This window comes from Nocardioides luteus (assembly GCF_000960475.2).
Taxonomy (GTDB): Bacteria; Actinomycetota; Actinomycetes; order Propionibacteriales; family Nocardioidaceae; genus Nocardioides; species Nocardioides luteus_A.
This window is the reverse complement of the sequence record NZ_JZDQ02000040.1, coordinates 1-53,480: the sequence shown is the minus strand read 5'-3', so window position 1 is coordinate 53,480 and position 53,480 is coordinate 1. Positions and strand designations below refer to the sequence as shown.

Annotated in this window: 61 protein-coding genes (1 of these 61 running past the window's edge); 34 read left to right on the top strand and 27 right to left on the bottom strand. The window is 69.9% G+C overall.

The window, feature by feature from the left end; genetic code table 11:
• On the bottom strand, window positions 1-729 hold the 5' portion of the coding sequence (locus tag UG56_RS23260) for a hypothetical protein (RefSeq protein WP_045547551.1). The gene continues 546 nt to the left of window position 1, outside the view; 729 of the gene's 1,275 nt are visible here — the first part of the coding sequence; the start codon lies at window positions 727-729; its stop codon lies beyond the left edge, outside the window.
• Entirely contained in the window at window positions 726-1,340 is a 615-nt protein-coding gene (locus tag UG56_RS23255) for a M23 family metallopeptidase (protein ID WP_052693255.1), read from the bottom strand. The genes UG56_RS23260 and UG56_RS23255 overlap by 4 nt, the downstream gene beginning before the upstream one ends.
• 913 nt (window positions 1,341-2,253) lie before the next feature.
• Here UG56_RS23255 and UG56_RS23250 point away from each other — a divergent pair.
• Together UG56_RS23250 and UG56_RS23245 are read left to right on the top strand one after the other, a co-directional pair.
• Window positions 2,254-2,976 (top strand): YcnI family copper-binding membrane protein, encoded by a 723-nt coding sequence (locus UG56_RS23250; protein ID WP_045547550.1) that lies wholly within the window; start codon window positions 2,254-2,256, stop codon window positions 2,974-2,976.
• Window positions 2,977-3,041: 65 nt separating this feature from the next.
• A complete protein-coding gene (locus UG56_RS23245; RefSeq protein ID WP_143055158.1) occupies window positions 3,042-4,592 on the top strand; it encodes a copper resistance CopC/CopD family protein in 1,551 nt (516 codons plus the stop codon).
• On the opposite strand, the gene UG56_RS23240 is transcribed toward UG56_RS23245, so the two are convergent.
• The 3 genes from UG56_RS23240 to UG56_RS23230 are packed head-to-tail and all read right to left on the bottom strand — an operon-like array spanning window position 4,582 to window position 7,162.
• A complete protein-coding gene (locus UG56_RS23240) occupies window positions 4,582-5,829 on the bottom strand; it encodes a low temperature requirement protein A (protein WP_045547548.1) in 1,248 nt (415 codons plus the stop codon). The genes UG56_RS23245 and UG56_RS23240 overlap by 11 nt on opposite strands.
• On the bottom strand, window positions 5,829-6,812 hold the full coding sequence (locus UG56_RS23235) for an alpha/beta hydrolase (protein ID WP_218145271.1): 984 nt from the start codon (window positions 6,810-6,812) through the stop codon (window positions 5,829-5,831). Before UG56_RS23235 ends, UG56_RS23240 begins: the two co-directional genes overlap by 1 nt.
• Window positions 6,813-6,817: 5 nt before the next feature.
• Complete coding sequence (locus UG56_RS23230) at window positions 6,818-7,162, bottom strand: putative quinol monooxygenase (RefSeq protein WP_045547547.1); 345 nt, start codon at window positions 7,160-7,162, stop codon at window positions 6,818-6,820.
• Between the two features lie 177 nt (window positions 7,163-7,339).
• Here UG56_RS23230 and UG56_RS23225 point away from each other — a divergent pair, with 177 nt between their 5' ends.
• Window positions 7,340-8,236 (top strand): AraC family transcriptional regulator, encoded by an 897-nt coding sequence (locus UG56_RS23225; RefSeq protein ID WP_045547546.1) that lies wholly within the window; start codon window positions 7,340-7,342, stop codon window positions 8,234-8,236.
• A gap of 26 nt (window positions 8,237-8,262) precedes the next feature.
• Here UG56_RS23225 and UG56_RS23220 read toward each other — a convergent pair whose 3' ends face one another.
• Window positions 8,263-8,628: a winged helix-turn-helix transcriptional regulator gene (locus UG56_RS23220; RefSeq protein ID WP_008355417.1), complete on the bottom strand. Its 366-nt coding sequence runs from the start codon at window positions 8,626-8,628 to the stop codon at window positions 8,263-8,265.
• Between the two features lie 53 nt (window positions 8,629-8,681).
• Between UG56_RS23220 and UG56_RS23215 the strand changes: the two genes are divergently transcribed.
• The gene (locus tag UG56_RS23215) at window positions 8,682-9,365 is read left to right on the top strand and encodes an SDR family oxidoreductase (protein ID WP_045547545.1); all 684 of its coding nucleotides are present in this window, start codon (window positions 8,682-8,684) and stop codon (window positions 9,363-9,365) included.
• A 49-nt stretch (window positions 9,366-9,414) separates the two neighbouring features.
• Here UG56_RS23215 and UG56_RS23210 read toward each other — a convergent pair whose 3' ends face one another.
• The gene (locus tag UG56_RS23210) at window positions 9,415-9,888 is read right to left on the bottom strand and encodes a MarR family winged helix-turn-helix transcriptional regulator (RefSeq protein WP_045547544.1); all 474 of its coding nucleotides are present in this window, start codon (window positions 9,886-9,888) and stop codon (window positions 9,415-9,417) included.
• 95 nt (window positions 9,889-9,983) lie between these two features.
• Between UG56_RS23210 and UG56_RS23205 the strand changes: the two genes are divergently transcribed.
• Entirely contained in the window at window positions 9,984-10,364 is a 381-nt protein-coding gene (locus UG56_RS23205) for a cupin domain-containing protein (RefSeq protein WP_045547543.1), read from the top strand.
• Window positions 10,365-10,582: 218 nt separating this feature from the next.
• On the top strand, window positions 10,583-12,130 hold the full coding sequence (locus tag UG56_RS23200; RefSeq protein WP_045547542.1) for a hypothetical protein: 1,548 nt from the start codon (window positions 10,583-10,585) through the stop codon (window positions 12,128-12,130).
• 36 nt (window positions 12,131-12,166) lie between these two features.
• Here UG56_RS23200 and UG56_RS23195 read toward each other — a convergent pair whose 3' ends face one another.
• The 3 genes from UG56_RS23195 to UG56_RS23185 all read right to left on the bottom strand — a co-directional run bounded on the left by UG56_RS23195 (window position 12,167) and on the right by UG56_RS23185 (window position 16,488).
• A complete protein-coding gene (locus UG56_RS23195) occupies window positions 12,167-12,649 on the bottom strand; it encodes a GNAT family N-acetyltransferase (protein ID WP_084101504.1) in 483 nt (160 codons plus the stop codon).
• A 97-nt stretch (window positions 12,650-12,746) separates the two neighbouring features.
• A complete protein-coding gene (locus tag UG56_RS23190; RefSeq protein ID WP_045547541.1) occupies window positions 12,747-15,770 on the bottom strand; it encodes a family 16 glycoside hydrolase in 3,024 nt (1,007 codons plus the stop codon).
• Between the two features lie 115 nt (window positions 15,771-15,885).
• Window positions 15,886-16,488: a TetR/AcrR family transcriptional regulator gene (locus UG56_RS23185; protein ID WP_045547540.1), complete on the bottom strand. Its 603-nt coding sequence runs from the start codon at window positions 16,486-16,488 to the stop codon at window positions 15,886-15,888.
• Window positions 16,489-16,566: 78 nt separating this feature from the next.
• Here UG56_RS23185 and UG56_RS23180 point away from each other — a divergent pair, with 78 nt between their 5' ends.
• Window positions 16,567-17,055: a J-domain-containing protein gene (locus UG56_RS23180; protein WP_045547556.1), complete on the top strand. Its 489-nt coding sequence runs from the start codon at window positions 16,567-16,569 to the stop codon at window positions 17,053-17,055.
• 12 nt (window positions 17,056-17,067) lie between these two features.
• Here the strand turns inward: UG56_RS23180 and UG56_RS23175 are convergent, their stop codons facing one another.
• On the bottom strand, window positions 17,068-17,505 hold the full coding sequence (locus UG56_RS23175; RefSeq protein ID WP_045547539.1) for a MarR family winged helix-turn-helix transcriptional regulator: 438 nt from the start codon (window positions 17,503-17,505) through the stop codon (window positions 17,068-17,070).
• 86 nt (window positions 17,506-17,591) lie between these two features.
• Here UG56_RS23175 and UG56_RS23170 point away from each other — a divergent pair, with 86 nt between their 5' ends.
• Window positions 17,592-18,482, top strand: coding sequence for an alpha/beta hydrolase (locus UG56_RS23170; protein WP_045547538.1), 891 nt, complete (start codon window positions 17,592-17,594; stop codon window positions 18,480-18,482).
• Here UG56_RS23170 and UG56_RS23165 read toward each other — a convergent pair.
• Both UG56_RS23165 and UG56_RS23160 read right to left on the bottom strand, forming a co-directional pair.
• On the bottom strand, window positions 18,479-18,919 hold the full coding sequence (locus UG56_RS23165; RefSeq protein WP_045547537.1) for an iron chaperone: 441 nt from the start codon (window positions 18,917-18,919) through the stop codon (window positions 18,479-18,481). The genes UG56_RS23170 and UG56_RS23165 overlap by 4 nt on opposite strands.
• 73 nt (window positions 18,920-18,992) lie before the next feature.
• Complete coding sequence (locus tag UG56_RS23160; protein WP_045547536.1) at window positions 18,993-19,670, bottom strand: TetR/AcrR family transcriptional regulator; 678 nt, start codon at window positions 19,668-19,670, stop codon at window positions 18,993-18,995.
• 103 nt (window positions 19,671-19,773) lie between these two features.
• On the opposite strand from UG56_RS23160, the gene UG56_RS23155 reads away from it, so the two are divergent.
• The 4 genes from UG56_RS23155 to UG56_RS23140 are packed head-to-tail and all read left to right on the top strand — an operon-like array spanning window position 19,774 to window position 24,254.
• Window positions 19,774-20,931: an acyl-CoA dehydrogenase family protein gene (locus UG56_RS23155; protein ID WP_045547535.1), complete on the top strand. Its 1,158-nt coding sequence runs from the start codon at window positions 19,774-19,776 to the stop codon at window positions 20,929-20,931.
• A 20-nt stretch (window positions 20,932-20,951) separates the two neighbouring features.
• Entirely contained in the window at window positions 20,952-21,941 is a 990-nt protein-coding gene (locus tag UG56_RS23150) for an AurF N-oxygenase family protein (RefSeq protein WP_256206849.1), read from the top strand.
• A complete protein-coding gene (locus UG56_RS23145; RefSeq protein WP_045547533.1) occupies window positions 21,913-22,749 on the top strand; it encodes an alpha/beta fold hydrolase in 837 nt (278 codons plus the stop codon). Before UG56_RS23150 ends, UG56_RS23145 begins: the two co-directional genes overlap by 29 nt.
• Window positions 22,746-24,254 (top strand): flavin-containing monooxygenase, encoded by a 1,509-nt coding sequence (locus UG56_RS23140; RefSeq protein WP_045547532.1) that lies wholly within the window; start codon window positions 22,746-22,748, stop codon window positions 24,252-24,254. The genes UG56_RS23145 and UG56_RS23140 overlap by 4 nt, the downstream gene beginning before the upstream one ends.
• Here the strand turns inward: UG56_RS23140 and UG56_RS23135 are convergent.
• Together UG56_RS23135 and UG56_RS23130 are read right to left on the bottom strand one after the other, a co-directional pair.
• Entirely contained in the window at window positions 24,251-24,901 is a 651-nt protein-coding gene (locus UG56_RS23135; protein ID WP_045547531.1) for a class I SAM-dependent methyltransferase, read from the bottom strand. The genes UG56_RS23140 and UG56_RS23135 overlap by 4 nt on opposite strands.
• 15 nt (window positions 24,902-24,916) lie before the next feature.
• The gene (locus UG56_RS23130; RefSeq protein WP_218145270.1) at window positions 24,917-25,675 is read right to left on the bottom strand and encodes an IclR family transcriptional regulator; all 759 of its coding nucleotides are present in this window, start codon (window positions 25,673-25,675) and stop codon (window positions 24,917-24,919) included.
• Between the two features lie 125 nt (window positions 25,676-25,800).
• On the opposite strand from UG56_RS23130, the gene UG56_RS23125 reads away from it, so the two are divergent.
• The 10 genes from UG56_RS23125 to UG56_RS23080 are packed head-to-tail and all read left to right on the top strand — an operon-like array spanning window position 25,801 to window position 34,191.
• Entirely contained in the window at window positions 25,801-26,364 is a 564-nt protein-coding gene (locus tag UG56_RS23125) for a tripartite tricarboxylate transporter TctB family protein (protein WP_052693248.1), read from the top strand.
• Between the two features lie 4 nt (window positions 26,365-26,368).
• Window positions 26,369-27,874 carry a tripartite tricarboxylate transporter permease gene (locus UG56_RS23120; protein WP_045547529.1) on the top strand — a complete coding sequence of 502 codons (1,506 nt, stop codon included), beginning with the start codon at window positions 26,369-26,371 and terminating at the stop codon, window positions 27,872-27,874.
• Window positions 27,875-27,910: 36 nt separating this feature from the next.
• Window positions 27,911-28,906 carry a Bug family tripartite tricarboxylate transporter substrate binding protein gene (locus UG56_RS23115; RefSeq protein WP_045547528.1) on the top strand — a complete coding sequence of 332 codons (996 nt, stop codon included), beginning with the start codon at window positions 27,911-27,913 and terminating at the stop codon, window positions 28,904-28,906.
• The gene (locus tag UG56_RS23110; protein WP_045547527.1) at window positions 28,906-29,589 is read left to right on the top strand and encodes a methyltransferase; all 684 of its coding nucleotides are present in this window, start codon (window positions 28,906-28,908) and stop codon (window positions 29,587-29,589) included. Before UG56_RS23115 ends, UG56_RS23110 begins: the two co-directional genes overlap by 1 nt.
• On the top strand, window positions 29,586-29,987 hold the full coding sequence (locus tag UG56_RS23105) for a universal stress protein (RefSeq protein ID WP_045547526.1): 402 nt from the start codon (window positions 29,586-29,588) through the stop codon (window positions 29,985-29,987). The genes UG56_RS23110 and UG56_RS23105 overlap by 4 nt, the downstream gene beginning before the upstream one ends.
• A gap of 34 nt (window positions 29,988-30,021) precedes the next feature.
• Window positions 30,022-30,840 carry an NAD(P)-dependent oxidoreductase gene (locus tag UG56_RS23100; RefSeq protein ID WP_045547525.1) on the top strand — a complete coding sequence of 273 codons (819 nt, stop codon included), beginning with the start codon at window positions 30,022-30,024 and terminating at the stop codon, window positions 30,838-30,840.
• The gene (locus UG56_RS23095; protein ID WP_045547524.1) at window positions 30,837-32,180 is read left to right on the top strand and encodes a TRAP transporter large permease subunit; all 1,344 of its coding nucleotides are present in this window, start codon (window positions 30,837-30,839) and stop codon (window positions 32,178-32,180) included. The genes UG56_RS23100 and UG56_RS23095 overlap by 4 nt, the downstream gene beginning before the upstream one ends.
• 17 nt (window positions 32,181-32,197) lie before the next feature.
• On the top strand, window positions 32,198-32,446 hold the full coding sequence (locus tag UG56_RS23090; RefSeq protein WP_045547523.1) for a hypothetical protein: 249 nt from the start codon (window positions 32,198-32,200) through the stop codon (window positions 32,444-32,446).
• A complete protein-coding gene (locus tag UG56_RS23085; protein WP_045547522.1) occupies window positions 32,443-33,420 on the top strand; it encodes a cyclase family protein in 978 nt (325 codons plus the stop codon). Before UG56_RS23090 ends, UG56_RS23085 begins: the two co-directional genes overlap by 4 nt.
• 60 nt (window positions 33,421-33,480) lie before the next feature.
• On the top strand, window positions 33,481-34,191 hold the full coding sequence (locus UG56_RS23080; protein WP_084101500.1) for a CPBP family intramembrane glutamic endopeptidase: 711 nt from the start codon (window positions 33,481-33,483) through the stop codon (window positions 34,189-34,191).
• 12 nt (window positions 34,192-34,203) lie between these two features.
• Here UG56_RS23080 and UG56_RS23075 read toward each other — a convergent pair whose 3' ends face one another.
• Genes UG56_RS23075 through UG56_RS23060 form a run of 4 tightly spaced genes read right to left on the bottom strand, consistent with a single transcriptional unit; the run spans window position 34,204 to window position 37,571 of the window.
• Window positions 34,204-35,115, bottom strand: a complete 912-nt coding sequence (locus UG56_RS23075; protein ID WP_045547521.1) for an NAD(P)H-binding protein — start codon at window positions 35,113-35,115, stop codon at window positions 34,204-34,206.
• Window positions 35,116-35,136: 21 nt separating this feature from the next.
• Window positions 35,137-35,508 carry a pyridoxamine 5'-phosphate oxidase gene (locus UG56_RS23070; RefSeq protein WP_045547520.1) on the bottom strand — a complete coding sequence of 124 codons (372 nt, stop codon included), beginning with the start codon at window positions 35,506-35,508 and terminating at the stop codon, window positions 35,137-35,139.
• A 33-nt stretch (window positions 35,509-35,541) separates the two neighbouring features.
• Window positions 35,542-36,957, bottom strand: a complete 1,416-nt coding sequence (gene lpdA, locus UG56_RS23065; RefSeq protein ID WP_045547519.1) for a dihydrolipoyl dehydrogenase — start codon at window positions 36,955-36,957, stop codon at window positions 35,542-35,544.
• A complete protein-coding gene (locus UG56_RS23060; RefSeq protein WP_045547518.1) occupies window positions 36,954-37,571 on the bottom strand; it encodes a TetR/AcrR family transcriptional regulator in 618 nt (205 codons plus the stop codon). The genes lpdA and UG56_RS23060 overlap by 4 nt, the downstream gene beginning before the upstream one ends.
• Before the next feature lie 67 nt (window positions 37,572-37,638).
• Between UG56_RS23060 and UG56_RS23055 the strand changes: the two genes are divergently transcribed.
• On the top strand, window positions 37,639-38,316 hold the full coding sequence (locus tag UG56_RS23055) for an SGNH/GDSL hydrolase family protein (RefSeq protein WP_045547517.1): 678 nt from the start codon (window positions 37,639-37,641) through the stop codon (window positions 38,314-38,316).
• Window positions 38,317-38,360: 44 nt separating this feature from the next.
• Window positions 38,361-39,137 (top strand): pentapeptide repeat-containing protein, encoded by a 777-nt coding sequence (locus UG56_RS23050; protein ID WP_071327275.1) that lies wholly within the window; start codon window positions 38,361-38,363, stop codon window positions 39,135-39,137.
• Window positions 39,138-39,144: 7 nt separating this feature from the next.
• On the opposite strand, the gene UG56_RS23045 is transcribed toward UG56_RS23050, so the two are convergent.
• Genes UG56_RS23045 through UG56_RS23035 form a run of 3 tightly spaced genes read right to left on the bottom strand, consistent with a single transcriptional unit; the run spans window position 39,145 to window position 41,382 of the window.
• On the bottom strand, window positions 39,145-40,191 hold the full coding sequence (locus UG56_RS23045; RefSeq protein ID WP_045549242.1) for an NAD(P)-dependent alcohol dehydrogenase: 1,047 nt from the start codon (window positions 40,189-40,191) through the stop codon (window positions 39,145-39,147).
• A gap of 32 nt (window positions 40,192-40,223) precedes the next feature.
• Window positions 40,224-40,682 (bottom strand): MerR family transcriptional regulator, encoded by a 459-nt coding sequence (locus UG56_RS23040; RefSeq protein WP_045549241.1) that lies wholly within the window; start codon window positions 40,680-40,682, stop codon window positions 40,224-40,226.
• 40 nt (window positions 40,683-40,722) lie between these two features.
• A complete protein-coding gene (locus UG56_RS23035) occupies window positions 40,723-41,382 on the bottom strand; it encodes a LysE family translocator (protein ID WP_177191540.1) in 660 nt (219 codons plus the stop codon).
• A 72-nt stretch (window positions 41,383-41,454) separates the two neighbouring features.
• Here UG56_RS23035 and UG56_RS23030 point away from each other — a divergent pair, with 72 nt between their 5' ends.
• The 3 genes from UG56_RS23030 (at window position 41,455) to UG56_RS23020 (ending at window position 43,000) form a co-directional block, all read left to right on the top strand.
• Window positions 41,455-41,904: an Lrp/AsnC family transcriptional regulator gene (locus UG56_RS23030; RefSeq protein ID WP_177191539.1), complete on the top strand. Its 450-nt coding sequence runs from the start codon at window positions 41,455-41,457 to the stop codon at window positions 41,902-41,904.
• A gap of 192 nt (window positions 41,905-42,096) precedes the next feature.
• A complete protein-coding gene (locus UG56_RS23025) occupies window positions 42,097-42,570 on the top strand; it encodes an agglutinin cell wall attachment protein (protein ID WP_256206846.1) in 474 nt (157 codons plus the stop codon).
• A 76-nt stretch (window positions 42,571-42,646) separates the two neighbouring features.
• Window positions 42,647-43,000, top strand: coding sequence for a hypothetical protein (locus UG56_RS23020; RefSeq protein WP_143055157.1), 354 nt, complete (start codon window positions 42,647-42,649; stop codon window positions 42,998-43,000).
• 71 nt (window positions 43,001-43,071) lie between these two features.
• On the opposite strand, the gene UG56_RS23015 is transcribed toward UG56_RS23020, so the two are convergent.
• Genes UG56_RS23015 through UG56_RS23000 form a run of 4 tightly spaced genes read right to left on the bottom strand, consistent with a single transcriptional unit; the run spans window position 43,072 to window position 47,149 of the window.
• Entirely contained in the window at window positions 43,072-43,827 is a 756-nt protein-coding gene (locus UG56_RS23015) for an SDR family NAD(P)-dependent oxidoreductase (protein ID WP_045549239.1), read from the bottom strand.
• Between the two features lie 14 nt (window positions 43,828-43,841).
• Window positions 43,842-44,861, bottom strand: coding sequence for a transketolase family protein (locus tag UG56_RS23010; protein ID WP_045549238.1), 1,020 nt, complete (start codon window positions 44,859-44,861; stop codon window positions 43,842-43,844).
• On the bottom strand, window positions 44,858-45,724 hold the full coding sequence (locus tag UG56_RS23005) for a transketolase (protein ID WP_045549237.1): 867 nt from the start codon (window positions 45,722-45,724) through the stop codon (window positions 44,858-44,860). The genes UG56_RS23010 and UG56_RS23005 overlap by 4 nt, the downstream gene beginning before the upstream one ends.
• A gap of 3 nt (window positions 45,725-45,727) precedes the next feature.
• Window positions 45,728-47,149 carry an MFS transporter gene (locus UG56_RS23000; protein ID WP_045549236.1) on the bottom strand — a complete coding sequence of 474 codons (1,422 nt, stop codon included), beginning with the start codon at window positions 47,147-47,149 and terminating at the stop codon, window positions 45,728-45,730.
• A gap of 201 nt (window positions 47,150-47,350) precedes the next feature.
• Between UG56_RS23000 and UG56_RS22995 the strand changes: the two genes are divergently transcribed.
• From UG56_RS22995 to UG56_RS22980, 4 genes are all read left to right on the top strand, one after another.
• Complete coding sequence (locus tag UG56_RS22995) at window positions 47,351-48,001, top strand: GntR family transcriptional regulator (RefSeq protein WP_008355349.1); 651 nt, start codon at window positions 47,351-47,353, stop codon at window positions 47,999-48,001.
• 103 nt (window positions 48,002-48,104) lie between these two features.
• Complete coding sequence (locus tag UG56_RS22990) at window positions 48,105-48,893, top strand: ABC transporter ATP-binding protein (protein WP_045549234.1); 789 nt, start codon at window positions 48,105-48,107, stop codon at window positions 48,891-48,893.
• Complete coding sequence (locus tag UG56_RS22985; protein WP_045549233.1) at window positions 48,893-49,657, top strand: ABC transporter permease; 765 nt, start codon at window positions 48,893-48,895, stop codon at window positions 49,655-49,657. The genes UG56_RS22990 and UG56_RS22985 overlap by 1 nt, the downstream gene beginning before the upstream one ends.
• A gap of 40 nt (window positions 49,658-49,697) precedes the next feature.
• Window positions 49,698-50,471, top strand: a complete 774-nt coding sequence (locus UG56_RS22980; protein WP_045549232.1) for a MerR family transcriptional regulator — start codon at window positions 49,698-49,700, stop codon at window positions 50,469-50,471.
• Between the two features lie 33 nt (window positions 50,472-50,504).
• On the opposite strand, the gene UG56_RS22975 is transcribed toward UG56_RS22980, so the two are convergent.
• Window positions 50,505-51,398 carry a LysR family transcriptional regulator gene (locus UG56_RS22975; RefSeq protein ID WP_084101496.1) on the bottom strand — a complete coding sequence of 298 codons (894 nt, stop codon included), beginning with the start codon at window positions 51,396-51,398 and terminating at the stop codon, window positions 50,505-50,507.
• A 70-nt stretch (window positions 51,399-51,468) separates the two neighbouring features.
• Here UG56_RS22975 and UG56_RS22970 point away from each other — a divergent pair, with 70 nt between their 5' ends.
• Genes UG56_RS22970 through UG56_RS22960 form a run of 3 tightly spaced genes read left to right on the top strand, consistent with a single transcriptional unit; the run spans window position 51,469 to window position 53,376 of the window.
• The gene (locus UG56_RS22970; protein ID WP_045549230.1) at window positions 51,469-52,551 is read left to right on the top strand and encodes a TDT family transporter; all 1,083 of its coding nucleotides are present in this window, start codon (window positions 51,469-51,471) and stop codon (window positions 52,549-52,551) included.
• A gap of 31 nt (window positions 52,552-52,582) precedes the next feature.
• The gene (locus UG56_RS22965) at window positions 52,583-53,062 is read left to right on the top strand and encodes an ATPase (protein ID WP_045549229.1); all 480 of its coding nucleotides are present in this window, start codon (window positions 52,583-52,585) and stop codon (window positions 53,060-53,062) included.
• Complete coding sequence (locus UG56_RS22960) at window positions 53,059-53,376, top strand: ArsR/SmtB family transcription factor (protein WP_218145269.1); 318 nt, start codon at window positions 53,059-53,061, stop codon at window positions 53,374-53,376. Before UG56_RS22965 ends, UG56_RS22960 begins: the two co-directional genes overlap by 4 nt.
• Window positions 53,377-53,480: the final 104 nt, after the last annotated feature.

Sequence of the window (53,480 nt, the reverse complement as noted above, 5' to 3'; positions counted from 1 at the left end):
CGGCTCGCCGATCACCGGCAGCTGCGGCAGCGGAACCGTCGGCAGCGTGTCGGTCACGGCCAAGGCCTCGAGGGTGTCGGTGAGCACCTCGACCTTCGGCGCCGACAGCGTCCGATCGAGCTGCGTGGCGGTGAGTACGTTGCCACTCAGATCGTTCACGGCACTCTCGGCTCCACCTGCGAGCCCGAGGATCGAGATCTCGCCTGCCGCTGCCTGAGTCGGCGCCGACTGCGTGGTGGTCGGGTTGTCCGTCGGCTGTGTGGTCGAGGACTGCGGCACTGTGTACGTGGTCAACCCCTGCACGGTGGAGTCGAGGAGTCCCGCCGTGCCGGGCGAGCCGACCGCGCCGTCCTGCTCAGTGGCGGCCACGGCGGGCTCGACCGGTGCGGCGGGCTCGCCCTGGCTGGCGGTCCCAGAGGTGACCGCGCCGGCAGTGTCGGTGACGCCGCGCACGGCGTCGTCGGTGAGCGAGCCGACCGCGTCGCCGAGCGGGATGCCTGGCTTCGTCGCGTCCGTGCCCGGGGCCGTGGTGGCAGCGCTCTGGCCCGATGCCGGGCGCGACGTCTGGTGGGCCGGCTGCTCGGTACCGTCCAGCGCCATCGCCGTCCCGGTGAAGGCTGCCCACGTCAACGCCGCGAAGCCCAGCACCGCGACCCCTCGGCCGCCCGTACGCCGCAGCGTACGAGCCCGGGATCGCGCCTGGAGCGCCTTCGCGGCGGAGGTCGTCATGACGCGCTCTCGCCTCCACCGGCCAGCAGACTGCCCAGGCCGATCGGCTCGGCTGTCCCTCGCTGGTCGCCGACTGCGCCCTGAGGTACCGCGTAGGCCCCCGGAACCTTCGGCCGAGCCGACTGCGTCGTCGGCTGGGCGATCGTCGGTGCGGGCTCGGTGTCGACGTAGTGGGCCAGCCACAGGCTCGGATCGACGTTGTCCTGGTACATCCCGCCGCCGTTCGCGTGCACCTCGAAGTGCAGATGACAGCCGGTCGAGTTGCCCTCGGAGCCGACGTACCCGATCTGCTGGCCGGCGCGGACGATCTGGCCGCCCCGGACGGTGAGGCCCCGCATGTGGCCGTACCACGTGGTGACCTTGCCGGTGCCGGTGGTGACCTTGACCAGCCAGCGGCCGGACCAGCCACCGCCGGTCTCGACGATGACCATGCCGGCCGTCGCCGCGAGCACCGGGGTGCCGCACGGGGCGGAGAGATCGGTGCCGGTGTGCCAGCGGGCCCAATGCCGGCTGGCAGCGCCGAAGTTGTGGAGGTCGCGGTACGTGCCGCGTGCCAGCGGCGTGGTGACCAGCGCGTTGAGATCGTTGGCCGCGGTGACCGTCTTCGGCACGCTCGGCAGGCTGCTCGACGCATCGTCCGCGTAGGCGGACTGCGGAGCAAATGAGGCCAGGGCGGTTGCGGAAAGCGCAGCCGCCGCAAAGCTGTGACGAGCACTGTTGTGAGCTCTGGTTCGAGCAGAGGTCGACATCTGACAATCCACCACCCTTCGGCCTCCGGCGTGAATCTCCGGAACGCTAGTAACGGACAGGCGGCTTCGATCTGTCGCGATGGAAAGCGCCTGTGGATCTTGGCTTGGCCACGGATGCCCGAGTGGGGTGACAACCGCTTTGACACACGGATACGGATGTGGGGCGTGATGCCGACGAGATCAGCGCGACAGCAAATGCGCCCGAGACATCGAAGGCATCTCGGGACCGACAGCGCTCGGTAGCGGCCGTGAAGCCGCCGCTCTCGGTCTCACAATCGGCTTGGGTGACGAGCCCTCGCCGGTACTTCCAAACACGATGATTACCCCCCGAGGTAACGATTGTCCAGACCCAAAGGAAAACAAATTGGGACTAACTGCTCGGTAACACTGGGACGATGGGCCTAACGCGGCAATCGCCGGGAAATACCTCATGAACGTGGACAACCAGCCAGATCCGATGACATCATCGAGCAGAGCAGTCCACGTCTGGTGGCGGCCCGGTGCCGTTTCCGAGCACCCGACGAGCTTGATGCCCAGCTTCGCTTGGGGAGTGCCACACGTCGTCGAACGGCAGCCCGGTTCAGGGCGGCAGCCGCGCCCAGCCAGCGGCTCACGTCATCGACGCGACCGGCCCCGGCATCACCGCCGAGCACCACGAGCTCGTACGCGATCACTCCCGCCAGGTCTCCCACACCCTCGCCGACTGAATCGGTGAGCCGTTGACGCCACTGCGGTCACGTCGGGCCGTGGTGGAACTGGACGAAAGGAACCTCCCATGACCCGCCCGGCCAGAAGTAGCTCCGCCAGAACGACTCGCGTCACCCGTATCGGCTTGGTGGTCGCGGCCGTTCCGGCGCTGCTCGTTGCCACAGCCACCACTGCTTCCGCGCACGTCTCCGTGAACCCGGACAGTGCTCCCGCGGGGGGCTACTCCAAGCTCACGTTCAAGGTGCCCAACGAGTCCAACTCGGCCTCGACGACGAAGCTCCAGGTCTTCCTGCCCATCGACCACCCCCTCGAGGCCGTGTCGGTCCAGCCCCACGCCGGGTGGACCTACGAGGTCAAGAAGACGAAGCTCACCACGCCGCTCACCGACCACGACGGCAACAAGGTCACCCAGGCCGTCTCCGAGGTCACCTGGACCGCCGACTCCGCCACAAGCGCGATCAGATCCGGCGAGTTCGACGAGTTCAACATCTCGGTCGGCCCGCTGCCGGACAGCGGCACCTTGACGTTCAAGACCCTGCAGACCTACTCCGACGGATCTGTCGCCCGCTGGATCGACGAAGACGAGTCGGGCGAGAAGCCCGCCCCGACCCTCGAGGTGGCCGGCGAGACGGTCGGAGCCGGACACCACGAAGATTCCGGAGACGAGGGGCACGCGGCTGACACCGAAGAGGCGGAAGCCGCGTCGAAGACGCCGCTCGTGCTCTCGATCGTCGCGATCGTCATCGCGGTCGCCGGAGCCGGACTCGGAGTGATCCGGAGGCGATCCTGATCCTCGATGGCCGCCGACGAGCCCGCGCGATCCTACCGATCGCGGGCTTGTTGGTGTTCGCGCTGATGACGGGCCTGGTCCTCGCAGCCGGCCCGGCACAGGCGCATGCCGCACTCGAGAGCAGCACACCCGCCGACGATGACGTTCTCGAGGTCGCGCCGACCGAGGTCACGCTGACCTTCAACGAGTCCGTCGACCTGGTGCCGGAATCGATCCAGGTCTTCGCGCCCGACGGGACCAGGGTCGAAGACGGCCGGGCCGCCCATCCAGGGGGCACCGCGCGGGTTGTCAGGATCGGCGTGGCCTGCTCGCAGCGCGGCACGTACCTCGTCTCCTGGCGTGTCGTCTCTGCCGACTCCCACCCGCTCGCCGGAGCGTTCACCTTCTCCGTGGGCGCTACGTCGAAGACCGTCGCCAGACCTCCCTCCAAGGAGTCACGGGTGCTGTCCTGGTCGTTGGGCGGTGCACGATGGCTCGGCTACCTCGGATCGGCGCTGCTGCTCGGCATCCTGGTCGTGCTCGCCTGGTGCTGGCCGACCGGAAGCTCCACGACCCTGCGCCGGTTGGTGACCGGGGGTGCGGTCCTGCTCGTCGGGGGCGCGATGCTCGAGCTCCTGCTCAAGGGGCCGTACGACGCGGGGCTCGGATTCTCGGCCCTGGGACGCATCGATCTGCTGCACGAGGTGTGGCAGACCACCTACGGCAAGGCGGTGGTGGCGCGTCTGCTGCTCACCGGCGTGGGCGTCCTGGTGGTCTGGCGCGATCGTTGGGTGATCTCGACCTGGGCGGTGCTCATCGGGACGACGTTCGCGCTGGCCGGCCACGCCGCAGGTGGGTCGCTACGCCTGCTCGCCGTGGTCAGCGAGACCGCACATGCGATCGCGGCGTCGATCTGGCTCGGTGGACTGCTGGTGGTCCTCGTGGCGATCCGCCGCCGCGACGACGAGGCATTGCCGACGGTGCGGCGGTTCTCGCGACTGGCCTTCGCGGCGGTGTGTGCGCTGGTGATCACCGGCACGTTCCAGTCGTGGCGTGGTGTCGGATGGTCGTGGGGCGCGCTGACCGGGACCACCTACGGCCGCGAGCTGCTGGTCAAGACGCTGCTCGTGGCCGGCGTGATCCTGCTGGCCTCGCTCTCGAGATCCTGGGTCAACCGCCGGGTCGCCGGCTCGGCCTCGAAGTGCGCACGGCCGGGCAGCGACCTACGGCGGACCGTGCTCGGCGAGACGCTCGGCATCATCGTCGTGCTCGCCCTCACCAGTGGACTCACCGCCACCGAACCCGCCAGAACGGCCTATCACCCGAAGACCACCGCGGAGCTCGTGATCGAGGGCGACACCGTGCAGGTCGCAGCAGTGCCCCGCGGGGACCGCAAGATCGACCTTCGCCTGTACGTCCTCGACGCGAGCGGCGAACCGACGGACCCGCCCGAGGTCGCGGTGTCCGTGAGCCTCGGCCGGATCGGACCGCTCCCGGTACGACTGGACGCCGTCGCCACCGGCAAGCGGAGGGGCCGCATCGACGTGCCGGTCTCCGGGACCTGGAAGCTCGCGGTCACCGTCCGGACATCCGACATCGACGAGTCGACCAGGACGGTCGACGTCCCTATCCGCTGAGCGCTTGCGGAGCGAGCGCAGCCGCGAGATCGCGGTGTCCGGCGAGCTCGAACCACGCGATGGGGAGCACAGCCGCGACCGCGATCACCGCCAGGCCCAGGGCGATGGAGACGCCCGCCGCGACCAGGACGACCGCAAGGGCGGTCACCGCAGCAGTGCCGATGATCAGGCCGAGGTGACGACGGTTGCTGAGCCGGACCAGGGTCTTCCACTGGGCGTAGAGCATCCAGACGAAGATCACGAGCGGTACCGCCACCGTCAGGACCGTGGGCACGGTCCCGATCTGAGAATCGTGCTCGAGGTGGAGGGCGGCCACGTGCAGCCCGGCACCGACGGCCACGATCGCGCCCACGATGACGTGGTGCCCGTAGGACCAGAAGAAGACCCGCTCCCGGTGGACTCGCAGGACGAGTGCTGAGGGGACGGTGAAGTACATCCACCACATCGCGAGCGCGAGCCCGATCCCCGCGGTCGCGGTCACGGCCGCGTCGATGCTCCAGCCGGCGGGACCGTGCACCGTCGCCGAGACTGCGGCGACGGTGCCGAGGACGACCTCGCCGAGGGCGACGATGACGAGCAGCCCGTAGCGTTCGGCGACGTGGTCGGCGTTCCAGGGAGTCCCACCCTTCCCGCGCTGCGCGATCACCGGCCCGACCGTCTCGATCGCGAGCAGCGCCACCCCGACAGCTGTCGCGGCGGGCAGGGGAGGGGCGATCGCCGCGAGGGACGTCCATCCGGCCTGGGCCGAGGCGATGGTCCAGAAGTACGTCATCAGCGCTGGCCGACGTACCGGATCGTTGCGGGCCGCGCGCAGCCACTGGACCGCCATCGGCACGCGCATGACGACGTAACCGCCGACCACGATGCCGTAGCCGCCGTTCTCACCTCCGGCGAGCGCGGCGAACATCTCGGGCAGTCCGAGCGCGACGATGACGACGCCGACCATCTGCACCATGGTGGTGAGCCGGCAGATCCAGTCGTCCTCGTCGTAGGCCGATGCGAACCAGGTGTTGCTGCCCCAGGCCCATGAGATCAGGACGACCCCGAGGCTGAACCCGACGAGCCCGACGACCGGCCGGCCCGCCGCGACGTGGTGCGCCAGCTCGTCGGCCGCTTGCCCGAAGGCGACGATGAACACCAGGTCGTACAGCAGCTCCAGCGGGGTGGCGGTTCGGTGCTGCTCGTCCGGCGAGCGACCCACCAGGCTGCGGCGGCGGTGTGCGAGCTCGGTGGCCATCAGCTCGTGCGCCTCGGGTCTCGGAGTACGCGGGCGAGCCAGTCGCTGCGGGCGGCGCGCGCTGCTCGTGACACCTGGGTCTGAGGGAAGAGGGCATCGAAACCATGGAAGCCGCCGGCCCAGACGTGGAGCTCGGCCTGCCCGCCCGCGGCCCAGATGCGGGAGGCGTACGCGACGTTCTCGTCGCGGAAGACCTCGGCGCTACCCGCGTCGACATACGTCGTCGGCAGCCCGGCGAGATCCTCGGCGAGCGCCGGCGAGACGTAGCCCGGCACGTCGCCGAGGTCGCCGAGGACGGATCGCCAGCCGAACTCGTTCGCCTCGCGGGACCAGACACCGGGTCCGGTGAACTGGCGGCTGGACTCCGTCGTGTTGCGATGGTCGAGCATCGGGCAGATCAGGACCTGAGCCGCGATCGCCGGGCCTTGTCGATCGCGCGCCAGCAGGGTGGTGCCGGCCGCGAGCCCGCCACCGGCGCTCGTACCGGCCACGATGATCCGAGCGGGATCGATGCCGAGCTCGTCCGCGTGCGAGGCCACCCAGCCGAGGCCGGCATAGCAGTCCTCCACGAGCGTCGCTCCCGATGCCTCCGGCGCGAGGCGGTAGTCGACCGACACCACAGTGGCGCCGAAGCTCTCGAGCCAGTCGAGCGGGATGTCGATCTGGGAGAAGCGGTCCCCCATGACCATCCCGCCGCCGTGCACCCAGTAGATGCACGGAGCCGCCGTGCCGGGTTCGCCGTCTCTCGCCGGGGTGAGGACGGTGAGGGGCAGAGGCGCGCCGTCGAAGCTGGGGACGGTGACGTCGCGTCTGTTCAGATCGTGCCCGGCAAGCGCCACCTCCGCGTCGACGGTTGCGAACGGGCGGATCAGGGGAAGGGTCTCCGCGCTGAGGGGAGGAACCTCGGGCATGTCGGCGAGCAGGGCGCCGAGCTCCGGATCAAGGCTCGGCCGGGTGGTCGTCAGGGCGGCTGCGTAGTCCATCGCGGTCACCGGCCGGTGGCGGACACGGACGTGGCCTGGGCGAGGATCGCCTTGCCGCCGAGCGGGACGAAGTCGGCGTACGTCGAGTCGGCGACGAGCTCTGCGAAGCGGGCGATGTAGCCCTGCGACTCGGGGTCGTCGAAGACGGCGTGGTGCACCTCCTCGCTCACCCAGCCCTCGACGAGGTGGACCACGTCGGGCTGGGTGGCCGACCGGCTGACCAGGAACACGAGGCAGCCTTCGTGCGCGGAGGGCCCGACGGTGGGGCCGGAGAGCAGGAGCTCGACGAGCTCGTCCGCCTTCCCCTCCTTGGCGGTCATGGTGGCCTGGAATCCGTACTCGATGTTCATCGTGGTCGCCTCTCGGGTGGTGTGCTCCGCACCGATCGGTGCGGGCTCTTCGACCCGTTCAGCGAACCAGTCCGGGCTCGCGCAGCGTGAGAACAGACATCGCCGATGATTGCCTGATCCTGCTCGAAGAAGCAGAACCAGGCGACGACGACCAGGCCGGCGACGTACCTTCTTCAGGTGACCACCACCCCGCTCGAGGAGCTGCGCCGACGCATCGAGAAGCACGCCCGTCCTGACCAGACGACGGCGATCGAGGGCATGCTGCTCGCCCGCGCCGACGCGGTGGAGGCGCCGTCGACCAACGGGTCCGGCACCGTCTTCGCGCTGATCACCCAGGGGCGCAAGCGGATCTCGGTGGGCGATCGCGTCCTCGAGTACGGTCCCGGGCAGTATCTCGTCGCCTCTGTCGACGTCCCGATCACCGGTCACTACAGCGAGGCTTCACCGGACCGGCCCGCGCTGGGGTTCGGCCTGGTGCTGCGACCCGCCGCGGTCGCGTCATTGCTGCTGGAGGCGCCACCTGGCGCTGTGGCCGTGCGGAACAGCGCTGCCCCGCCAGCGATCGGTGTCGCCGACGCCGAGCCCGAGCTGGTGGATGCCGTCGTACGGATGGTGCGGCTCCTCGACCGGCCGCAGGACCGGGCGGTGCTCGCGCCGATGGCCGAGCGGGAGATCCTCTGGCGACTCCTCACCGGCCCGCTCGGCGCGAACCTCGCCCAGATCGGGGTCGCCGACAGCTGCACCACCCAGATCAGCCGCGCGGTGCGGTGGATCACCGACAACTACGCCGAACCGTTCCGCGTCGACGAGCTGGCCAGGAGCTGCGGGCTCAGTGCCTCCGCCTTCCACCGCAAGTTCCAGGGCGTCACGGCGCTCAGCCCGATCCAGTTCCAGAAGCAGATCCGGCTCCACCAGGCACGACTGCTCCTGGTCTCGGGCGCCGACGACGTGGCGACGGTCGCGCACCGGGTCGGCTATGACAGCGCCACCCAGTTCAACCGCGAGTACCGCCGCCGCTACGGCGAGGCCCCCGGCCGCGACACCAGCCGGCTGAGGAGTCTCTCGGCGGGCTGACTCGGCGTGCCGATTCTGCGGTCGGGTCAGGAGTCCCGAAGGTCGGCCGCGGCCCGGGCGCGCTCGATGTCGGGTACGTGGGTCTCGGCCCACTCCCGAAGCGCGCTCAGCGGCGGCAGGAGCGTGTGCCCCAGCGGGGTGAGGGCGTACTCGACGCGTGGTGGGTTGCCTCCGAACGCGGTGCGGCTGATGAGTCCGTCGTACTCCATCGCCCGCAGCGTCTCGGAGAGCGCCTTGGGGGTGATGCCGCGGATGTACGCCTTCAGCTGGGTGAACCGCATCGGCCCGTCGGCCAGAGCGGTGATCACGAACACCGTCCAGCGGGCGCCGATGCGGTGCAGCACCGTGCGGCTCGGGCAGGTGGCTGCCATGACGTCGTACGCCTTGCCCATGCACGTCTCCAGTAGCGTTGTAGATACCGGTAGCAAATCTATACCGTCCTCCCATGACGCACACACTTCACGACCAGCGCATCCTGATCATCGGCGGCGGACGAGGGATCGGCGCCGATATCGCCCGCCGCGTGGAACAGGCCGGCGCAACCAGCATCGTCGCGACCCGCGCAGGCGACCACGACCTGAAGCTCGACGTGCTCGACGAGGAGACGATCGCCGCCGCCGCAGCCTCCCTCGGGCCCGTCGACCACATCGTGTCCACCGTGTCGGCGCACCACGACGTACCCGTCAGCGATCTGGACCACGACAAGGTCACCGCTGCGTTCGGCACCAAGGTCGTCGCCCCGCTCCTGGTGGCCAAACACCTCGCCGACCTGGTGCGGCCCGGCGGGTCGATGCTCTTCTTCTCCGGTGTCGTGGGCTGGCAGCCGAAGCCCGGCACCGTGGTCAAGGGCGTCGCCAACGGCGCGCTGGACTTCCTTGTTCGCCACCTGGCTGTCGAGCTCGCCCCGCTGCGGGTCAACGCCATCGCACCGGGTCTGGTCGACAGCGGCACCTGGGACCGCCTCGGTGAAGCGGGCAAGTCGGCCCTTCTCGCGAAGGCTGCCCAAGGCTCTCTCGTGGGACGGCACGGCACGGTCGGCGACATCTCCGACGCCGCCCTGTGGCTCCTCGGCGCCGGGTACGTCACGGGCGAGCTCATCCACGTCGACGGCGGCGCTCGTCATCGGTGAGGCCGCCGGCGACCGCCAGTAGGCCCGGCGAAGCGGGCGGGATCGGCTCCTACGTCGAGGGACGCTGCGTCAGCCAGCCTGGCAGGTCTCCGATCGGCCGGCCGTCATCGGCGATCTCGGCGAGCGCCTCGACCATGGCGTCGAAACGGCCGGCGCCGAGGTGGCGCCGCCAGCGGTCCACGACGTGCTCGAAGCCGGCCGCGCTCGCCGCCAGGAATTCCTCGGCACGCTCCGTACGCCGGAGAAGGACTGCCCGTCGATCGCCGGGAACCGGTTCGCGGGCGATATATCCGGCGTCCTCGAGACCGGTCGCGGTCTTGGCTGCGGCCTGCTTGGAGACGCCGAGACGCTGGCCGAGCTGGTTGATGGTGCACCCCTCGGGTCCGATGGCCTGGAGTGCGAAGCCGTGGAGTGGCCGTGCTCCGGGATAGCCCTGATCGGCCAGTTCGCTGTGGAGGGCGTCGACCCCTTGGCGGAACGCGCCGGCCAGCAGGAGCACCACTCTCCACCCGGGCTCGCTCATCGGCGCCCCTCCTCTCATCGACAACCCGGTTGACGATATCGCGAACGCCTCTCTAACGTATTAGACAACCAAGTTGTCTAATTTGAGGAGAGGCCATGTCTGCCACCAAGATCGCTCAGCCGGACGCGCGCCGCACCGAGACGCCCAACGCGTTGATGACGACGCTCGCCTCGCCGACGCAGGGAGGCACCCAAACGCTGAGCCTCTGGCGGGTCAGCATGAACCCCGGCCAGAGCGGACCACTGCACGTCTTCGATGTCGAGCAGGTCTGGCATGTCCTGGAAGGTGCGGCGACGATCGTCGTCGGCACCGAGTCGATCGAGCTGTCGGTCGGCGACACCCTGGTGATCCCCGCCGGTGCTCCGCGTCAGATCCGCACCGGCGCCGGAGCTGGATTCGTCGTGTCCGGCCCGGCGAGCGGTCAGGCGACCACCCCTGACGGAGCCGACTCGGTCTCCCCGCCGTGGATCGTGTGATGCCGCGGGCGGCCAGCCCTTGCCCTTCGGTCACGGCAGTTTCTCCAGAGCGCCTCCGATCGGCCGATGTCGTCAATGCTGCTCGCGTGCAGCTGGTCGATCTTCGCTGCTTCTCGACAGCCGACATACCGAGCGGCAGGGCGAATCGGCGTTGCCGTCATCAGTCGCGCTTGCTTTAATTCTCAGGCCTTCTCGGGGCCAGACTTAGGAGCAGATATATGCGGAAGTCGGTGCTCACCGTTGTGGGCGCTCTGTCACTGATGTTCAGCCTCGCGGCCCTGCAGGCGCCGCCGGCGAGCGCGGCCGTCACCATCTCCGCCTCGGCATCTGCCTCCACGGTGAGCGAGGGATCGGCCGTCCGGATCAGCGGCACCGCGTCGGGGGCGAAGCTCGGCAGTGTGGTCAATCTGCAGCGCTGGTACGACGGTGCGTGGCACCGGGTGGCGAGCACGAAGCTCGTCGACACCCGCCGCTTCTCGTTCCGCATCACGCCGCCAAGGGGAGTACAGCGCTACCGCGTGCGTAAGCCAGCTCAGCTCGGCCAGGCGGCTGCCACGTCACCGACGGTCTCCATCACGGTGACGTGGCGCCCGAAGGTGACGGCCACGACCTCCGCGTTCCTCCGATCCGACCGCCTCTGGATCACCCGGGTGACGGGCGTCGCCCCGGCGTACGCCACCGTCAACGTGCAGCACTGGGACCAGGCGACCAGCCGATGGATCACAACCGGGCCCGGTGCGGTTGCCGACTCCGCGGGGCGCTACCGCGTCGATGTCGAGAGGCGCCCGAACGGCTGGCGCTTCCGCATGGTGAGCTCGCCCTCGGGGCCGCGGTTGAGCGGCTACTCCACCACCCTCAGCGCCATTCAGCGGCCGGTGCCGCTGGCGATGAACCAGGAGACCCAGATCGGCGCCCTCGTCGCCGACCCTGCCACAGGCGATGCCTCGCTCGCGCTGCCTGCGACGGCCGGCGATCTCGTCTCGGTCGCCATTACCGCGGAATCCATCGTCTCGACGGTCAACGTCGAACTCAACGGCACTCCGATCGCTACGTTGGAGCCCTACCAGCAACGTGTCTCTACGTTCCGTGCTCCGTCGACGGGCACTTATCGTCTGACCTCCCATATCTACAACACCGGGGTGTCCGGCGCAGTCACGATCTGGACCTCAACAGCCAAGACGAAGGCATTTGACGAGTTCTGCTGCGACGCCGACCAGGACCGTCCCGGTCAGATCGTTGATTTCACCGTGCCGGTGTCCGCTGACGACATGTTCACGCTGACGGTTCCGGAGTACGAGCAGTGGCCGTTTCCCTACCGGTCGTTCCTCGACCCCGACGGCATCTCGCTCGAGCCGCTCTATTCGATGCGTACGGCCTACGGGAACGCCCGTGTGTTCAGGCTGCCGAAATCCGGCACGCATACGCTGCGCTACGTCCCGCACGAGCTCGATCCGATGACGGTGCGCGACTACCTGAATCCGATCGCCACGACGGACGCGACTCTGGATGGCGACCCGGTGCTCGGAGGGCCCCGGACGTCGTCGGGGGCCGGACGGTTCCGTCTCAGGGTCCCGGCGGGCACGACCTTCATCATCAATTCGCGTGTTTCTGGCCAGTTCCTCACACCATCCGGAGACGTTGTGGAGGTCGGTGCGGGGGAGACGTGTTTCGAGAACGCCGTGGGCGGGCAGTACGACTTGATCGTCTGGACATTCGACACGGTCTCGTTCTCTGCCCGGACCGCAAGGCGATGCCCGAACAACTGACCTCACAGGCATCGGCGCGGGCGGCGCGGACCAGCGTCAATGGCATCCCGACGCCGGCGTCGATGGCTCCAGATCGAGAGACCACGTCACGACACGATCGCCCCCGTCGTACTCCCACGGGTCCGAGACAGCGGTGAAGCCCGCCCGCTCGTAGAGCGCGATGGCGCGTACGTTCGTCTCACGGACATCCAGCTCGATGCGCTGGAGCCCGGCACGCCGCGCATGCTCGACGGCATCGGCGACCAGGGCCGCGCCGAGGCCGCGCGAGGTGACAGTGGGGTCGACGCAGAGCCGGGAGAGGAGCGCGACGCCGTCATCTCTGGTGATCGTGAGCGCGAAGCCGTCCGGTCCCGACCCGACGACGGCGAAGCGTACGGTCGGCTCGGCGAACGCGGCTCGCGCTCGCCGCGCAACGTCGGCAGCGACCTCCGAGCCGTCTCGGGCGGCGATCACTCGTGTCCACAGGTCGACGCAGGGACTCGTGTCGCTCATGGATCCGGGGCGGATCGAGAAACTCATGCGTTCAGTGTCGCCGGTGGGTGGCAACGCACACCCGCCGGCATGGGCGCCTCCCCTGGTGGGGAAGGCGCCCAGCCGGCGGCGCGGGCGAGCGACGTCAGTCGGTGAGCTCCTTCACCTGGACGTTGCGGTAGTAGACGGTCTCACCCCCGCCGTGGTTCTGCATGCCGACGAAGCCGGCGAGGTCGCGGGCGGGGTCGGTGCTGGTGAAGTCGTTCACCAGGGTCCCGTTGAGGAAGACCCGGATGCGAGAGCCCTCGACGCGGATGTCGTACGAGTTCCACGACCCGACCGGCTTCAGCGACGCGGCGATGGCCGACGGGTCCGCGCCCTGGAAGGTGTAGATGGCGCCGGTGGTGCGGTCCGGGGCGTCGGTGGCGTCGATCTGGACCTCGTAGCCCTGGTTGACCGCGACCCACGGGTCGTTGCCGGGGTTGGGGAAGCCGACGAAGACGCCGCCGTTGTTGTCGTTGATCAGCTTCCAGTCCAGCCGCAGGCTATAGTCGCTGAACTCCTTCTGGGCGTACCACAGCAGGCCCAGGCCGTTGGTCGTACGCAGCGAGCAGTCGTCCTGGCGGCCGAACGAGCCCGGTCCGGCCATCCGCCACGAGGCGAGGGAGGCGAGGGTGCCGTCGAAGAGCGACGTGTAGCCCGGGGCGGGTCGCCGCGGCGTACAGACGTCTTCGCCGCCGCCCACCTTGAGCACGTCGAAGTTGACGTTGCCCTCGTCGCCTTCCTCGTAGCGAAGGGCGATCCGGTTGACGCCGGCCTTGAGCCTCATCGGCCGGGTCGCGGTGCCCCAGGTCTGCCAGTCGCCGGTGGACTCCAGCGCCCACGGCTCGACCTCGGTGCCGTTGAGGTAGACCGAGACGCGCTTGGTGCCGGGCGCCGGGTCGGGGCCGTTGGCGTAGCGCAGCCGGACCGGGTACGTCCCGGCCCGATCGACCTTCGCGTCGAAGGTGACCGAGGCGCCGACGGTGCCGAAGCCGTCCACGAACCCGGAGCCGGAGTAGCCGTTGTGCTCGAGGTCGACGTCGGCGCCGCCACGCAGGGTCGCCTGCTCGGCCTCGAGGTAGTTGCGGTCGGCCGGCGACTGATAGCCGGGGATCGAGTTGAGCGTGTACCAGGCCTCGGTGTTCCACAGCTCCTTGCCGCCCTCGCTGGCGAACGGCCGCGGCGAGCGCAGGTGCACGACCCGGCCCTCCTCCAGCCCGTCCACGGTGAGCTTCACCGACCTGCGGTCGGCGGACACCTCGGCACCCGAGACGAACAGTGGACGCTCGTCGATCTTCGGGCCGCCGTACGTCGGGCGCGGCGCGTAGCGCCAGTGGTTCATCCGGAACGCGGCGTTCGGGTCCGCGGCGATCTTGTCGACCGTCGCCTGGGACAGCGGCTGGGTGTAGCTGATCTTGAACCCGTTGCCGGTGGCACGCATCGAGAGCATGTCGAACGCGGAGCCGCCGCCCGGGCTCATCCGCTGCAGGCCGTAGCGGAGCTTGCCCGGCTCGCTCCAGTTGCCGGCCTCGCCGATGCCGCCGACGTAGATCGACCCGTCGGGACCGAGCAGGGTGCGGTTCACGCCCGCCTCGAGACCGGCGGAGTAGCGGAAGACCGCGCCCTGGTACTCACCGTCGACCTTCTCCAGGAAGCCGCGCTGCAGACCGCCGTAGGTGACGTCGCCGAAGATCATCTGCCCCGCGTAGGCACCCTTCTCCAGCATCACCGGGCTGCTCGGGGAGTTGCCGATCTCGTTCTGCGGCACCCACAGGGCCGGATCGGTGACCGGCTGGTCGTCGAAGGGGCCGGAGGGGTTGGTGTAGTGGTTGAAGAACCGTCCCGGCTTGACGTGCACCAGCTTGGAGCTGGGCAGCCAGGCGCCCTGGTTGTCCATCACGAACAGGTCGCCGTCGGGTCCGCGCATCATCCCGTTGGGCGTACGCAGCCCACCCGCCACATAGGTGACCTCACCGGTCTTGCGGGAGATCTTCAGCGTCGTGCCGCGGTTGCGGGCCGGCTGCGGGTCGGTGGTCGCGCCGCCGAAGTTGATGGCGACGGAGAGGTTGACGTAGAAGTTCTCCTCGTCGTGGAGGAGGCCGAAGGCGAACTCGTGGAAGTTCTCGCCGAACGGCCACTCCGCCACCTTCTGGTGCCGGTCGTAGAAGCCGTCCCCGTCGGGGTCGGTCAGCTCGGTGAGCTGGTCTCGCTCGGAGACGAAGATCGACTCGCCGATGACCGCCACGCCCATCGGGTTGAACAGGTCGGTCGCGACCTTCTCGACCGTGACGTCCTCGGGTCCGGTGGCGGTGCGAGCGTTGCTGAGGAAGAAGATCTCGCCCGGCTCGGGGTTCTCCACCCACCCCGACGGGCTCACCGACCCGGAGGTCACCACGGCGAGCCGGCCGTCCGGCGCCCAGTCCAGCGCCGAGACCATCGGCTCGAAGCCCTCGGGCCGCAGGTCGGTCAGGTCGTACGCGGGGTGGACGCTGTCCAGCTGCATGCCGTCACCGGCGGTGTCGTCCTGACCCTCGCAGTACTTCGTGCCCGGCGCGGTCACCCGCACCACCCCGGCCTCGGTGCTCAGGACCTCGGTCGGCACCAGCGCGAAGTCGGCGGCGCCCGGCGGCCGCCACTGCAGCCGCAGCACCTCGCCACCGCCGTCCTCGAAGTGCTCCACGCGCAGGTCGTGGTAGCCCTCGCTCAGGGTGACGCTGCCGTCCTTGGCGGTCTCCCCGTGCAGCCCGTCGTGGTCGATGACCTCCGACCCGTCGATGACCAGCCGCGAGCCGTCGTCGCTGATCAGCCGGAAGTCGTACGTCCCGGCAGCATCGATGCGCAGGTTGGCCAGCGCGTGCGAGATGAAACGGTCGGCGAGGCCGAAGTCGCCGGGCGAGTCGTAGTCGATGACCGAGGTGAGCCGGTCGACGTTGGGCGTCTGGCCGGCACGCAGCGTGCACAGCTCTGAGATCGGCCGGGCCATGTCGTAGGTGCGCAGCGTGACGCCGGGCTCCTGGGGTGGCAGATCTTGTTCCGCTGCGGTCGCCGGGCCGCTGCCGAGCAGCGTCGCCACGACCGACAGGCCGGCGAGCGAGCCGAGCACGGCTCTGGACGGGGGGACACGCATGGAGGCCTCCGTGGGGGATGTGTCGAGCGTCACATCTGAACGTAGGGGCCAAGGAGAACTTCGTCAAGAAGTTTTGAAACTTTCGCAAATAGGTTTCAAATGAGAGATGGGCGGCTCAGGGTGTCGGCGAGAAGAGCCGGTCGAGGTGCTGGTCGACGGCGGCCAGGGCGGCCCGGGGCTCGATCACCCCGAGCTCCAGCAGCGGTGTGAAACCGGTCAGCGAGAGGACGAGGTCGGTCTCGATCGCAGGGTCGCGATCGGCGAGGATCTGGCCGTCGGCGATCGCCTGCCGGACGAGGCGCTCGACCAGGTCCCGTCCCTCGCGAAGCCCGGCACGGGCCACCTCGCGCAGCTCGGGGTCGTGCAGTGCCTCGAGGACGTACGCCGCATTCATCCGGCTGGTGGCGCGGGTGTCGGGGTGCAGCGGGAGTATCTCGGTGATGACCGCTCGCAGGACATCGCGAGGGTGCGGGGGCTGGTCGAGCCCGGCCAGGCGGTGCGCCACGCGGGACGAGGTCTGCTCGGCGGCGAACTCCATCGCGAAGGTCAGCATCGAGGTGCGGGACGAGAAGTAGTGCTGCAGCTGCCCGAGGGAGACGCCCGCCTCGCGGGCGACCTCGCGCATGGTCGCGCGCGGCCAGCCCTGCTGCTCGACCACTCGCCACAGCGCGTGCGCGATCCCTTCCCGTCGTTCGCGGTGGTCGACGATCTTCGGCATCTCGGTGGTCCCTCCGTGTTTTCAATACGCGTGACATAATACAGGTGACTTGCATCCGTGAGAGGCCAGGTGATCGGCATGCAGCCCCATGACCCGTACGCCTACGCGATCGACGACGCGGTCGCGGTGGCGCTGCTCGCCGACGTCCAGGTCCGCAAGGCGATCGCACGCGGCGACTTCGACGACCTGCCCGGCAGCGGCGAGCCGATCGACCTGCCGGACCACCACGACCCCGAGTGGTGGATCAGGAGCCTGGTCCAGCGAGAGCGCATCGCCCTGCTGCCTCCGTCCATCCAGCTCCGCAAGGACGACGCTGCGCTGGACGAGCGCCTGGACCGGCTGGCCGACGAGAAGGCCGTACGTCGCGAGATCGACGACTTCAACGAGCGCGTGATCCGAGCCCGCTACGAGCTGCCGGCGGGCCCGCCGCTGATCACGATGCCGCGCGACCCCGACGCCACCGTGGCCGCCTGGGTCGAAAGTCGAGCGGGCGGCGCAGCGAAGGCTCGTGAGGCCGCGCCCGGTGATCGGCGGACCCGTCGCCGCAGATTCTTCCGTCGCCGATAGGCGGCCGGTCGCTCACCGCGCCAGCTCCTCCAGCACTGCCCGGAGCTGACTCATCACCCGTGCCGTGGTCGCCAGATCGTCGGCCGCGATCCCCTGCAGCCGCTCGGAGATCACCGCGTCGACGGTGGGGGTGGCGGCGGCGAAGGCGCGCTCGCCGGGTGCCGTCAGCACCAGGATCGAGGACCGCCGGTCGTTGGGGTTCGACGCCCGCCGGCACAGCCCTGCCGCTTCCAGCCGGTCGACCGCCTTGCTCGCCGTGCCGACGCCGATGTCCATCGACGCGACGATGTCGGAGACGCGGCACTCGGGAGTCGTCGCGATCAGCTCGAGCATCTGGAACTGGCCGAGCGTGAGCCCGTCGTGCGCGGCGCGCACCCGTGCGTCCAGCTGGTTGAAGAGCCGCGTCTCGGCGCGGACGAGGTCGGAGAAGAGCCGCCAGCCGTTGGCCATGAAGTAAAAACCTGCTTCCAGGGAATTATATCGAAAGGAATCTACTTCCCTTCGATACAACATCGTCCCACACAGGAGGAACGGCCATGAGCAAGAAGCAGCGCGACGCACTGGACGCGGCCATCCGTGCGTATCCCTTCGACCCGACGGTGAGCGTCGAGGAGGCTCGAGCCGGATTCGAAGAAGGCCAGACGCTACCTCTGTCCAGCGAGGCACGGCCCGTCACGATCGGCGGGATCTCCGGACTGGAGCTGTACCCCGACGCCACCGAGGGCACCCTGCTGTACATCCACGGTGGCGGATACGTCGTCGGCTCCGCCCGGACCGGTGCCTCGCTCGCCGACGGCCTGGCCGGTCGTGCCGGGCTGCGGGCGGTCTCGATCGACTACCGGCTCGCTCCGGAGGCTCCCTATCCGGCGGCCGTGGAGGACGGGCTCGCGGCGTACCGTGGCCTGCTCGACGCGGGTGTGGAGCCCGAGCGGCTCGTCCTGGCCGGCGACTCGGCCGGGGGTGGCCTGACGATGGCGACCCTGCTGGCCGCCCGCTCGGCCGGTCTGCCGCAGCCGGCCGCCGCCGTGCTGTTCTCGCCGTGGACGGACCTGACGCTCTCCGGTGCGACGATCGAGACCAAGGTCGATGCGGATCCGCTCTTCGACCGCGCCGCCCTCGAATGGTTCGCCGGCCGCTACCTCGGCAGCGCCGACCCGGCCGATCCGCTGATCAGCCCCGCGTTCGCCGACCTCGCCGGTCTTCCCCCGCTGTTGATCCAGGTCGGCTCCCACGAGGTGCTGCTCGACGACTCCGTCCGGCTTGCCGCCAGGGCGGCGGAGGCCGACGTGGAGGTGATCCTCGAGGTCGGTGCCGAGCTGCCGCACGTCTTCCAGAACCAGGCCGGGTCGCTCGACGAGGCCGATGCGGCCCTCGACCGGGCGAGCCGGTTCCTGACGGAGCGGCTCGCGGGAGCGCTCGCCCGCTAGCTCGCCGCCCGCGTCACGAGGTCGGTCAGGCGCTCCTCGACGGCCGGGGTCATCGCGGTGACGGCGAAGACGGTCGGCCAGATGTCGCCGTCGTCGAGGTTCGCCCACTCCTGGAAGCCGACCTCGGCGTAGCGCATCTTGAACTTCCCGGCGCACTTGTAGAAGACCACGACCTTGCCGTCGGCGTTGGCGTAGGCGGGCATGCCGTACCAGGTCTTCGGGGCGAGGTCGGTGGCGTGCGTGGTGACGATGCGGTGGAGCGTCTCGCCGATCGCGCGGTCGTTCTCGTCCATGGCCTCGATCTTCGCGAGGCAGTCGGCGAGGTCGGCCTCGGCCTTCTTGCTGCCGGTGCCGCGCTTGGCGGCCGTACGCCGTTCGGCGGCGGCCTCCTTCATGGCGGCCTTCTCTTCCTCGGTGAACGTGCTGCTCTTGGCCATCGGTCTTCCTTTCGGGTTGGTCTGTCGAGACGAGCCTAGAAAGTCGCGAGGCCGGACGCTTCTTCGTTCCTGATCAATCCAGGGGCGTGTAGACCATGTCCTCGCGCACCTCGAGCCCGAGGCCGTCGAGCATGTCGATGAGCACCACCACGACCTGCCGGGTGAGCCGGTCGATGAGCTGATCCCTGGTCTCGTCGTGGTGATCGAGCCACCAGATGATGCTGGCGTCGACCATGCCCATCAGGCCGGCGAGGATGCCGTCGGACGGCGTGCCGCTGGCCTCGGAGGCGCGGAGGTAGGAGGCCATGGCGTCGATGAGCTCGTCGAGGAAGCGGTTGCGCCCCATCCGGGCCCGGTGCAGGGCCCTGGTCTGGTGCTGCGCGGCGATGAACCGGTAGAGGTTGGGGTGCTCGTCGGCCCAGGCGACGCAGGACTCGATGATGCCGCCGACGACCTCGCGCGGGGTCCCGGCGCGGGCGAGATGAGGGCGTACGCGGCGGATCAGCTCGGTCGACGCGAACCGGACGACCTCGGCGTCGAGCTGCTCCTTGCTGGCGAAGTGGCGATAGACGTTCGGGCGGGGGAGGCCTGCGCGCTCGGCGACCTGCGCCATGCCGACGCCCGGCCCGCGCTCCTCGATCGCCTCGACGGCCGCCTCGACCACCTGGGCGCGCCGCGCGTCGTTGTCGAGCGCCTCCTTCGCGGACCGGCGCCGGACCGTGGAGTCCACCCACTTCACCACGTCAACCACGTGGTCAGCCTAGCGAGACGTCACCGGCTACACCTTGTATCCAGGGGATAAGTGGGACACCATGTCCTTGATACAGCATGTACCCACCACCGAAAGGCCACGTATGTCCCGCCGCTCGCCCTGGATGGACCAGGACCTCGACGACCTTCGCGACCTTGCCCGGACCTTCTTCGAGAAGGAGGTCAAGCCCAACATCGACACCTACATCGCCGACAAGCACGTCGACCGCGACCTGTGGCGCAAGGCGGGCGAGCTGGGCCTGCTGTGCCTCTCGATCCCCGAGGCGTACGGCGGTGGCGGTGGCACCTTCGCCCACGAGGCCGTGCTGATCGAGGAGCAGGCCCGGGTCGGCGACACGTCCTTCGGTGCCTCGCTGCACAGCGGGATCGTGGCTCACTACCTGCTGGCGTACGGCACGGAGGAGCAGAAGAACGAGTGGCTCCCGAAGCTCGCCTCCGGCGAGGTGGTCTCCGCGATCGCGATGACCGAGCCCGGCACCGGCTCCGACCTGCAGGGCATTCGCACCAAGGCGATCAAGGACGGCGACGAGTACGTCGTCAACGGCGCCAAGACCTTCATCACCAACGGCCTCCTGGCCGACATGGTGCTGGTCGCGGTCAAGACGAACCCGGAGGAGGCCGCGGCCGGGATCTCCCTGGTCATCGTGCCGACCGACACCGAAGGCTTCCGGCGCGGCCGGGTGCTCGACAAGATCGGGATGAAGGGGCAGGACACCTGCGAGCTCTTCTTCGACGACGTACGCATCCCCGCCTCGAACCTGCTCGGCGACAAGGAGGGCGACGGCTTCGTCCAGCTGATGATGCAGCTGCCGCAGGAGCGGCTGATCGTGGCGGTCGGCAGCGTGGCGGCGATGGAGTTCTGCTTCGAGGAGACCCTGCGGTACGTCAACGAGCGCACCGCCTTCGGCCGCCCGGTCTTCGGCTTCCAGAACACCAAGTTCGAGATGGCCGAGATCGCGACCGAGGCCCGGGTGGCCCGCTCCTTCATCGACGAGTGCGTCGAGCTGCACGTCAAGGGCGAGCTCGACATCCCGACCGCCGCGATGGCCAAGTACTGGAGCTCCGAGCGCGCCGGCCTCGTCGTCGACAAGTGCCTCCAGCTCTTCGGCGGCTACGGGTTCATGGAGGAGTACCCGATCGCCCGCGCCTTCACCGACCTCCGCGTCCAGCGCATCTACGCCGGCACCACCGAGATCATGAAGGAGATCATCAGCCGATCCCTTCCGGTCCCCACCCGATGAGAACCACGAAGGAGGTCGTGATGAACACGACGACGAACACGACGACGAAGCAGTCCTACTACGACACGCTCCGGACGCTCTCGCAGGCGTCGGTCGACCAGCACTTCCAGGCGTTCAAGGACATCGCCTGGGACGACCCCGAGTTCCACCTCGACCCGAACGACGAGCGCTTCATCCTCACCGACGCCGACGAGATCGGCCGTCACGAGTGGTACAAGTCGCTCTCCACGGAGCGCCAGATCCAGATCGGTGTCTACCGCTACGCACAGATCGCGAAGGTCGGGCGCCAGTTCGAGCAGGTGCTCATCGCCGGTGTGATGCACCACCTGATCCTGGCGAAGGACGGCAACCCCGAGTTCCGCTACGCGATGCACGAGGTCACCGAGGAGACCCACCACATCCAGATGTTCCAGGAGTCGGTCAACCGGTTCGTGGAGAACTCCGGGGTCGACGGCGTCGCCGGAGCCCCGGGATGGTTCGCCTGGCTCGCTCCGCTGGTGACGTCGGCCGGGACCTGGTTCCCGGAGATCTTCTTCGTCGGCATCCTCGGTGGCGAGGAGCCCATCGACCACCTGCAGAAGAGCATCCTGCGGGCCGGCGGCAGCCACCCGCTGATCGACCGCGTCATGCAGATCCACATCGCCGAGGAGGCGCGCCACATCGGCTTCGCCCACCAGTACCTCGAGCACCACTGGCAGCGGATGAACCCCGTCAAGCGGCGTGTGCTGACCTACCTGTTCCCGGTCGTCATGCGGCTCCTGTGCGACGTGATCATGGTGCCGAGCAAGCAGGCGCGCGAGGACATGGGCATCCCGAAGGACGTCGCCCAGGAGATCTGGTGGAAGTCCGAGGAGTCCGAGAAGCTCCTGCGCGACCTCTTCTCGGACGTACGTCTCCTCGCCGACAACCTCGGCATCCGCAAGGGACCGGCCAAGCTGGTCTGGCGGGCCCTCGGGATCGACGGGCGGGCGGCGCGCTTCCGTGCCCAGCCGTCCAGCGCGGCGATCTGACGTGCTGGCGTACGAGAGTGCCGGCGCGGGCGAGCCGCTGCTGCTGATCCACGGCATCGGTCATCGCCGCCAGGCCTGGCACCCGGTCGTCGACCGGCTCGCCGAGCACCACGAGGTGTTCCTCGTGGACCTGCCGGGACACGGTGAGTCGCCGGCCCATGTGACGGACGGCCGCTCGCCGCGGCAGGCGCTCATCGAGCCGCTGGAGGAGTTCATGGCCGCGGCCGGCCTGGAGCGTCCGCACGTGGTGGGCAACAGCCTGGGTGCGCTGATCTCGCTGGAGATGAGCAAGCACGGGCTCGCCCGCAGCGTCACCGCGATCTCCCCGGCCGGCTTCTGGCGCAACGACGTCGAGTTCGCCTACGTACGGGCGCTGTTCGCCTCGGTCATCGCGACCTCGGAGGTGCTGAAGCCGGTCGCGCCGTGGCTGATGCGTCATCGCTGGGGTCGGACGCTCGGCCTCAGCTGGCTGACCGCCCGGCCGACCGCGATCCCGTCGGAGGTCGCCTACGCCGACCTGTGCAACATGCTCGACTCCAAGCAGGCCGTGCGCGACATCATCCGCGGCGGCTACCTCTTCGACGGTGCGGTGCCGGCGGACGTGCCGATCACGATCGCGTGGGGCAGCAAGGACCGGGTCCTGCGTCCCTACCAGGCCGGCCAGGCGCGGGTACGCCTGCCCGGAGCACGTCACGTCGAGCTGCCCGGCTGCGGGCATGTGCCGATGGCCGACGACCCCGACCTGATCGCCGACACCATCCTGGCGACCACCCAGGATACGAGCACGCACCTCCGGAGGACCGCATGACCACCCAGCGACACGTCGACGTGCTGATCGTCGGGGCCGGCCTGTCCGGTGTGGGCGTCGCCAGCCAGCTGACCCGCGAGCGGACCGGGCGGACGTACGCCATCCTCGAGCGCCGCACCGCGATGGGCGGCACCTGGGACCTGTTCCGCTATCCCGGGATCCGCTCGGACTCCGACATGTTCACCTTCGGCTACGGGTTCCGGCCGTGGCACGGCACCAAGGTGCTGGCCGACGGCCCGAGCATCAAGCGCTACATCGAGGAGACGGCGGACGAGTACGGCGTCACCCGCCACACCCACTTCGGTCGCAAGGTCGTCTCCGCCTCCTGGTCCAGCGAACGTGGCCTGTGGACCACCACCGCGCTCGACGAGACCACCGGCGAGACGGAGGAGTGGACGAGCCACTTCCTCGTCGGCGCGACCGGCTACTACGACTACGACCAGGGCCACCGCCCGTCGTTCCCCGGTGAGGAGCGGTTCCAGGGTGAGGTCGTCCACCCGCAGCACTGGCCCGAGGACCTCGACCACACCGGCAAGCGCGTCGTCGTCATCGGCAGCGGCGCCACCGCGATCACCCTGGTCCCCAACATGGCCGAGAAGGCCGAGCACGTCACGATGCTGCAGCGCTCGCCGACGTACGTCGTGCCGGTCCCGGCGAACGACCCGGTCTCAGCCGCGTTCAACCTGCTCAAGGTGCCGAGCCGGGCGGTCTACGGCACCGGACGGGTACGCAACATCCTGCTGCAGCAGGGCATGTACCGCTTCTGCCGCACCGCTCCCCAGGCCGCCCGGAAGGCGATCCTGGCCGCGATCCGCGCCCAGGTCGGCGGCGAGGTGGACATGAAGCACTTCGAGCCGAGCTACAACCCGTGGGACGAGCGGCTCTGCGTGGTGCCGAACGGCGACCTGTTCTCCGTCCTGCGCCGGGGCGAGGCGTCGATCGTCACCGACACGATCGACACCTTCACCGAGACCGGCATCCGGCTGGCGTCCGGCGAGGAGATCCCCGCCGACATCGTCATCACCGCCACCGGACTGAAGATCCAGCTGCTCGGCGGCATGCGCGTCGAGGTCGACGGCGACGTGGTCGACACCCGCGACCGGATGCTCCACAAGGGCACGCTGGTCGAGGGCGTGCCCAACGCGATGATCGTGATGGGCTACACCAACGCGTCCTGGACGCTGAAGGCCGATCTCGCCGGGGCGTACCTGTGCCGGCTGCTCAAGCACATGGCCCGCAACGGCTTCGGCCAGGTGGTCGCGGAGGCGGCGGACGAGGATCGCGAGGAGGTCTCCGTGATGGGTGCCTCGATGCGGTCGGGCTACATCCAGCGCGGCGATGCCGTGATGCCCCGCCAGGGCAAGCGGGCGCCGTGGCAGATCCGGCAGGACTACCTCTACGACACCCGTGAGCTGCGGCTCCGTCCCGTCGGCGACCCGAACCTGCGGTTCACGGTTCGGACCGCGACCGTCCCTGCGCCCGTCGAGGAACGGGTGCCCGCCTAGCGCCCGGCGTCGGGCGCCCGCCCGACGACGATGGCACCCGGGACCTCGTCGTCGGGCCGCATCACGAGCTCGGCCTCGATCGCGAACCCGGCCTCGCGCAGCCAGCGGGAGATCTGCTCGGGCCGCCGCCGGTGGCTGTCGACGTTGATCGGGCGCCCGGTGTAGCCGGTGGTCGAGTGCCGGGTCTCGTCGCCGACGTGGAACCCGACCAGCACCGGTGCGCCGGGTCGCAGCACCCGCCGGAACTCCTCGAACACCCCCGGCACCGCCGCGTCGGGGATGTGGATGACGGACCAGAAGGCGAGTACGCCACCCACGGATCCGTCCGCCAGCGGCAGATCGGTCATCGACCCGACCTCGAACCCGAGATCCGGGTGGTCGCGTCGCGCGATCGCGATCATCTCGGGGGAGAGGTCGATCCCGAACGCGTCGACCCCCAGGTCGTGGAGGTGGCGGGTGACGTACCCGGGGCCGCAGCCGACGTCGGCCACCGGCCCACCGCCGGCGTCACGCACCGTCTCGGCGAACACGTCCAGGCTCGCCCGCAGGTAGGGGCGATCGTCCAGCAGGCCGCGTACCTTCTCGGCGTAGCCGGCGGCGTCGGTGTCGTAGGACTCGCGGGTCTGGTTCAGCCAGTTGTCGGGCATCGCGGTGGCTCCTGGTCAGCCCACGCGCGAGGCGAGCGCGCTCGCCGCCTGGCGCACCTCGTGGCCGAGGGGAGTGGGGTCGGTGAAGGCGGGGTTGGTGGTCTGGCCGGCGACCTGGATCGCCGCGAGGAACTCCCCGTCGGCGTTGATCAGGGGTGCTCCGACCGAGGATGCGCCCACCACACGTTCGTCGTGGGACGCGACCCAGCCGCGCTGCCGGATCTCCTCGAGCTCACGCCGGAAGTCCTCCAGCGAGACCCGGGTCCCGTCGGCCCGGGTGAACTCGTCGATCCCGCCGAGCACTGAGTCGAGCTCCTCGGGATCCATGTACGCAGCGATGACCTTGCCCGCGCCGAGGTGGAGCGGGAGCCGCTCGCCGATCGGGAGGACGTAGCGCAGCGGGTCGCTGCCCTCGACCCGGGCGATCACGGCGCGGGAGGAGCCGGCGCGCACGAACACGGACGCGGTGAGGCCGGTGGCGGCGGCGAGCTGCTGCAGGATCATCGGCGCGGTGGCGGCCAGCCGGTTGGTGGCCAGGTAGGCGTGCGCCCCGAACAGCATCGCGACGCCGGTGCGGTAGCCGCTGCCGTCCTGCTCGACGCGACCGCGCGCCTCGAGTGCGTTGAGGATGCGCTGGGTGGTGGCGACGTGCAGGCCGGCTCGGCGCGCGACCTCGCTCAGTCGCAGCGGCGTACGTGTCGCCTCGAGCACCTCGAGGACGTCGATGGCTCTCTCCAGAGAGCGCATCGTGCTTGCCGGTTTCTCCTCGCTCACGTGCCTCCTCCGTTCCGTCGCGACGCATCGAATCCTCGCACCCCCGACCGCGAGGGCTTGACAGGGTGACGACCGTCACGGATAGTTCCTCATGCCGTGATACACCTTATCACAGAATGAGAAACATGAGCGACAACACCCACATCCCCGCCGCTACGGCGGAAGGCGGTCCAGCGACCGCCGACGACCGCCGGCAGTCCGTCCTGCCGCTGGTCGTCGCGGCGCTCGTCGTCGCCATCGGCGCGGCCGCGTTCATCGGCTCGCGCTCCCTCGGCTACTGGGACGACCTCGGGCCCGGGCCGGGCTTCTTCCCGCTCTGGCTCGGCGTGCTCCTCGTTGTGCTGGGGCTCGTCTGGTTCGGCCAGGAGCTGCGCGCACGGCTCCGGCCCGGGCTCGCGAGCAAGCCGGCGGCCGACGAGGAGGAGACGCCCGACTACTCGCTTCCGAGCGTGCTGGCCATCCTGGTGAGCCTGTGCGTGCTCGCCGCCTGCCTGGTGCCGGTCGGCTACCAGGTCAGCATGCTGGTCTTCCTGCTCTTCCACCTGCTGGTGATCGGCCGCCGCGGGCTCCTGCAGTCGCTGGTCATCGCCGTGGTCGGGAGCTTCGGCGTCTTCTACGCCTTCACCCGGCTGCTGACGGTCCCGCTGCCGGTCTCCAGCATCCCGATCCTGCGCGACCTGGGGCTGTGAGGTCATGGATTCCTTCACCGCACTCCTCGACGGCTTCGCCTCCGCGCTGACGCCGCAGAACCTGCTCTTCGCCCTGATCGGCTGCCTGCTGGGCACGATCCTGGGCATCCTGCCCGGCATCGGCTCGACCGCCGGCATGGCGATCCTGATCCCGCTGACCCTGACGATGGACCCGGCGAGCGCGATCATCATGCTGGCCGCGATCTTCTACGGCGGGGCGTACGGCGGGACGATCACGAGCGTCCTGCTGAACATCCCGGGCGAGGGCGAGTCGGCGATCACCTGCATCGACGGCTACCAGATGACGTTGCGTGGCCGGGCCGGAGCAGCGTTGGCCACGGCCGGGATCGGCTCGTTCATCGGCGGCACGATCGCCACTCTCGCGCTGGTCGTGGCGGCGAAGCCGCTCTCCGAGCTGGGCCTGCGGATCGGTCCTCCGGAGTTCTTCTCGCTGGTGCTCATCGGCCTTGCTCTGCTCGTCGGCCTGGTCGGGCGATCGGTCCTCAAGGGAGTCATCTCGGCCTGCCTGGGCCTGCTGATCGCCATGGTCGGCATCGACCCGGTGATGGGGCTGCCGCGGTTCACCTTCGACCAGCCGCACTTCTTCGACGGGATCAGCTACGTACCCGTCCTGGTCGGCATCTTCGGGCTCGGTGAGCTGCTCGCCACCAGCGGTGGCGCGGCCCCCAAGCCCACCGCCCCGACGCTCCGCCAGCTGCTGCCGACGAGAACCGACCTGCGCCGGGCCGCGCCCGCGATCGGACGAGGCGCCTCGATCGGCACGGTCATCGGGCTCATCCCGGGGGTGAGCTCGGCGATCTCGTCGCTGCTGGCCTACAGCACGGAGAAGAAGATCTCCCGGCATCGCACGGAGCTCGGCAGTGGTGCGATCGAGGGCGTGGCCGCTCCCGAGACGGCCAACAACTCGCACAGCAACGCCGCCTTCATCCCGCTCTTCACGCTCGGCATCCCGGCCTCGCCGGCGATCGCGGTGCTCATGGGCGCCTTCCTGCAGAACGGGCTCACCCCGGGGCCGCAGCTCTTCACCGAGGCGCCCGACCTGGTCTGGACGGTCATCGCCAGCCTGTTCGTGGGCAACCTGCTCCTGCTGGTGCTCAACGTCCCGATGGTCGGCCTGTGGACCCGGATCCTGGCGATCCCCTACTCGGTCCTGCGCGCGGTGATCTTCGCCTTCATCGTGATCGGTTCGTACGCCGTCAACAACTCAGTCATCGACATCTACGTGATGGTGTTCTTCGGCATCGTCGGCTTCGTCTTCCGCCAGGTGCACCTGCCGCTCGCGCCGTTGGTGCTCACCCTCATCCTCGGCCCGTTCATCGAGAGCGCGCTGCGGGAGTCCCTGCAGATCTCCCAGGGCGACTTCGGGATCTTCGTCGACCGTCCGCTGTCGCTGGTCTTCCTCCTGGTCGCCCTCGCGATCCTCGCCGCCTCCGTGCTCAGCGCCGGACTGAAGAGAAAGGCAGGGCTGCCCACCGACGCCGAAGTCTGACCCACCCCTCCCGTCACGACACGAAAGGTCAACACCATGAACCGCGCACCTCGCGCACTCACCCTCGCCGGCATCGGGCTCGCCTGCCTCTCGCTCGCCGCCTGCTCCCAGTCCGGCACCACCACCGCGGCCGGCGACTACCCGGCCAAGCCCATCGAGCTCGTCATCGGGTACGAGGCCGGGGGCCCGACCGACATCGGTGCTCGCATGCTCGCCAAGGAGCTCGAGGACAAGCTCGACGCCACGATCACCGTGGTCAACAAGCCCGCCGCCAACTCCCAGGTCGCCTACACCGCGCTGACCCAGGCGAAGCCGGACGGCTACACCATGGCCGCCACCACGTTCCCGTCGGCGATCATGACCGTGCTCGACGAGAGCCGCGGCGCCTCCTACGAGCGCGACAGCTTCGCTCCCGTCGCCCTCCAGGTCATCGACCCGACCGCGGTCGCGGTCGCCCCCGACAGCGACATCAAGACCCCGAAGGACCTGGTCGAGGCCGCCAAGGCGAAGCCCGGCAAGCTGCGCGCGACCACGACCGGCGTCGCCAGCAACGAGCACTTCGCCCTGGTCAGCCTGAAGGAGGTCTCCGGCGCCGAGCTCGCCCCGGTGCACTTCGCCGACGGCAGCACGGCCGCCACCACCGCCTTCCTGGGCGGCAACACCGACGTCCTCCTCACGAACGTGAGCGACCTCCAGCCGCTGGCCGAGTCCGGCAAGGTCCGCATCGTCGGCGTGATGGACGCCGAGCGAGCCGAGTCGCTGCCCGACGTACCGACCTTCAAGGAGTCGGGCTACGACGTGGAGATCTCCTCCTCGCGCGGCTACGCCTTCCCGGCGGGCACACCCGACGAGGTCGTCGACGAGATGTCCACCGCCATCGGCGAGATCATGGAGGACCCGGCGTTCCAGAAGAAGATGACCGACGCCGGCCTCGCCCCGTCCTACCTGGACGCCGACGAGTACTCGGCCTACTGGGACGACACCGAGAAGACCTTCGGCGACCTGTTCCCGCTGGTGAAGGCGGACAGCTGATGACCGACAGCATCCTCACCGACCAGCAGCTCAACCCCGGCGGCCGCGTCGCCACGGCCCGGCCCGAGCGTCCCGACGAGGCTCTCCTCGACCGGTTCCGCCGTCTCCCCACGGCCAACATCGGCGACGCCATGGACCGGCTGGGCTCGCTCGACTCCGTCATCGCCCCCGCCTGGCCGGGCGCCAGCATGGTCGGCACCGCGTTCACGGTGTGGACCCGTCCCGGCGACAACCTCGGCATCCACCAGGCGCTCGCCCAGGTCGAGCCGGGTGAGGTGATCGTGGTGAGCGGCGGCGCCGACGAGTCGCGCGCCCTCATCGGCGAGCTCATCGGCGGCAAGGCCAAGGCCCGCGGCGTCGCCGGCTTCCTCCTCGACGGTGCCGTCCGCGACGCCGACGGCCTGGCCGAGTACGAGATGCCCGTCTTCGCCCGCTCCCGCACGCCCGCGGGCCCCTACAAGCATGGCCCGTACGCACTCTCCGTCGATGTCGCCGTCGCCGGCGTGGTCGTACGCCCCGGCGACATCATCGTCGGGGACGCGGACGGGGTCGTCGTGGTTCCGCTCGAGTCCGCGGCCGTGATCGCGGACCGGGCCGAGGCCAAGCACGCCGCCGAGGAGGCGACCCGTCGCGACATCGACGTCTCGCTCGGGATCGCCACCGCCGCGGGGGAGCAGCGATGACCGTCATCGTGGGCTACATGCCCGGCGACGCCGGCGAGCGAGTCCTCGCCGGCGCCGTCCGGGAGGCCCGGACCCGCGGCGCCTCGCTCCTGCTCGTGAACTCCTCGACCGGGGGCGCCTACGCCGACCGCGGCCTCGTCCCGGCCGCGGACCTCGAGGCGGTGCGGCAGCGACTGGCCGCCGACGGCCTCGAGGTCGACGTGCGCCAGTACGCCGAGGCCGTCTCCGTCGCCGAGACGCTCATCGACGAGGCGGAGCGGGTGAGCGCCGACCTGGTGGTCGTCGGTCTCCGCCGCCGCTCGCGCACCGGGAAGTTCCTCCTCGGCAGCACGGCCCAGACCGTGCTGCTGCGCGCCCCCTGCGACGTCCTGGCCATCCGGATCCCGACCGACGACTGACCCCTTGACCCTTCCACGCACCGAAAGTTCGACGATGTCACACAGCACGATCTCCGACAGTCCTCTCCAGGCCACCCACGTGGCGATCCTCGGCCTCGGCGAGGTGGGCCGCATCTACGGCGCCGCCCTCGCCGAGGCGGGCCACCGGGTGACCGGCTTCGACCCCTACCTCCACGAGGCGCCGGCAGGCGTCGAGGTGGCGGACACCCTGGAGAAGGCGGTCGAGGACGCCCGGATCGTGGTCGTCCTGACCGCGGCCTCGGCGAGCCGCTCGGTCGCCGAGTCGGTCGCCGGAGCGCTCGCCCCGGACGCCGTCTATGCCGACTTCACCTCCTCCGGGCCGCTGGAGAAGCGCGAGCTGGCCACCGTGTTCGAGGGGCGTGCGGACGTACGCCTGGTCGACGTGGCCATCCTGGGACCGGTCATCCTGCTGGGCACGGCCACGCCGCTGATGGCGGCCGGACCGGCCGGCGAGGTGGTGGCGGAGCTGATGCGGCCGCTGGGCACGCCGGTCGAGGTGGTGGGCGGCGACCTCGGCGACGCGATGGCCCACAAGCTGCTGCGCAGCGTCTTCATGAAGGGGCTCGCCTCGGTCGTGGTCGAGGCGGTCGGTGCCGGACGTGCCGCCGGGATGGAAGAGTGGGTCCGTGGCCAGATCGCAGGCGTTCTCGCCGGGGACGGACAGGCGGTCATCGACCGCTTCCTCACCGGCACGGCGAAGCACGCCGCCCGCCGGGCGGCGGAGATGCGCTCGACCGGTGCCTACCTCGCTGACCTGGGGGTCCACGCCGAGATGACGGAGGCCTCGATGACAGCGTTGGAGCGGATCGCCGGCGGCGGGAAGCCGTCGTGATCGGCGTCTGGGCGCTCGGCGTCTACCTGGTGGTGATCCTGGCCTGGACCACCCTGCTGCGCCGCAACGTCGGCGAGGCGATGGTGGTCGGGTTCGTCGTCGCCGCGGTGTTCAACGGCAGTCGGATCCTCAGCGCGGGCTGGGATGCCCTCTACGCCGCGCTCGTCGACGAGATCGTCTACGCCACCGTCATCTTCGTCTTCATGGGCTACCTCCTGGAGAAGGCGGGCGTCACCCACCGGATGATCGACCTGCTCGACGCCCTCATCGGTCACCACCGCGGCGGCCCGGCGTACGTCTCGACGGTCGCCTCCGCCGGCCTCGGCAGCATCGTCCACAACCAAGCGGCGATCGCCGCCACCGTCGGGTCGGTGACGATCCCGTGGATGGAGCGCACCCGCGTCGACCGCACCACCGCTGCCACGATCGTGGCCGGCAACGCGGGCATGGGCATCACCTTCCCGTTCAGCGCCTCGATGTTCGTCCTGGTCGGCTCCTCGGTCGGCGGTGCGCTCGTCGACATCGACTCGCTGATCGTGCCGCTGCTGATCGGTGGTCTGTGGTGCGTGCTCCACCGGCTGATCGTCACCTACCTGCTCGTCCGCCGCTCCACCCACGGGAGCGGGCCGGCGGTGTCGCGCAGCGGGCGGGACGTACGGGCGGCGTTCTCGCACGGCTGGCCGACGCTGCTCCTGTTCGCCGGGATCGCGATCCCGATCGTGCTCACCACCGGAGCCGTCGCCGAGGCGATCACCGAGCGGATCGACACCGACGTGACCGAGGCGCTGAGCCCGATCTTCTGGATGCCGGTGATCCTCATCCTGATCGGGCTCTTCCTCGGCCGTGACCGGCTGCCGCGCGACGGCCGGGGCTGGGTCGAGCTGATCGGCAGCTCGGCGCCGCGGTTCGGCGTCGTGGGACTGACGGTCCTGTTCGCCTTCGCGGGTGCGAACGCGCTCGCGACGACCGGCCTGCCCGAGCAGCTCGCCGGGCTGCTCGGCGACCTCGACCTGCCGGTCTGGCTGCTCGCCCTGGTCATCGGGATCATCGTCGTCGCGGTCGCGGCACCGCTGTCCAGCACCGCCACGATGGCGGCCGTCGGGGTCGTCGGTGTGGCCGCCCTCGCCGCAGCGGGCGTACCCGCCACCACCGCAGCGGTCGCCGTCCTCATCTTCTCCTCCTGCGAGGCCGCTGTGCCGCCAGGCGGAGCGCCGCTCTATGTCGCCTGTGGCATCGCCGGCGTCGATCCGCTACACACGTTCCGCAGGATGCTGGCCTACTACGCGCTGCCGCTGCTCGGCATCGGCGTGCTGGTGGCCTCCGGCATCCTGCCGGTCTGAGAAAAGGACGGACACCCATGACCCGATCGATCCTCCACACCCTCTTCATCGCATCCCTGGTCGTCGCGCTGCTCGGCGGTCTCGCACTCATCGGCCTGCAGGCGGTGGGGTTGGTCGTCGGCAGCCAGACGCTCGTCGTCGGCCCGAACGGCCTGTTCAAGACCATCCTGTGCGTCGCCGCCTCGATCTCGGCGGTCACCGCCTACCTCCTCACCCACGTCGACTCCGAGGCGACGGCACGTGATGAGGCCGGAGCGACCAGATGACCACGCACGACCGCCCCAGCCGGGCCGAGCTGCACGACCGGCCCGGCCCCCTGCGGGGCACCTCCTGGGAGCTCTTCGGGGACCCCTGGCGCGGCACCCCGTCGTTCGCGGACGAGGAGACCGTGGTGGCGGCCGCCGGTCTCGTCCAGATGGGTGAGGCGTTCGGGCTGGACTACCCGGTCAACGCGTTCATGCCGGGGATGTCCAAGGCCAGGAAGCCCGCCGAGCACATCATCTACGGCAACCACCCTGCTCATCGCGACGACTATCTCGACGGCTACTACCTGCAGTCCTCGAGCCAGGTCGACGGGCTGCGCCACCGCCGGGCCGACGACGTCGGGTTCTACGGTGGCACCGCCGACGAGCTGATCACTCCCGGCACCGAGGAGATCGGCATCCAGGTCTGGGCCGACCTCCCCATCGTCAGCCGGGGCATCCTGGTGGACATCGCCGGCCTCCTCGCCCGGCGCGACGAGAGCCTCGACCACGAGGCCGGCGAGCCGATCCCGTACGAGTACATCGACCACGCCCTGACCGCCCAGGCGATCGAGCTGCGTGCCGGTGACGTCGTCATGCTCCACACCGGATGGTGCGAATGGTTCCTGGGGCTCACCGACGAGCAGAAGCTGGCTCAGCAGGCACTCGGTCGCGCGACGGGCGTCGTGCAGAGCGAGGAGGTGCTCGACTGGGCGTGGGACACGGGCCTGGCCCTGCTCGCCTCGGACACCTTCGCGGTCGAGTGCCTGCCACCTGTGCCCGACTCGCCCTTCCTCCGGTCCGCGCCGAACGACCGCGGCATGATGCACCAGGAGTTCCTCGCCAAGCTCGGCATGCCGCTCGGGGAGCTGTGGCGGCTCGGGCCGCTGGCACGACGCATGGACGAGCTGCAGCGGTGGGACTCCTTCGTCACCGTCAAACCGCTCAACGTCACCGGCGCGACCGGATCGCCGGCGAACGCCATCGCCATCCTCTGACCGGGACGTAGGTTGGACGGCGTACGCAGCCGTCACCCGATCCGGAGAGTGGGGAGTGCCGTGCGCCGCTGGGTGCGCAGGTCCTTGTGGGACGTCGTCCCGCGCGATCACCGCCAGAGCGACGCCGCCCTGCGCCGCCGTCAGCTGGTCACGGCCGGCTTCGTGCTGCTCGGGGCGGTGGTGCTCGGGATCTCGCTGCGCATCGAGCCGGGCAGCGTCTGGTTCTATCCCGCCACCTTCGCGCTGGCCGGGGTGTGGGCCCTCGGCGCCTTCGTCTCCGGGCCGCTGCACCTCGGCCGGATCCCTGCCTGGCGCCGGCACGAGCGGAAGGGCGAGCATCGGCTCGTCCGCCCGGTGCTGGCGCCGATCCTGATCGGCCTGGGCCTGGCCGGCATCTTCGTGATCGGCGGCCTGGTCGTGCGCGAGATCGACTGGCTGGACCGGCAGGTGCGCTCCGTCCTCGACTTCGCCGACCAGGGCTCGCTGCCGATCCTCGTCGTGGTCACCGCGGTCAACGGCGTGGCCGAAGAGCTGTTCTTCCGCGGCGCGCTCTACGCTGCCCTGCCGCGCCATCCGGTCGCCTGGTCGTCGGTGGCCTACGTGATCGCGACACTGGCGACCGGCAACGTCATGCTGACCTTCGCGGCGATCCTGCTCGGCGTCGTGGTCGGCCTCGAGCGGCGCGCGTCCGGCGGCGTCCTGGCGCCGATCCTCACCCACTGCGCCTGGTCGCTGTCGATGCTGCTCGCGCTGCCGCTGCTCTTCGGCTGAGGCCCGCCTGTCTCAGAGCGCGTTCTGCTCGGCCAGCCGCTCGGCCAGGGCGCGGCGTACGGCCTCCTGATAGGGCAGCGGGTCGCCGGGCACGACGTCGAGGATGCGCCGGTCACGCACGACGACCTCGGTGGTCATCGAGTCGATCAGGTTGCGCCCGGTGGTCACGTCGACGTCGGTCACCAGGGCCAGCCAGTAGGACGACAGCCGGGGCGTCAGCACCGGCACCGGGACGACCGGGATGGATCGGCCGTTGGCCACCTCGGAGGCGACGGTCAGCATGTCTAGGTAGGTCATCGCCTCGGGGCCGCCGATCTCGAAGACCTCGCCGACCGCGTCCTCGTTGTCGATGACGCCCGCGAGGTAGCGGATGACGTCGTCGACCGCGATGGGCTGGGTGCGGGTGGCGGTCCATCTCGGCACCACCATCGCGGGGAGGTTCTTGACCAGTTGCCGGGTCAGCTCCCAGGAGACGCCGCCGTGGCCGACGACGATCGCGGCCCGCAACGTCGTGACCGGGACACCGGCCTCACCGAGCAGGGACTCGACCTCGCGCCGGGAGCGCAGGTGGGGCGACAGGTCGCCGTCGTCGTCGCCGAGCCCGCCGAGATAGACGATCTGCCGCACCCCGGCCCGGGCTGCGGCGGCACCGAAGGCGCGGGCGGCCCGCGCGTCGCGCTCCTCGAAGTCGTCGTGGTCGAGCGAGTGGACCAGGTAGACCGCGACATCGACACCCTCGAGCGCGGCCGGCAGCGTGGCCGGGTCGTCGACGTCGGCGCCCACCGGTTCACCGGGGCCGTCGTAGTCGTCCGGTCGCCGGGTCATCGCCCGCACCGTGGTGCCGCGTTCGGTCAGCTCTGCGACCAGCCGGCGACCGATGAAGCCGGTCGCGCCGGTGACGAGCACGGTGGACGAGGTCTCCATGGCTCGAGCCTACGGACGCCGTCAGCCGACGGGGCGGCAGTCCTGCCCGCAGCCGTCCTCGGGAACCGGCCCGGAGGCGTGCGAGGCCGGCCGATGCAGCACCGCGCCGGTCGGCGTGACCACGACGTCGGAGCCGTCCACGCGACCGGTGCCGTCGACGATCAGCGCGTGCTCGCGCGGCGCGAGCGGGGCGTACGTCAGGGTGAGCAGGGGGTTGGTGGCGAGGTTCGCGCGGGTGCCGCCGCCGGGATCGGCGATCCGCAGGGACGAGCCCTCGACGACCGGGTCCACGACCACGACCTTGATCCGCTCGCCCGCGGTGGTCAGCAGGAAGCCGCTGCCGAAGCGTTCGAGTGTGGCGGCGAGATCGGACAGCGCGACCGGGATGCTCATATCCGGCACCCTAGCCCGACCTCGCCGGCCGGGTCAGAGGTTGATCATGTGACCCGCGATCCCGTGGACGGCCTCCTTGACCGCCTCGGAGAGCGTGGGGTGGGCGAACACGTTGCGGGCGACCTCGTCGGCGGTGAGGTCCCACTGCTGGGCCAGGGTGAGGACCGGCAGCAGCTCGGTGACGTCGGGGCCGATCAGGTGCGCGCCGAGGAGCTCGTTGTGCTCGGCGTCGGCCACGACCTTCACGAAGCCGACGGTCTCGCCGAGGCCGCGTGCCTTGCCGTTCGCGGAGAACGGGAAGGTGGCGGTCCTGACGTCGTAGCCCTTCTCCTTCGCCTGCGCCTCGGTGTAGCCGAACGAGGCGATCTGCGGCTGGCAGAAGGTCGCCCGCGGGACCATGTCGATGTCGATCGGCATCGTCTCGACGCCGGCGATCGTCTCGGCCGCGACGACGCCCATCCCCTCGGCGACGTGGGCGAGCATGAGCTTCCCGGTCACATCGCCGATGGCGTACACGTGCGGGACGTTCGTACGTCCGCGGTCGTCGATCGCGATGGCCCCGCGGTCGGTCAGCTCGACGCCGAGCTTCTCCAGGCCGTAGCCGCTCACCCGCGGCGCGAAGCCGAACGCGGCGAGCATCGTGTCCGCCTCGAGGACGGTCTCACCAGCACCGCCGACGGGAGAGACGGTCACGCGCACGCCGGAACCGGTGTCCTCGGCCCCCGTCACCGCGGTCGAGGTCAGGACCGTGATGCCGAGCTTCCGGTACTGCCGCAGCAGCTCCTTGGAGACGTCCGCGTCCTCGGTCGGGACCATCCGGTCGGCGTACTCGACGATCGTGACGTCGACGCCGAAGCTCTTCATCACGTAGGCGAGCTCGACCCCGATGGCGCCCGAGCCGCCGATGACGATCGAACCCGGGAGCTCCTCGCGGAGGATCAGCTCCTCGTACGTCACGATGTTCCGCCCGTCGGGGACGACCCCCGGCACGCTGCGCACGGTCGCGCCGGTCGCGATGATCAGGTCGTCGCAGGTGTAGGTCGTCGTGACGCCGTCGCGGCCCGTCACCTCGATCGCCAGCGTGCCGTCCGCCGAGGGGGCGGCGAGGGTGCCCCAGCCGTCGATCTCGGTGATCTTGTTCTTCCGCATCAGGAAGTGGACGCCCTTGGCGCTCGCGTCGGCGACCCGGCGGCTGCGCTGCCAGCTGCCGGAGTAGTCGACGCTCGCCTCGCCGCGGATCGAGAAGAGGTCCTTCTCGTGAGTCAGCATGTGGGCGATCTCGGCGTTGCGCAGCAGAGCCTTGGCCGGGATGCAGCCGACGTTGAGGCAGACACCGCCCCAGTACTTGTCCTCCACGACCGCGACGGACCGGCCGAGCTGGGCGGCGCGCACCGCCGCGGTGTAGCCGCCGGGCCCGGCTCCCAGCACGATGACATCGACGTGGCTCATCGGTTCTCCTTCGACGTGGCGCCGATGATCCGGCGCATCCCCTGATAGGCGTGATCGGCGGCCCGGTCGTCCCCATGGAGGAGGAGGGCCGGGGTGATGAAGGAGGCGAGCGACTCGAGCCCGAACACGACCGCCTCCACATCTGTGTCCGCCGGCAGGTCGCCGGCCTGCACGGCGGTGGTGACGTCGGCGCGCAACGCGGCCCGCCACTGGCTGCGTCCTTCGAGCAGTCGTTCGTGGACGACGCCGGAGCGGCCGTCGTAGTCGTAGGTCACCTGGGTCATCAGGCATCCGCCGGGGTAGCCCGGGTCGGCGGCGTACTCCGTCCAGGCCTCGCACGTGGCCAGCAGCCGGGGGAGGCCTGCGGGGAACCGTTTGACCGTGTCCCACACGCGGGTGCGGAAGTCGGCGAAGACCATCTCGACCGTCTCCAGCTGGAGGGTCTCCTTGGTGCGGAACTGCCCGATCACTCCCGACTTGCTCATCTGGACGATCTCGGCGAGCCGTCCGATCGTCACGCTGTCCAGACCTTCGACCGAGGCCAGGTCGGCCGCCGCCTTGAGCACGCTCCGTCTGGTCTCGAGTGCCGCCTGCGCGGATGCCCGTCCTGCCATGCCTTCGACTTTAGCGCACGAACGATCGCTATTGCATGGCGTACGACCGTGCGCTTAATCTCATTTCATGACGACCCATGAACTGACCGGCGGCTTCGAGCTGGAGGCGGCCGACCCTCACTGCATCGACCCCGGGACCGCCGCCGAGCGACTCCGCCACCGGCCGTGGCAGCGGTTCGCCGTCCTCGGTGACAGCGTCACCGCCGGCGTGCGGGGCCCGCTGGACGGCTACCGCGACGCCTCCTTCGCCGAGCGCCTGACGGACGCGCTGGCGAGCACCCGCCCGGGGTTCGAGTCGGTGAACCTCGCCATCCCCTACCTGACCGTCGACGAGATCCGCGAGGTCCAGCTCGAGCCGGCCCTGGAGTTCGCGCCCGACGCCGTGCTCGTCAGCGCCGGCGGGAACGACGCGTTCAACCCGTTCGACCCCGACCACCTGCGTACGCAGCTCGAGCTGCTCCTCCGGCCGCTGGCCGAGAGCGGAGCCACGGTCCTCACCGTCGGCCTCTTCGACCTCGCCCGCTCCGGGCTGGTGCCCGCCGAGCAGGCGCCGGAGATGGCCGAGCGGTTCGACACCCTGGACCGGATCACGGCCGAGGTCACGCAGAGTCTGGGTGGGATCCACATCGACACCCACCACCATCCGCTGTCGGCCGACGCGTCGATCTACGCCCGCGACCGGATCCACGGCAACGCCCGTGGGCACGCGGTGGCCTTCGCCGCCATCGTCGACGCGCTCGCCTGACTGGGCCGCGACCTTCGCCGGGTCGGCGGGCTAACCTGCCTCCGATGAGCACCTACCGGTCCGACTGCTCCCGCTGTGCGGGCCTGTGCTGCGTGGCGCTGCCCTTCGCCCGCTCGGCGGACTTCCCGGAGGACAAGGCCGGCGGCGACCCGTGCCGCCACCTCGGACCCGACTTCGGGTGCGGCATCCACGACCGGCTGCGGGACCGCGGGTATGCCGGGTGCACGGTGTTCGAGTGCTTCGGCGCAGGTCAGCAGGTCACCCAGGTGACCTTCGGCGGCGCCGACTGGCGCAGCGAGCCGACGCGGCGGCAGGAGATGTTCGACGTCTTCGCGGTGATGCGGCACCTGCACGAGATGCTGGCCCTGCTCGAGGAGGCCGCCGAGCGCAGCCCGTCACCCGACCTCGCCGAGCTGACCGAGCAGGTCTCCGCCGCAGCGGCCGGCTCAGCGAGCCAGGTGCTCGCCACCGACGTCGGCGGACTGCGCTCGGCGGTCGGGGACGCGCTCCGCCGGGTGAGCACAGAGGTACGCCACCCCGCCGGCCAGTCACTGGCCGGCGCCGACCTGCTCGGCCGCGACCTGCGCAGGCGAGACCTGCGTCGCGCCGACCTCAGGAGCGCGCTCCTGGTGGCCGCCGACCTGCGCGGCGTCGACCTCGCCGACGCCGACCTGCTCGGCGCGGATCTCCGGGACGCGGCCGTCGCGGGCGCCGATCTCTCGCGGGCCCTCTTCCTCAGCCAGGCGCAGGTCAACGCCCTGCGAGGAGACGGGAGCACCCGCCTGCCCGCAGGGCACGACCGGCCCGCCCACTGGGGCTAGGACGCGATCAGGCCAGCGTGGCCGTGTCGATCACGAAGCGGTAGCGCACGTCGGAGGCCAGCACCCGGGCGTACGCCTCGTTGATCTGCTCCGCCGAGATCACCTCGACGTCGGCGCCGATGCCGTGCTCGGCGCAGAAGTCGAGCATCTCCTGGGTCAGCGGGATGCCGCCGATCATCGAGCCCGCGAAGTTGCGGCGGTTGGTGAGCAGCGAGAACACGTTGACGCTCAGCGGCGCGGGCGGGGCGCCGACGTTGACCAGGGTGCCGTCCACGGCGAGCAGGCCGAGGTAGTCGTCGACGGGGATCTCGGCGCTGACCGTGTTCACGATCAGGTCGAAGCTGTTCTTCAGCGTCTCGAACGTCGCCGGGTCGGAGGTGGCGTAGTAGTGGTCGGCGCCGAGCCGCAGACCGTCCTCCTGCTTCTTCAGCGACTGCGAGAGCACGGTGACCTCGGCGCCCATCGCGTGGGCGATCTTGACGCCCATGTGGCCGAGGCCGCCGAGCCCGACGATGGCCACCTTCTTGCCGGGACCCGCGCCCCACCGCTTCAGCGGGGCGTACGTGGTGATGCCGGCGCACAGCAGCGGCGTCGCCGCAGCGGCGTCCATGCTCTCGGGCACCTTGAGTGCGAAGTGCGCGTCGACCACGACATGGGTGGAGTAGCCGCCCTGGGTGAAGGAGCCGTCGTGGTCCTTCGCGGCGTACGTCCCGACACCGCCGCCGGGGGTCGAGCAGTGCTGCTCGTCGCCGTTGCGGCAGTTGTCGCACTCGCGGCACGAGTTGACGAAGCAGCCGACGCCGACACGGTCGCCGACCTGGTGGTCGGTGACCGCGGAGCCGATCTCGGTGACGCGGCCGACGATCTCGTGGCCCGGGACGACCGGGAACGGCTGCGGGCCCCAGTCGCCGTTGACGGTGTGGATGTCGGAGTGGCAGATGCCGGCGTACTCGATCGCGATGAGGACGTCGTTCTCCCCGACCGGGCGACGCTCGATGGTGGTCGGGGCCAGCGGCTCGCCGGCGGAGGGGGCTGCGTACGCGTTGACGCGCATGGATGTTCTCCTGAGTCTGAGATGGGGGTGGATCAGTGGTTCTCGCGGCTGCGGATCTGGCCCGCCAGCGCGTGTGCCTGCTCGCCGATCTCATCGGCGCGCGCCTCGTCGCCGGCCGCGACGGCTCGCCAGTAGTCGGTCTTGAGCCCGACGTACGCCCGCCGCAGCTCGAGGAACTCGGCCTCCCGGGCGAGGTGCGCGGCATGCTCGGTGAGCATGTCGATCTGCTCGCGCGCGCCGTCGCGCCCGAGCCGGCTGTTGCCGACGTACGTCCTCATGTCGTCGATCGAGAGGCCGATCGCGGCGAGGCACGCGACACCGGTCAGACGGTCCAGGTCGGACTCGTCGTAGACCCGGTGGCCGCTGCTCGCGCCGCGGCTGACCGGCTCGATCAGCCCGATCGTCTCGTAGTAGCGCAGCGTGCTGGCCGGCAGCCCGGTCAGCGTCGCCACCTCCCGGATCGTGTAGGTCCGAGTCGTCGATGCAGTCACGTCGATGACGCTAAGAACTTCAAGTACTTGAAGTCAAAGGTCATGCCGAGCCGGTGAGCACGAGCGCACCGAGCCCGGTCATCGCGGTGCCCGCCAACCCTTCGGTACGCCGCGCGAAGGCCGGTGACTGCAGGCGCGGAGCGAGCCGGGTGATGACGGTGATCAGCGCGGCGTACCAGACCAGGCAGAGGAGCCAGAAGGTCGCCGCGAGAGCGATGTGCTGGGCGAGCGGCGCCAGCGGCGAGAGGTCGAACTGCGGGAACAGCGACAGGTAGAAGGCGGCGACCTTCGGGTTGAGGAGATTGCTGAGCAGGCCCTGGCGGAAGCATGCGGAGCGTGCGATGCCACCCGGCTTCGGGTGGGCGATGGCGGCTGCGGCTGCCGATACGCCCGGGGTCCGATGCTCGCGGCGGGCGCGGACGTACGCGCGCAGGGCCTGGACGCCGAGGTGGACGAGGTAGACGCCGCCGGCGACCCGGGCGATCTGGAACAGGGTGGGGGAGGCGGTCAGCAGGGCGGTGATGCCGAGGGCGGCGGCGGTGCCGAGGATCGCGAGGCCCGTCATGATGCCGGCCGCGGTCCAGAGGGCCCCGGCTCGTCCGCTGCGGGCGGCATTGCGCAGCGTCAGCATCATGTCCGGACCGGGGACGACGATGACGACGAGCGAGGTGGCCGCGAAGGCGGCCAGTTGTTCCAGCATGCACGCCATTCTATCGCTCGTTCGGCGCACTTTGATTGCCGATAATGTCCTTAAAGGTGGAGACTGAGCAATATGACGAGCCTTGATGCCATAGATCGAGCAATTCTCCGTGAACTCACCATCGACGGTCGGTTGAGCAACGTCGAGCTGGCCTCTCGGGTGGGTCTGACGCCTGCGCCGTGTCTGCGCAGGGTCAGGCGCTTGGAGGAGTCCGGGGTGATCGCCGGCTATCGGGCCCGGTTGGACCCGGTGGCCTCGGGGCGGGAGTTCTGCGTCTACGTGCTCGTCCAGATCACGATGACCAGCAGGGAGGTCGTCGAGCAATTCGAGGAGAAGGTCGCCTCCTACGAGGAGGTCACCGAGATGCGGCGCGTCTACGGCGAGATCGACTACGTGATCCGCGTCGACGTCGCCGACAGCAACGCCTTCGAACGCTTCCAGACCGAGAAGATGTACCCGCTCCCGGGCGTCCACCGCATGGTCTCCCATCCCACGATGAAGGCCGTCAAGAGCAACGACTGACCGTCATGAACAGAAGACGTACGTCACGGCCTCGCAAGCCCAGCGGAGGCAAACCGGACGACTTCCCGATGTGTGACTTCGACCGCGAGATGAAGCGCTGTGCCGGTCTCGTGCGAGACACTGCTGACCTCGGTGTCCCGGAGCCGGATCGGGTGACTGTGGACGTACGCCGCGACGACGAAAGGCTCGGCAATGTCAGTGATCGATGTGACCGCTCCTTCGGTGGTTCGGCAGGAACAGCTCTTCGAGCAGATCGCCATCCGCCTCCCTGACGAGGTCGACGGCGACTGGACGATGCTCGTCTTCAACCACCGCAATCTCCTGGGTCTCTCCAACGGCCGCATCGACATCCATCGACCAGGTGGCTACATCGACTACTCCGTGCCTCCGGACGTGGTCGTCCCGTCGATCGACGAGCTCAGGCGGGTCATGTACCGGCCCGGGAGGGGCACCTGGTTCTCCGGGCAATGGACCATCACCAACATCGACGGCAACGGCGAGAAGATCTCGGCCAACGCCTCGTTCAATCGCGACGACGAGCCCGTGTGGCGCCGCACCGTGCACCCCGAGCTGTACGCCCTCGACCTCGAAGCCTTCCCGCGCGACGAGCAGAGCACCCCAGACTGGCTACGTCAGAAGGTTGCCGAGGCACGAAGTGGGTCGTAGACAGGCTGTGCGCGGGCGCGGGTTTGCAGACCCGAGCAAGAAGACGCGCACGTTGCGGGTGGTCTTGGCGTTCGTCGTGCTGTTCACGGTCTCATTCGCGGCGTCGACCGCCATCACCACATCGTTCAGCGCTGGCGAACTCTCGGGAATGCCGTTGACGGCTTTCGTTGCTGCGGCCGGAGCCACCTTCATCGGATGGCTGACGCTGATGGTGTTCTCGTACTCCGCCGCCTTCCGTGGGCGCCGGCCGGTTCCGCTGGCGATCGTTTCCTTGGCGGCTGCACTTGTCGGCGGTGCCGCCTGCATCCTCGCGCTCACAGCCAGTGTCCTGATCGGGCACAACTTTGCTGGCCCAATCCTTGCTCTTCAACTCGTCTGGAGCTTTGCGCTCGGTGTACTCGGGTTCCTGGCTTTGGCAGGTAGCCGTTGATGAATCGGGTCTCCCGCCCCACGATGAAGGCCGTCGAGAGCAACGACTGACTCACCGTGGGGTCGGGAGCGTCAGTGCATGTGTGACCCGCCGTTGACGTCGTACGTCACGCCCGTGATGTAGCCCGACTCCGGCCGGCACAGGAAGGTGATCAGGTCGGCGACGTCCTCGACGCGGCCGTTGCGGCCGACCGGGATGCCCTCGATCAGCTTGGCCTTGCGCTCGCCCTCGAGGGCGCCGCCGGTGATGTCGGTGTCGATGAGCCCAGGGGCGACCGAGTTGACGGTGATCCCGTACTGACCGACCTCGCGGGCGAGCGCCTTGGCGAACCCGAGCTGTCCGGCCTTCGCGGCCGAGTACGCCACCCCGCCGAAGACGCCGCCGCCGCGCTCGGCCGAGACGGAGGAGAGGAAGACGACCCGGCCGAAGCCGCGCTCGACCATGCCGGGCGTGACCCGGTGGGTGATGTTGAAGGCGCCGCGTACGTTGACCGCGAAGACGCGATCCCACTCGGCAGCGCTCACCTCGAGGAACGGCACCGGCGAGGTGATCCCGGCGTTGTTGACCAGCGCACCGACAGGTGCGGCGGAGCGCTCGAGCTCGGCGACGGCGGCCTCGACGGAGGTCTCGTCGGTGACGTCGCACGCCAGGCCGTGGGCCGCGACGCCATGCTGCGAGGCGATCTCGGCAGCGGTCTCCTTGGCAGCGACCTCGTCGAGGTCGAGGATGGCGACGTCCCAGCCGGCGGCCGCGAGGGCGTGGGCGGTGGCGCGGCCGATGCCGCGACGGGAGGCGGCGCCGGTGACGATGGCAGTGCTCTTCGACATGTCAGTTCTCCTGGTCAGTGGGTGAGCTCGGTGCGGACGCGATCGACGATCGAGCCGGTCGACAGCCCGTAGCGGTCGTGGAGTGTGGGCAGGGCTCCGGCGGCGAGGAACTCGTCCGGAAGCGCGATCGGCACGACCCGGCGGCCGACCCCGGCGAAGGCGAGCGTGGCGGCGACCGCCTCGGCGAGCCCGCCGACGACGGTGTGGTTCTCGAGGGTGACGACCAGGCGATCCCCAGAGGCGGCGGCGATGATCGCCTCGCGGTCGAGCGGCTTGATCGTCGGCACGTGCAGGACCGAGACGTCGACGTGGTCCTTCTCCAGCCGCTCGGCGGCCTGCAGGGCGCGCATGGTCATCAGCCCGGTCGAGATGAGCACGACGTCACGCCCCGTACGCAGCTCGGCAGCCTTGCCCAGCCGGAAGGTGTAGTCGTACTCGTCGAGCACCCGCGGCACCGCGCCGCGCAGCAGCCGGAGATAGGTCGGCCCGGCATGCGAGGCCAGCTGCGGCACCGCCTGCTCGAGGTCGACGGCGTCGCACGGGTCGACGACGGTGAGGTTCGGGCAGGCGCGCAGGATGGCGAGGTCCTCGGTGGCCTGGTGGCTGGGACCGTAGCCGGTCGTCAGTCCGGGGAGCGCCCCGACGACGTTCACGTTCAGCCCGGGCTCGGCGATGTCGAGGCAGAGGAAGTCGTAGGCCCGCCGGGTGGCGAAGACGGAGTACGTCGACGCGAACGGCACCAGCCCCACCTCGGCCATCCCGGCGGCTGCGCCGAGCAGCGCCTGTTCGGCCATCCCCATCTGGAAGAACCGCTCCGGGTGGGCCTCGCGGAAGATGTGCATGTCGGTGTACTTCGCCAGGTCCGCGGAGAGCCCGACGATCTCGGGCCGCTCCTCGGCAAGCCGGGCCAGCGCGTGGCCGAACGGGGCCGGCGTCGTCTTCTGTCCCGGGTCCGCGAAGGAGGCGATCATCGCCGACGTGGTGAGTTTCTTCTTCGCGGGAGCGGGAACGGCGGGGGCAACGGTGCTGGTCATCGGGTGAAACCTTCCTCGAGCTGGGTGCGGGCGATCTGCCACTCGTGCTCCTCGACCCGCATGAAGTGGGCCTTCTCCCGGTTCTCCAGGAGCGGTACGCCGCGGCCGATCCGGGTGTCGCAGACGATCACGCTCGGCGACCCCCGATGAGCGGCCGCCTCGTCGAAGGCGTCGACGAGAGCGCCGATGTCGTTGCCGTCGACCCGCACGGCGTGCCACCCGAAGGCGCGCCACTTGTCGGTCACCGGCTCGGTGCGGAGCACGGTGGCGGTCGGGCCGTCGGCCTGCAGCGCGTTGACGTCCACGATGGCGGTGACGTTGTCGAGCTCGTGGCTGGAGCACTCCAGCGCCGCCTCCCAGGTCGATCCCTCGTCGAGCTCACCGTCGGAGAGCAGGTTGAAGATCCGGGACTCGCTGCCCAGTCGGCGCAGCCCCAGGGCCATCCCGGCGGCAACGGTGAGACCGTGGCCGAGCGACCCGCCGGAGATCTCCATCCCGGGGGTGTAGGACGCCATCCCCGACATCGGCAGCCGCGACTCGTCGGAGCCATAGGTCTCCAGCTCGGAGACCGGGATGGTGCCGGCCTCGGCCAGCGCCGCGTAGAGCGCGATCGCGTAGTGGCCGATGGAGAGCAGGAACCGGTCGCGGCCGACCCACTCGGGGTCCTCGGGTCGGAATCGGAGCTGGTCGCAGTAGGCGACGGCGAGGATGTCGGCGACGCCGAGCGCCTGCCCGATGTAGCCCTGGCCCTGCACCTCGCCCATCAGCAGCGCGTTGTGCCGGATCCGGTGGGCGGACTCCCGCAGGCGCGAGATCCGCTCCTGCCGGGTCGGTGCCTCGGCGATCGTGTCTGTGGAGGTCATCGGTCACTTTCCTTCGGAGGTGGCGGTCGCCGGCGGGGCGACCTGGTGGGTCGGGGCGGACGGAGTGGCACCGCGTGAGGCGATTGCGACCCGCTCGAGCTCGGCGACCTCGGCGCGCTCCTTCGGGCCCCAGGTCTCCGTGGTGATCACCGCGGCGACCAGACCGAGCAGGCCGTAGGCCGAGAGCAGCAGTGCCGGGCCGATCCAGCCGACCCCGGCGTACAGGGCGGTGGCGATCAGCGGCGTGAAGCCGGAGACGACGGCGGAGAGCTGGTAGGCGAGCGACGCTCCGGACGTACGCGTCTTGACCGCGAACAGCTCGGAGAACCAGGCGCCCTGCACGCCGGCCAGCGAGTTCTGGCAGATCGTGTAGCTCATCACGAACGCGATCACGATGAGCGCGGCGGTCCCGGTGTTGATCAGCAGGAACAGCGGTACGCCCCACGCCAGCGTCACGATGGTGCCGAACACGTAGACCGGCCGGCGCCCGATCCGGTCCGTGAGCGCGCCCCAGAGGGTGGTGGCGGCGATCCCGAGCCCGGCCGCCAGCAGCAGGCCGGTGAGGATGACCGGTCGCTCGGCGAGGTCTTCGCTCTCCAGGTAGGAGAGCAGGAAGGTGACCGAGACGGCGTACCCGGCGGTCTCGGCGATGCGCAGGCAGAAGGCGCGCAGGACGTTGCGCCAGTCGGTGCGGAGCACCTCGAGGAGGGGGTTCTTGGCGACCTCGCCCTCGCTCTTGATCTCCTCGAACTCCGGAGATTCCTCGACCTTGAGCCGGATCACGATGCCGACCACGATCAGCACGGCGCTCAGCAGGAACGGCACGCGCCACGCCCACTGGTCGCCCAGCGGCACACTGGCCAGGAACGCCAGGTTGGCGAGGAGCAGGCCGACCGGGAAGCCGGCCTGGGTGATGCCCGTGTAGAGCCCTCGGCGACGCCACGGCGCGTGCTCGAAGGTCATCAGGATCGCGCCGCCCCACTCGGCTCCGAAGGCGAGGCCCTGGACGACGCGGACGGCCACCAGCAAGACCCCGGCCCAGACACCGACCTGCTGATAGGTGGGTAGCAGGCCGATCATCACCGTCGCGATGCCCATCAGGAGCAGCGAGCCGACGAGGACCGGCTTGCGACCGATCTTGTCACCGAGGTATCCACCGACGATCCCGCCCAGCGGGCGCACCGCGAAGCCGACGCCGAGGGTGGCGAAGGAGAGCAGGGTGCCCGAGAGCGGGTCGCTCGAGGGGAAGAAGACGGTGTTGAAGTAGAGCGCCGCGGCCGTACCGAAGCCGATGAAGTCGTACGTCTCGATCGTCGCGCCGATGGAGGATCCCATCGCGACGCGCTTCTTGGCGGGCGTCCCCTCGACCGGGTGCCAGCTGGCAGCCGCGGCGAGGTGGGGGTCGGGGAGGGGTTTCCCGTCCATCTGAGTCTCCCTGGGTCACGGAGAGGTCTGTCTCTCCTCGTTCAGTTGACTGTTAACAGTCGACATCGAGAGTGACTCACGTCACGAGCGCCTGTCAAGAGCTCGTGTGTATAAATGTTGACAGTCGCCATTTCGACAGCCCGCCGCGTACGATGAACCGCGCCGACCTACGCACGTCGGCAACCGATGGAGGAGACGACCGTGGCCACGACCGAGCCGTTCACCCAGCTGGACCGCAGCACCCTGCGGGAGCGTGCGCTGCAGACGCTGCGCGGGGCGATCACCTCGGGGCAGTACCGCCCGGGCGACCATCTGGGCGAGGTCGAGCTCGCCACCCGCCTCGGGATCAGCCGCGGCACGGTCCGCGAGGCGCTGCGCCACCTCCAGCAGGAGGGCCTCGTCGAGCCGGGAGTCCGCGGCCGGCTGCAGGTCTACAGCATGACCGCCGAGGAGGTCCGCGGCCTCTACCAGGTACGCACCGCCCTCGAGGGTCTCGCCGTCAAGACGATCATCGCCTCACCGCGGCGCGCGGAGGCGGTGGCGCGGCTCCGCGAGGAGCTCGAGCGCCTGGCCGACGAGAAGGCCGACTTCGCCGAGCGGCTGGAGTCGGACCTGGGGTTCCACCTGCTGATGTGCCAGCTCGCCGACAACCCGATGCTCGTGGAGAGCTGGCGCCACCTGGAGGGGCGCATCCGGGTCTCGATCATGAGCAACAAGGCCGACGAGCTGCCCGAGATCATGTCCCGCGATCAGCACGCGCCGATCGTCGACGCCATCGAACGGGGTGACACCGAGGCAGCCCTCGGCGTCGTGGAGTCCCACATGCAGGCGGCCGCGGACGTCTACGCCTGAGACCCGCGTTCCACGCTCCTGAAGGCCTCGATCGGGGCCGTCGAAAAAAGGTCAGAAAGAATCCTTGACCTTGACCCAGCGTCAACCCTCGACGCTGTTCGACATGAACCCGACACCAGCAATCCAGATCGCCGGACTGACCAAGTCCTACGGCGACGTACACGTCCTCCAGGGCGTCGACCTGAGCGTCGAGAAGGGCAGCATCTTCGCCCTTCTCGGCTCCAACGGCGCCGGCAAGACCACGACCGTGAAGATCCTGACGACGCTCCTCAAGGCGGACGGCGGCCAGGCGACGGTCAACGGCTTCGATGTGGCGACACAGGCCCAGGACGTACGCACGTCCATCAGCCTCACCGGCCAGTTCGCCGCCGTCGACGAGATCCTGACCGGCCGCGAGAACCTCATCCTGATCGCCAAGCTGCTCCGTCAGAAGAACCCGGGCGCGGTCGCCGACGAGCTCCTCGCCCGGTTCTCGCTCACCGAGGCCGGCAACCGCAAGGTCGCGACGTACTCCGGTGGTATGCGCCGCCGGATCGACATCGCGATGAGCCTCATCGGCAACCCGCCGGTGATCTTCCTCGACGAGCCGACCACCGGTCTCGACCCGGAGGCGCGGATCGAGGTGTGGGCCACCGTCAAGGAGCTCGCCGACAACGGCACGACGGTCCTGCTCACCACGCAGTACCTCGAGGAGGCCGAGCAGCTCTCCGACCGGATCGCGATCCTCCACGAGGGCCGCATCATCGCCAACGGCACCCTCGCCGAGCTCAAGGCGATGTTCCCGCCGGCCAAGCAGGAGTACGTCGAGAAGCAGCCGTCCCTCGAGGAGATCTTCCTCGCCATCACCAGCAAGTCCAACGGCGCGTCCGCCACCCCCGTGAAGGAGTCATGATGACCACGCGATTCTTCGGCGACACCGCCGTCCTGCTCGGCCGCTCCCTGCGACACATCGGCCGCAGCCCCGACACCATCGTCACCACCGCGATCACGCCGATCGCCATGATGCTCATGTTCGTGTACGTCTTCGGCGGCGCGATCGACACCGGCTCCCACGAGAGCTACGTCAGCTATCAGCTACCGGGCATCCTGTTGATCACGATCGCCTCCGGCATCGCCTACACCGCCTACCGCCTCTTCCAGGACAAGAACGGCGGCATGTTCGACAGGTTCCAGTCGATGCCGATCGCTCGGTCCGCGGTGCTGTGGGGTCACGTGCTGACCTCGGTGGTCGCGAACATGATCTCGCTGGTCGTGGTGGTGCTCGTCGCCCTGCTGATGGGCTTCCGCACCAGTGCGAGCGTGCTCGACTGGCTCGCGGTGGTCGGCATCCTGGCCCTGTTCACCCTCGCGCTGACCTGGCTCGCGGTGGTCCCGGGGCTGACGGCCGGCACGGTCGAGGGGGCCAGCGCGTTCTCCTACCCGCTGATCTTCCTGCCCTTCCTCAGCTCGGCGTTCGTGCCGACCGACACGATGCCCGGCCCGGTGCGAGCCTTCGCCGAGCACCAGCCGGTCACCTCGATCGTCGACTCCATCCGGGCGATCTTCGCCGGTCAGGAGCTGGGCAACGAGCTGTGGATCGCACTGGCCTGGTGCGTCGGCCTCCTGGTCGTCGCGTACGTCCTGGCCACCGCCGCCTACCGCCGCAAGTTCGCCTAAACCACGCGACAAAGCCGGGCGTTCCCGCCACCATTCGAGAATGCTCACGATCAGCCAGCTGGCGTCGTACGCCGGTGTCACCGTCAGGGCCGTGCGCCACTACCACGCCAAAGGGCTGCTGGTGGAGCCAGAGCGCGACCACTCGGGATACCGACGCTACGACGCCGCTGCCGTGGTCGACCTGATCAAGATCCGCATCCTCGCCGACGCCGGCGTCCCGCTCTCCCGTGTCAAGGAGCTGCTGGCCGCCGGCGACGACGATTTCAAGAAGGCGGTCGCCGAGATCGACAAGCGCCTCCGTCTCGAGATCCGCGAGCGGCAGGCCCACCGCGAGCGGATCGCCCGGCTCGTCCACGGTGACGGACTCGCCCTCCCGCCCGAGGCGGTCGCCTATCTGGAGCGGATGCGCGAGCTCGGCATCCCGGAGCGGATGATCCAGGGCGAGCGCGACGCCTGGATCCTCGTCGCCGCCCAGCAGCCGCAGAGCATGGAGGCCTTCATCCGCAACAAGGTCGGTCAGCTCGACGACCCCTCGGTCGTGGAGACCTACCGCGAGCTGGAGGCCATGCTCGACTGGGAGCCCGGCGACCCGCGTCTGGAGACGATCGCCGACCAGATCGTCGCGCAGATGGACGCGGTGTCCGAGGAGGACTGGGCCGCCTACGTCGACGGCGATCAGGCCATGCCCGACGAGCTCGCCGCCCTGCTCGACTCGATGTTCGTCGAGCAGGTCCCCGTCGCCCGCGACCTCATGCGCCTCGTCGAGAAGCGCGGCTACACCGGCTGGACCAAGCTCGAGCGGATCCAGAGCTAGAAGACGTACGCCTCGGGCTGCTCGGCCGCCGGTTCAGGCGCCGGCGATCGCGAGGAGATCCCGGACCGGCCCCGCGGGAGGGTGGGCACCGCCCACCCACACGGCCCGGAACTCCCGGGACAGATCGAGCTCCGCCACGGGCACCCGGACCAGGGTGCCGAGGTCGACGTCGGCCTGGGTCGCCCGGCTGGACACGAACGCCGGCGATCCACCCGCGCGGACGGCGGCGAGGATCGCGGCGTTCGTCGCGAACTCCACCTCGGGATCCGCCAGCCGCTCGCCGACGGCTGCCAGCGCTGACTCGACGACCGCCCGTGTGCCGGAGCCGTGCTCGCGACAGGTCAACGGGCGGGTCGCGAGCTCACGCGGGCTGATCCCGGCGCGGCGTCGGGCCCAGCGGTCGTCGGGCGCCGCGACCAGCACGAGGTCGTCGACCCCGACCTTCGCGGTGGCGAGCCCCGCGGTGTCGACCGGACCCTCGACGAACCCCAGGTCCGCCTCGCCCTGGCGGACGGCGGTGACGACGTCCTCGGAGTTCGCGGCCCGGAGGCTCACCGCGACCCGACGCTGCTGCCGGAGACGTACGAGCCAGCGGGGGAGCAGATACTCCGCCGTCGTCATCGACGCGTGCACGTGCAGCTCGTCGGAGCGGCCGCTCCGCAGTGTCTGCAGAGCGGTCTCGATCTCGTCGGCGCGTTCGAGCAGGTCGACGCTCCACTCGACCAGCAGCTTCCCCGCCTGGGTCAGCGCCGAGCCGCGCCGCGCCCGCTGCACCAGGACCAGCCCGACCTGGGTCTCCATCGCCCGCAGCCGCTCCGAAGCGGACTGCTGCGAGATCCCCGCCGCCCGGCCGGCGGCGCCGATGCTGCCCAGCCGGGCGACGTCGGCGAGCAGGCGGAGGGACGGGAGGTCGGGAAGCACGGTCACAGGGTATCCCTGTGAGCCCACAGTCATCCGGGTTCTACCGGCGCCGCGCAGCGGAGTCGAGCATGGAGACATGAGGCTCCCCTACGGTCCGAACTGGTACGCAGCCACGATGGGCACCGGCATCGTCGCCGTCGTGCTGCCCGGTCTTCCGTTCCGTGTGCCGGGAGCGATGCCGGTGGCGCTGGCGTTCTGGGTGGCCGCGAGCCTCCTCCTGGTGACCACGGTCGCGGTGATGCTGCACGAGATCCGGCAGGACGGCTCGCTGCTGCGTCGCCACTACGACGACCCGGTGATGTCCCACTTCTACGGAGCCCCTGCGATGGCCCTGATGACCGTCGGCGCCGGTGCGATCGGGGTCGGGGCCGACGTGCTCGGTGCCCGCACGTCGGTCGTGCTGGGCGCGGTCCTGTGGGTGGCGGGCACGCTCCTCGGCCTGTGGACCGCGATCGCGGTGCCCTACCGGGCGATCACCCGTCACGAGGTCGCCGACGACAGCGCCACCGGCGGGTGGCTGATGCCGGTCGTGCCGCCGATGGTCTCGGCGACGACCGGTGCCGCTCTCGTGCCGCACCTCCCGGCCGGGCAGCCCCGCGAGACCCTTCTTCTGGTCTGCTATGCCCTGTTCGGGCTGACCGTGATCGCCGGCTTCCTCGTGCTCAACCAGCTCTGGCAGCGGCTGATCCGCCACGGGGCGCTGGCGCCGACGACGTTGCCGACCGTGTGGATCGTGCTCGGTTTCCTCGGTCAGTCGACCACGGCGGTCCACCACCTCGGCGCGCTCGCACCCTCGGTGGTGCCCGGCTACGGCCACGCGCTCAGCATGCTCGCGGTCTGCTACGGCGTGCCGGTGTGGGGTTTCACCGTGCTGTGGAGCGCGCTGGCGCTCGCGCTGACGGTACGCCAGGTCCGCGACGGGCTGCCGGTGGCGCCGACCTGGTGGTCGTTCACCTTCCCGGTCGGCACCGTCGCCACGGGCAGCAGCGCCCTCGCGGCCTCGACGGGCCTCGTGCTCTTCGAGATCGGCGCCGCGGTTGCGACGCTCGGGTTGTTGGTGGGCTGGTTCGCCGCTGCGTACGCGACCCTCCGGCTCTTCGCTCCTCGATCGGTATTGCAACCAGAAGGTTGCAAGATGCTCGTGGAAGTGCAACACTGAGGTTGCAGTTCCACTATCTGAGGAGGACCTCATGGTTCACACCGCCGAGGAGCTCGCCGAGCTCGACAGCATCAGCCGGCAGATCGACATCCGGGCCAGCGCCGAGAAGGTCTGGTCCCTGATCACCCGCCCGGGGTGGTACGTCAACGACGGCACCGTCCTCGACGACGCGAACACCCGCGTCGAGACCGCCCCCGACGGCACCGAGATCGCCGTCGTCACCCACCCCACGATGGGTGAGTTCCGATTCCGCACGGTCCAGCTCGACGAGCCGCGCTACGCCGCGTTCCGCTGGCTCGGCACCCCGTTCCGCGACGTCACCGAGGGCACCTTGGTGGAGTTCTGGATCAAGGACAACCCGGCCGGCGGCGTGACCCTGGAGGTCCTGGAGAGCGGCTTCTCCACCCTGTCCGAAGACCCCGCGGTCTGGCTCAAGGAGCGCGAGGGCAACGACAACGGCTGGGCGATGGAGCTCGAGGTCGCCAAGACGTACGCCGAGGCCCTCGCGTGACCACGACCCCCACCCTCCCCGAGATGTGCGCGGCCCTGGGCGACCAGACCCGCTGGGACATCCTCACCCGGCTGGGGCAGGAGACCATGTCCGCCTCCGCCCTGGCCCGGGTGCTCCCGGTCAGCCGCCAGGCGATCGTCAAGCACCTCGACGTACTCTCCGACGCCGGCCTCGTCACCGCCGAGCGCCGCGGCCGCGAGATCGTCTACGCCGCCCTCGGCTCCCGCCTCAACGCCCTCGCCCACGAGCTCGACCGCATCGGCAACGCCTGGGACACCAGGCTCCGCGCCCTCAAGTCCCTCGCCGAGTCCTAGGCACCCCAGCCGATCGCCAGGTCGACCGCCCGCCGCCACCGAGCGAACTCGGCGTCCCGGGTGGCGGCGGACATGGCGGGCCGCCACTCGGCGGCCCGTCGCCA

What these genes read in the sequence shown, in the direction of transcription:
- UG56_RS23250 (WP_045547550.1), top strand. Translation starts at nt 2,254, where the DNA reads ATGACCCGCCCGGCCAGAAGTAGCTCCGCCAGAACGACTCGCGTCACC.
- UG56_RS23245 (WP_143055158.1), top strand. Translation starts at nt 3,042, where the DNA reads ATGACGGGCCTGGTCCTCGCAGCCGGCCCGGCACAGGCGCATGCCGCA.
- UG56_RS23240 (WP_045547548.1), bottom strand. Translation starts at nt 5,829, where the DNA reads ATGGCCACCGAGCTCGCACACCGCCGCCGCAGCCTGGTGGGTCGCTCG.
- UG56_RS23235 (WP_218145271.1), bottom strand. Translation starts at nt 6,812, where the DNA reads ATGGACTACGCAGCCGCCCTGACGACCACCCGGCCGAGCCTTGATCCG.
- UG56_RS23230 (WP_045547547.1), bottom strand. Translation starts at nt 7,162, where the DNA reads ATGAACATCGAGTACGGATTCCAGGCCACCATGACCGCCAAGGAGGGG.
- UG56_RS23220 (WP_008355417.1), bottom strand. Translation starts at nt 8,628, where the DNA reads ATGGGCAAGGCGTACGACGTCATGGCAGCCACCTGCCCGAGCCGCACG.
- UG56_RS23215 (WP_045547545.1), top strand. Translation starts at nt 8,682, where the DNA reads ATGACGCACACACTTCACGACCAGCGCATCCTGATCATCGGCGGCGGA.
- UG56_RS23210 (WP_045547544.1), bottom strand. Translation starts at nt 9,888, where the DNA reads ATGAGCGAGCCCGGGTGGAGAGTGGTGCTCCTGCTGGCCGGCGCGTTC.
- UG56_RS23205 (WP_045547543.1), top strand. Translation starts at nt 9,984, where the DNA reads ATGTCTGCCACCAAGATCGCTCAGCCGGACGCGCGCCGCACCGAGACG.
- UG56_RS23200 (WP_045547542.1), top strand. Translation starts at nt 10,583, where the DNA reads ATGCGGAAGTCGGTGCTCACCGTTGTGGGCGCTCTGTCACTGATGTTC.
- UG56_RS23195 (WP_084101504.1), bottom strand. Translation starts at nt 12,649, where the DNA reads ATGAGTTTCTCGATCCGCCCCGGATCCATGAGCGACACGAGTCCCTGC.
- UG56_RS23190 (WP_045547541.1), bottom strand. Translation starts at nt 15,770, where the DNA reads ATGCGTGTCCCCCCGTCCAGAGCCGTGCTCGGCTCGCTCGCCGGCCTG.
- UG56_RS23185 (WP_045547540.1), bottom strand. Translation starts at nt 16,488, where the DNA reads ATGCCGAAGATCGTCGACCACCGCGAACGACGGGAAGGGATCGCGCAC.
- UG56_RS23180 (WP_045547556.1), top strand. Translation starts at nt 16,567, where the DNA reads ATGCAGCCCCATGACCCGTACGCCTACGCGATCGACGACGCGGTCGCG.
- UG56_RS23175 (WP_045547539.1), bottom strand. Translation starts at nt 17,505, where the DNA reads ATGGCCAACGGCTGGCGGCTCTTCTCCGACCTCGTCCGCGCCGAGACG.
- UG56_RS23170 (WP_045547538.1), top strand. Translation starts at nt 17,592, where the DNA reads ATGAGCAAGAAGCAGCGCGACGCACTGGACGCGGCCATCCGTGCGTAT.
- UG56_RS23165 (WP_045547537.1), bottom strand. Translation starts at nt 18,919, where the DNA reads ATGGCCAAGAGCAGCACGTTCACCGAGGAAGAGAAGGCCGCCATGAAG.
- UG56_RS23155 (WP_045547535.1), top strand. Translation starts at nt 19,774, where the DNA reads ATGTCCCGCCGCTCGCCCTGGATGGACCAGGACCTCGACGACCTTCGC.
- UG56_RS23150 (WP_256206849.1), top strand. Translation starts at nt 20,952, where the DNA reads ATGAACACGACGACGAACACGACGACGAAGCAGTCCTACTACGACACG.
- UG56_RS23140 (WP_045547532.1), top strand. Translation starts at nt 22,746, where the DNA reads ATGACCACCCAGCGACACGTCGACGTGCTGATCGTCGGGGCCGGCCTG.
- UG56_RS23135 (WP_045547531.1), bottom strand. Translation starts at nt 24,901, where the DNA reads ATGCCCGACAACTGGCTGAACCAGACCCGCGAGTCCTACGACACCGAC.
- UG56_RS23125 (WP_052693248.1), top strand. Translation starts at nt 25,801, where the DNA reads ATGAGCGACAACACCCACATCCCCGCCGCTACGGCGGAAGGCGGTCCA.
- UG56_RS23120 (WP_045547529.1), top strand. Translation starts at nt 26,369, where the DNA reads ATGGATTCCTTCACCGCACTCCTCGACGGCTTCGCCTCCGCGCTGACG.
- UG56_RS23115 (WP_045547528.1), top strand. Translation starts at nt 27,911, where the DNA reads ATGAACCGCGCACCTCGCGCACTCACCCTCGCCGGCATCGGGCTCGCC.
- UG56_RS23110 (WP_045547527.1), top strand. Translation starts at nt 28,906, where the DNA reads ATGACCGACAGCATCCTCACCGACCAGCAGCTCAACCCCGGCGGCCGC.
- UG56_RS23105 (WP_045547526.1), top strand. Translation starts at nt 29,586, where the DNA reads ATGACCGTCATCGTGGGCTACATGCCCGGCGACGCCGGCGAGCGAGTC.
- UG56_RS23100 (WP_045547525.1), top strand. Translation starts at nt 30,022, where the DNA reads ATGTCACACAGCACGATCTCCGACAGTCCTCTCCAGGCCACCCACGTG.
- UG56_RS23090 (WP_045547523.1), top strand. Translation starts at nt 32,198, where the DNA reads ATGACCCGATCGATCCTCCACACCCTCTTCATCGCATCCCTGGTCGTC.
- UG56_RS23085 (WP_045547522.1), top strand. Translation starts at nt 32,443, where the DNA reads ATGACCACGCACGACCGCCCCAGCCGGGCCGAGCTGCACGACCGGCCC.
- UG56_RS23075 (WP_045547521.1), bottom strand. Translation starts at nt 35,115, where the DNA reads ATGGAGACCTCGTCCACCGTGCTCGTCACCGGCGCGACCGGCTTCATC.
- UG56_RS23070 (WP_045547520.1), bottom strand. Translation starts at nt 35,508, where the DNA reads ATGAGCATCCCGGTCGCGCTGTCCGATCTCGCCGCCACACTCGAACGC.
- lpdA (WP_045547519.1), bottom strand. Translation starts at nt 36,957, where the DNA reads ATGAGCCACGTCGATGTCATCGTGCTGGGAGCCGGGCCCGGCGGCTAC.
- UG56_RS23060 (WP_045547518.1), bottom strand. Translation starts at nt 37,571, where the DNA reads ATGGCAGGACGGGCATCCGCGCAGGCGGCACTCGAGACCAGACGGAGC.
- UG56_RS23055 (WP_045547517.1), top strand. Translation starts at nt 37,639, where the DNA reads ATGACGACCCATGAACTGACCGGCGGCTTCGAGCTGGAGGCGGCCGAC.
- UG56_RS23050 (WP_071327275.1), top strand. Translation starts at nt 38,361, where the DNA reads ATGAGCACCTACCGGTCCGACTGCTCCCGCTGTGCGGGCCTGTGCTGC.
- UG56_RS23045 (WP_045549242.1), bottom strand. Translation starts at nt 40,191, where the DNA reads ATGCGCGTCAACGCGTACGCAGCCCCCTCCGCCGGCGAGCCGCTGGCC.
- UG56_RS23035 (WP_177191540.1), bottom strand. Translation starts at nt 41,382, where the DNA reads ATGCTGGAACAACTGGCCGCCTTCGCGGCCACCTCGCTCGTCGTCATC.
- UG56_RS23030 (WP_177191539.1), top strand. Translation starts at nt 41,455, where the DNA reads ATGACGAGCCTTGATGCCATAGATCGAGCAATTCTCCGTGAACTCACC.
- UG56_RS23025 (WP_256206846.1), top strand. Translation starts at nt 42,097, where the DNA reads ATGTCAGTGATCGATGTGACCGCTCCTTCGGTGGTTCGGCAGGAACAG.
- UG56_RS23015 (WP_045549239.1), bottom strand. Translation starts at nt 43,827, where the DNA reads ATGTCGAAGAGCACTGCCATCGTCACCGGCGCCGCCTCCCGTCGCGGC.
- UG56_RS23010 (WP_045549238.1), bottom strand. Translation starts at nt 44,861, where the DNA reads ATGACCAGCACCGTTGCCCCCGCCGTTCCCGCTCCCGCGAAGAAGAAA.
- UG56_RS23005 (WP_045549237.1), bottom strand. Translation starts at nt 45,724, where the DNA reads ATGACCTCCACAGACACGATCGCCGAGGCACCGACCCGGCAGGAGCGG.
- UG56_RS23000 (WP_045549236.1), bottom strand. Translation starts at nt 47,149, where the DNA reads ATGGACGGGAAACCCCTCCCCGACCCCCACCTCGCCGCGGCTGCCAGC.
- UG56_RS22990 (WP_045549234.1), top strand. Translation starts at nt 48,105, where the DNA reads ATGAACCCGACACCAGCAATCCAGATCGCCGGACTGACCAAGTCCTAC.
- UG56_RS22985 (WP_045549233.1), top strand. Translation starts at nt 48,893, where the DNA reads ATGACCACGCGATTCTTCGGCGACACCGCCGTCCTGCTCGGCCGCTCC.
- UG56_RS22980 (WP_045549232.1), top strand. Translation starts at nt 49,698, where the DNA reads ATGCTCACGATCAGCCAGCTGGCGTCGTACGCCGGTGTCACCGTCAGG.
- UG56_RS22970 (WP_045549230.1), top strand. Translation starts at nt 51,469, where the DNA reads ATGAGGCTCCCCTACGGTCCGAACTGGTACGCAGCCACGATGGGCACC.
- UG56_RS22965 (WP_045549229.1), top strand. Translation starts at nt 52,583, where the DNA reads ATGGTTCACACCGCCGAGGAGCTCGCCGAGCTCGACAGCATCAGCCGG.